This window comes from Arthrobacter sp. SIMBA_036, assembly GCF_046535135.1.
Taxonomy (GTDB): domain Bacteria; phylum Actinomycetota; class Actinomycetes; order Actinomycetales; family Micrococcaceae; genus Arthrobacter.
Map to the genome: position 1 here is coordinate 1 of NZ_JAWRXG010000016.1, position 45,361 is coordinate 45,361.

Annotated in this window: 46 protein-coding genes; 27 read left to right on the forward strand and 19 right to left on the reverse strand. The window is 61.7% G+C overall.

Annotation, left to right across the window (positions count from 1 at the left end; all coding sequences use genetic code 11):
* The 6 genes from SB659_RS17775 to SB659_RS17800 form a co-directional block, all read left to right on the forward strand.
* Nucleotides 1-268: putative quinol monooxygenase (locus SB659_RS17775; protein WP_410551322.1), on the forward strand; the 268-nt coding region annotated here is incomplete at its 5' end.
* 12 nt (nt 269-280) lie between these two features.
* On the forward strand, nt 281-499 hold the full coding sequence (locus SB659_RS17780) for a hypothetical protein (protein WP_410551323.1): 219 nt from the start codon (nt 281-283) through the stop codon (nt 497-499).
* A 697-nt stretch (nt 500-1,196) separates the two neighbouring features.
* Entirely contained in the window at nt 1,197-3,734 is a 2,538-nt protein-coding gene (locus SB659_RS17785) for a hypothetical protein (protein WP_410551324.1), read from the forward strand.
* An 86-nt stretch (nt 3,735-3,820) separates the two neighbouring features.
* Complete coding sequence (locus tag SB659_RS17790; protein ID WP_410551325.1) at nt 3,821-4,186, forward strand: metal-sensitive transcriptional regulator; 366 nt, start codon at nt 3,821-3,823, stop codon at nt 4,184-4,186.
* A 59-nt stretch (nt 4,187-4,245) separates the two neighbouring features.
* The gene (locus SB659_RS17795) at nt 4,246-4,479 is read left to right on the forward strand and encodes a heavy-metal-associated domain-containing protein (RefSeq protein ID WP_410551326.1); all 234 of its coding nucleotides are present in this window, start codon (nt 4,246-4,248) and stop codon (nt 4,477-4,479) included.
* Between the two features lie 71 nt (nt 4,480-4,550).
* Nucleotides 4,551-6,776 (forward strand): heavy metal translocating P-type ATPase, encoded by a 2,226-nt coding sequence (locus SB659_RS17800; protein ID WP_410551347.1) that lies wholly within the window; start codon nt 4,551-4,553, stop codon nt 6,774-6,776.
* 33 nt (nt 6,777-6,809) lie between these two features.
* Here the strand turns inward: SB659_RS17800 and SB659_RS17805 are convergent, their stop codons facing one another.
* Together SB659_RS17805 and SB659_RS17810 are read right to left on the reverse strand one after the other, a co-directional pair.
* Nucleotides 6,810-7,082: a DUF2277 domain-containing protein gene (locus SB659_RS17805; RefSeq protein ID WP_284978546.1), complete on the reverse strand. Its 273-nt coding sequence runs from the start codon at nt 7,080-7,082 to the stop codon at nt 6,810-6,812.
* Between the two features lie 98 nt (nt 7,083-7,180).
* Nucleotides 7,181-8,218 carry an EamA family transporter gene (locus SB659_RS17810; RefSeq protein ID WP_410551327.1) on the reverse strand — a complete coding sequence of 346 codons (1,038 nt, stop codon included), beginning with the start codon at nt 8,216-8,218 and terminating at the stop codon, nt 7,181-7,183.
* 71 nt (nt 8,219-8,289) lie between these two features.
* On the opposite strand from SB659_RS17810, the gene SB659_RS17815 reads away from it, so the two are divergent.
* The 4 genes from SB659_RS17815 (at nt 8,290) to SB659_RS17830 (ending at nt 14,421) form a co-directional block, all read left to right on the forward strand.
* Nucleotides 8,290-8,838, forward strand: coding sequence for a CGNR zinc finger domain-containing protein (locus SB659_RS17815; protein WP_410551328.1), 549 nt, complete (start codon nt 8,290-8,292; stop codon nt 8,836-8,838).
* A gap of 147 nt (nt 8,839-8,985) precedes the next feature.
* Nucleotides 8,986-11,724, forward strand: a complete 2,739-nt coding sequence (locus SB659_RS17820) for a SpaA isopeptide-forming pilin-related protein (RefSeq protein WP_410551329.1) — start codon at nt 8,986-8,988, stop codon at nt 11,722-11,724.
* Nucleotides 11,725-11,816: 92 nt separating this feature from the next.
* Nucleotides 11,817-13,298 carry a SpaH/EbpB family LPXTG-anchored major pilin gene (locus tag SB659_RS17825; protein ID WP_410551330.1) on the forward strand — a complete coding sequence of 494 codons (1,482 nt, stop codon included), beginning with the start codon at nt 11,817-11,819 and terminating at the stop codon, nt 13,296-13,298.
* 118 nt (nt 13,299-13,416) lie between these two features.
* Nucleotides 13,417-14,421, forward strand: coding sequence for a class C sortase (locus tag SB659_RS17830; protein ID WP_284978552.1), 1,005 nt, complete (start codon nt 13,417-13,419; stop codon nt 14,419-14,421).
* Nucleotides 14,422-14,550: 129 nt separating this feature from the next.
* Here the strand turns inward: SB659_RS17830 and SB659_RS17835 are convergent, their stop codons facing one another.
* The 3 genes from SB659_RS17835 to SB659_RS17845 form a co-directional block, all read right to left on the reverse strand.
* Nucleotides 14,551-14,901 (reverse strand): hypothetical protein, encoded by a 351-nt coding sequence (locus SB659_RS17835; protein ID WP_410551331.1) that lies wholly within the window; start codon nt 14,899-14,901, stop codon nt 14,551-14,553.
* Nucleotides 14,902-14,969: 68 nt separating this feature from the next.
* Nucleotides 14,970-15,554: a DUF308 domain-containing protein gene (locus SB659_RS17840; protein ID WP_410551332.1), complete on the reverse strand. Its 585-nt coding sequence runs from the start codon at nt 15,552-15,554 to the stop codon at nt 14,970-14,972.
* A gap of 9 nt (nt 15,555-15,563) precedes the next feature.
* Nucleotides 15,564-16,901 (reverse strand): MATE family efflux transporter, encoded by a 1,338-nt coding sequence (locus tag SB659_RS17845; RefSeq protein ID WP_410551333.1) that lies wholly within the window; start codon nt 16,899-16,901, stop codon nt 15,564-15,566.
* Between the two features lie 67 nt (nt 16,902-16,968).
* Between SB659_RS17845 and SB659_RS17850 the strand changes: the two genes are divergently transcribed.
* The 3 genes from SB659_RS17850 to SB659_RS17860 all read left to right on the forward strand — a co-directional run bounded on the left by SB659_RS17850 (nt 16,969) and on the right by SB659_RS17860 (nt 20,628).
* Complete coding sequence (locus SB659_RS17850) at nt 16,969-17,943, forward strand: acyl-CoA thioesterase (protein ID WP_410551334.1); 975 nt, start codon at nt 16,969-16,971, stop codon at nt 17,941-17,943.
* A gap of 203 nt (nt 17,944-18,146) precedes the next feature.
* Nucleotides 18,147-19,193, forward strand: a complete 1,047-nt coding sequence (locus tag SB659_RS17855; protein WP_410551335.1) for a homoserine dehydrogenase — start codon at nt 18,147-18,149, stop codon at nt 19,191-19,193.
* 70 nt (nt 19,194-19,263) lie between these two features.
* Entirely contained in the window at nt 19,264-20,628 is a 1,365-nt protein-coding gene (locus SB659_RS17860; RefSeq protein ID WP_410551348.1) for an aldehyde dehydrogenase family protein, read from the forward strand.
* A gap of 21 nt (nt 20,629-20,649) precedes the next feature.
* On the opposite strand, the gene SB659_RS17865 is transcribed toward SB659_RS17860, so the two are convergent.
* Nucleotides 20,650-21,105, reverse strand: coding sequence for an Lrp/AsnC family transcriptional regulator (locus SB659_RS17865; protein ID WP_284976997.1), 456 nt, complete (start codon nt 21,103-21,105; stop codon nt 20,650-20,652).
* Between the two features lie 160 nt (nt 21,106-21,265).
* Complete coding sequence (locus SB659_RS17870; protein ID WP_410551336.1) at nt 21,266-21,811, reverse strand: cysteine hydrolase family protein; 546 nt, start codon at nt 21,809-21,811, stop codon at nt 21,266-21,268.
* Between the two features lie 164 nt (nt 21,812-21,975).
* On the opposite strand from SB659_RS17870, the gene SB659_RS17875 reads away from it, so the two are divergent.
* Together SB659_RS17875 and SB659_RS17880 are read left to right on the forward strand one after the other, a co-directional pair.
* On the forward strand, nt 21,976-22,818 hold the full coding sequence (locus tag SB659_RS17875; protein WP_410551337.1) for a serine hydrolase domain-containing protein: 843 nt from the start codon (nt 21,976-21,978) through the stop codon (nt 22,816-22,818).
* Entirely contained in the window at nt 22,761-23,183 is a 423-nt protein-coding gene (locus SB659_RS17880; protein ID WP_410551338.1) for a hypothetical protein, read from the forward strand. Before SB659_RS17875 ends, SB659_RS17880 begins: the two co-directional genes overlap by 58 nt.
* Before the next feature lie 30 nt (nt 23,184-23,213).
* Here SB659_RS17880 and SB659_RS17885 read toward each other — a convergent pair whose 3' ends face one another.
* Together SB659_RS17885 and SB659_RS17890 are read right to left on the reverse strand one after the other, a co-directional pair.
* Entirely contained in the window at nt 23,214-23,876 is a 663-nt protein-coding gene (locus SB659_RS17885; protein WP_284978560.1) for a TetR/AcrR family transcriptional regulator, read from the reverse strand.
* Between the two features lie 23 nt (nt 23,877-23,899).
* Nucleotides 23,900-25,372 carry an APC family permease gene (locus tag SB659_RS17890; protein WP_284978561.1) on the reverse strand — a complete coding sequence of 491 codons (1,473 nt, stop codon included), beginning with the start codon at nt 25,370-25,372 and terminating at the stop codon, nt 23,900-23,902.
* A 188-nt stretch (nt 25,373-25,560) separates the two neighbouring features.
* Here SB659_RS17890 and SB659_RS17895 point away from each other — a divergent pair, with 188 nt between their 5' ends.
* The 7 genes from SB659_RS17895 to SB659_RS17925 are packed head-to-tail and all read left to right on the forward strand — an operon-like array spanning nt 25,561 to nt 31,490.
* Nucleotides 25,561-26,925 (forward strand): MFS transporter, encoded by a 1,365-nt coding sequence (locus SB659_RS17895; protein WP_410551339.1) that lies wholly within the window; start codon nt 25,561-25,563, stop codon nt 26,923-26,925.
* On the forward strand, nt 26,922-27,671 hold the full coding sequence (locus SB659_RS17900) for a GntR family transcriptional regulator (RefSeq protein WP_284978563.1): 750 nt from the start codon (nt 26,922-26,924) through the stop codon (nt 27,669-27,671). The genes SB659_RS17895 and SB659_RS17900 overlap by 4 nt, the downstream gene beginning before the upstream one ends.
* On the forward strand, nt 27,637-28,431 hold the full coding sequence (locus SB659_RS17905) for a carbon-nitrogen family hydrolase (protein WP_284978564.1): 795 nt from the start codon (nt 27,637-27,639) through the stop codon (nt 28,429-28,431). The genes SB659_RS17900 and SB659_RS17905 overlap by 35 nt, the downstream gene beginning before the upstream one ends.
* Before the next feature lie 17 nt (nt 28,432-28,448).
* Complete coding sequence (locus SB659_RS17910; RefSeq protein WP_284978565.1) at nt 28,449-29,132, forward strand: DUF2848 family protein; 684 nt, start codon at nt 28,449-28,451, stop codon at nt 29,130-29,132.
* Nucleotides 29,129-30,604: a 4-hydroxyphenylacetate 3-hydroxylase family protein gene (locus tag SB659_RS17915; RefSeq protein WP_284978566.1), complete on the forward strand. Its 1,476-nt coding sequence runs from the start codon at nt 29,129-29,131 to the stop codon at nt 30,602-30,604. Before SB659_RS17910 ends, SB659_RS17915 begins: the two co-directional genes overlap by 4 nt.
* A 3-nt stretch (nt 30,605-30,607) precedes the next feature.
* The gene (locus SB659_RS17920) at nt 30,608-30,964 is read left to right on the forward strand and encodes a cupin domain-containing protein (RefSeq protein ID WP_284978567.1); all 357 of its coding nucleotides are present in this window, start codon (nt 30,608-30,610) and stop codon (nt 30,962-30,964) included.
* Between the two features lies 1 nt (nt 30,965).
* Nucleotides 30,966-31,490, forward strand: coding sequence for a flavin reductase family protein (locus SB659_RS17925; RefSeq protein WP_410551340.1), 525 nt, complete (start codon nt 30,966-30,968; stop codon nt 31,488-31,490).
* A 114-nt stretch (nt 31,491-31,604) separates the two neighbouring features.
* On the opposite strand, the gene SB659_RS17930 is transcribed toward SB659_RS17925, so the two are convergent.
* Both SB659_RS17930 and SB659_RS17935 read right to left on the reverse strand, forming a co-directional pair.
* Entirely contained in the window at nt 31,605-32,246 is a 642-nt protein-coding gene (locus SB659_RS17930) for a GntR family transcriptional regulator (RefSeq protein WP_284978569.1), read from the reverse strand.
* A 40-nt stretch (nt 32,247-32,286) separates the two neighbouring features.
* A complete protein-coding gene (locus SB659_RS17935) occupies nt 32,287-32,928 on the reverse strand; it encodes a TetR/AcrR family transcriptional regulator (RefSeq protein WP_284978570.1) in 642 nt (213 codons plus the stop codon).
* Between the two features lie 104 nt (nt 32,929-33,032).
* Between SB659_RS17935 and SB659_RS17940 the strand changes: the two genes are divergently transcribed.
* Both SB659_RS17940 and SB659_RS17945 read left to right on the forward strand, forming a co-directional pair.
* Nucleotides 33,033-34,076 carry an agmatine/peptidylarginine deiminase gene (locus SB659_RS17940; protein ID WP_284978571.1) on the forward strand — a complete coding sequence of 348 codons (1,044 nt, stop codon included), beginning with the start codon at nt 33,033-33,035 and terminating at the stop codon, nt 34,074-34,076.
* Between the two features lie 5 nt (nt 34,077-34,081).
* Nucleotides 34,082-35,848 (forward strand): amidase, encoded by a 1,767-nt coding sequence (locus SB659_RS17945; protein ID WP_410551341.1) that lies wholly within the window; start codon nt 34,082-34,084, stop codon nt 35,846-35,848.
* Here SB659_RS17945 and dnaB read toward each other — a convergent pair.
* Nucleotides 35,845-37,230, reverse strand: a complete 1,386-nt coding sequence (gene dnaB, locus SB659_RS17950; RefSeq protein WP_284976993.1) for a replicative DNA helicase — start codon at nt 37,228-37,230, stop codon at nt 35,845-35,847. The genes SB659_RS17945 and dnaB overlap by 4 nt on opposite strands.
* A gap of 607 nt (nt 37,231-37,837) precedes the next feature.
* Here dnaB and SB659_RS17955 point away from each other — a divergent pair.
* Nucleotides 37,838-38,311, forward strand: a complete 474-nt coding sequence (locus tag SB659_RS17955; RefSeq protein WP_284977019.1) for a hypothetical protein — start codon at nt 37,838-37,840, stop codon at nt 38,309-38,311.
* 5 nt (nt 38,312-38,316) lie between these two features.
* Nucleotides 38,317-38,895 (forward strand): hypothetical protein, encoded by a 579-nt coding sequence (locus SB659_RS17960; RefSeq protein WP_284978573.1) that lies wholly within the window; start codon nt 38,317-38,319, stop codon nt 38,893-38,895.
* 30 nt (nt 38,896-38,925) lie between these two features.
* On the opposite strand, the gene SB659_RS17965 is transcribed toward SB659_RS17960, so the two are convergent.
* The 3 genes from SB659_RS17965 to SB659_RS17975 form a co-directional block, all read right to left on the reverse strand.
* On the reverse strand, nt 38,926-39,555 hold the full coding sequence (locus SB659_RS17965; RefSeq protein WP_410551342.1) for an FMN reductase: 630 nt from the start codon (nt 39,553-39,555) through the stop codon (nt 38,926-38,928).
* A gap of 185 nt (nt 39,556-39,740) precedes the next feature.
* Entirely contained in the window at nt 39,741-41,108 is a 1,368-nt protein-coding gene (locus SB659_RS17970; protein WP_410551343.1) for an APC family permease, read from the reverse strand.
* Nucleotides 41,105-42,082, reverse strand: coding sequence for a carbon-nitrogen hydrolase family protein (locus tag SB659_RS17975; RefSeq protein ID WP_410551344.1), 978 nt, complete (start codon nt 42,080-42,082; stop codon nt 41,105-41,107). The genes SB659_RS17970 and SB659_RS17975 overlap by 4 nt, the downstream gene beginning before the upstream one ends.
* A 117-nt stretch (nt 42,083-42,199) precedes the next feature.
* Here SB659_RS17975 and SB659_RS17980 point away from each other — a divergent pair, with 117 nt between their 5' ends.
* The gene (locus tag SB659_RS17980; RefSeq protein ID WP_284978576.1) at nt 42,200-42,808 is read left to right on the forward strand and encodes a TetR/AcrR family transcriptional regulator; all 609 of its coding nucleotides are present in this window, start codon (nt 42,200-42,202) and stop codon (nt 42,806-42,808) included.
* Nucleotides 42,809-42,871: 63 nt separating this feature from the next.
* Here the strand turns inward: SB659_RS17980 and SB659_RS17985 are convergent, their stop codons facing one another.
* The 4 genes from SB659_RS17985 to SB659_RS18000 all read right to left on the reverse strand — a co-directional run bounded on the left by SB659_RS17985 (nt 42,872) and on the right by SB659_RS18000 (nt 45,159).
* Nucleotides 42,872-43,363 (reverse strand): SRPBCC family protein, encoded by a 492-nt coding sequence (locus SB659_RS17985; RefSeq protein ID WP_410551345.1) that lies wholly within the window; start codon nt 43,361-43,363, stop codon nt 42,872-42,874.
* Between the two features lie 82 nt (nt 43,364-43,445).
* Nucleotides 43,446-43,622 carry an ANTAR domain-containing protein gene (locus SB659_RS17990; protein ID WP_284978578.1) on the reverse strand — a complete coding sequence of 59 codons (177 nt, stop codon included), beginning with the start codon at nt 43,620-43,622 and terminating at the stop codon, nt 43,446-43,448.
* Nucleotides 43,619-44,182: a GAF domain-containing protein gene (locus tag SB659_RS17995; protein WP_410551346.1), complete on the reverse strand. Its 564-nt coding sequence runs from the start codon at nt 44,180-44,182 to the stop codon at nt 43,619-43,621. The genes SB659_RS17990 and SB659_RS17995 overlap by 4 nt, the downstream gene beginning before the upstream one ends.
* Nucleotides 44,183-44,259: 77 nt before the next feature.
* On the reverse strand, nt 44,260-45,159 hold the full coding sequence (locus SB659_RS18000) for a diacylglycerol/lipid kinase family protein (protein ID WP_410551349.1): 900 nt from the start codon (nt 45,157-45,159) through the stop codon (nt 44,260-44,262).
* Nucleotides 45,160-45,361 lie beyond the last annotated feature (202 nt).

Genomic DNA, 45,361 nt, shown 5'->3' on the forward strand with positions numbered 1-45,361 from the left:
GGGCATGATGAACATCCTTCCACCCGCAAGGATCAAATCCTCACAGGCAAAGTGTCAATCAAACCTTCAGCAGTCCCAATTCTTCCGTGGAGTCGAGGATGAGAGAAAGATTGTCATCTTGGAGAGCTACCAAACTGCCGAGGACTTTGATCTGCATCGACAGACGCAACATTTCCTCACCATCGGAGCTGTACATATCATCCCCGAGCTGGAAGCGCGGACCGTTTCCACCTTTGTCACTGCCAATAGCCCTGCAGAAGCTCCTTAGGAAGGCGCACGGATGGAAACAGCCTGCACCGCCGAAGCCCGGACCCTTCAGAACTGGTCCGGGCTTCGGCCGACCCAGAACGTCCTGGTAAGGGAATCCGTTGGCGAACTATACCGGGCCTGCGTGGACGCGATCACCGAAGACTGCACTGTCATCTGGGTTATCTCCGACACCACTCACCAGCGCAAGGCTTTCGACTATCGCGAAGGCGTCATCATCTCGCCGGCGTAGCCATCAACCCACCGCAGAACGCAGTTTCGGAGGACGCGTGCAGCACACTTCATCTACCGTGCCAGTGCAGTTACACCCCAGCCTGACGTCAAGCACCTACCCAAAAAGCGTCAGACTAGCGCTGGATTCTGCTGTTTCTGACACACGATCAAGCATCTCTTAGAGCATAACCTGACACTTCCACCCTCCCACGAGGGGCACGTCGGCACGGAAAATCAAAATGAAAATGGCCGGCCGATAGATGATGGCGAGCGGGGTGCGGTTGCCTTGTTGACTAAGTTTCCTGGGGCACACGACGGCGGCAGCGGCACCATGGGCAGGCGGCCGCGCGCCCGCGTGATGGCCCCCGTCAAGAGATGGACTGGGGGAGGTGGAGAGGCTTTCCGTGAATGCAACAGAAGAGAACCTGAGATAGTCAGCCCACTGCAAGACCAACCACCCAGCTTGTCCCGGCTTCTGCCGAACGATTCGAGTATGACTAACTCGTCTCAAGCGATACCGGGGAATACGTCAAGATTGGCTCAAGACGCTCACCGACGGCACTCGACATGAAGGTGCTGGGCCCCGGACCAATCCCGCAATGCTCCACACGGAAACCTACGTGAACGATTCGCCCAACAACGTTGGGGATCGCCGTCGTCGTATTTCTGTCCGGTATTCTTCCAATTGAGTGAAAAACTAAACATTGGGGGAAAATGTGACTGAACCAGGACACGAGAAAATTGGGGGTTTCGGCCCTGAGGGTCGAGGATCGGACCAAACTTACACCGGGACTGTCGGGCTTGGGAACGCGCCCGTTGCTACGGAAGATCCGGCGCCCGGACCAGCGAAATCACAACGTTTTGATGCAGGCTCGCTGATTCCTTCCGCTTTGCTGGGTGTCATCGCGTATGTGGCCCTCTACGTAGTGGCGTGCGCCTTTTTGGTATTAGCCATAGTAGGGCTCGCCATCAGCCAGGGTGGCAACACCAACGTGCCAGCCAGTTCGATGCTCCCGCAAGGTTCGACGCCGTCGCCGTGGTCCATCATGATGCAGCTTGCTGCTCAGCTGGTAGTGATGAGCCAGCTTGGCGCACTTGGCACAACAATCGATGTGACCGTCCCATTTCTTGGGAATGTGCACGGCACCGCTGGCCTATTTGCCACGCCCCTGTTGCTGACGGCGTTGTCAATTGCGGTTCTGTTTGTCGGCGGAAGGTTTGTGGCAAAGCGGAAACCCGCTCCGACGACAGCGGGAATGTGGCTGGAGTCAGCAGCCACAGGCTTGGTCTTCACGTTGTTGGTCAACGTTATTGGAGCCATCACCGGCATTTCATTTCCCATTCCGCAGCTGAAGGTTGCGCCGCTGGTCGCAGTGACCATTGGATCCGTCCTAGCCGCCTTCGTCGTCGGAACGTTCGCGAGCTTGGCTGGGCGAACTTGGCATCAGGGACGGCCCACCGGAGTGCGCGCGATCATCCGCGATGCCGGGGCAGCAATAGGCGTGCATTTTGGTGTCTTTCTCGTGGTCGCCGTGCCGGTTGCGGTCACGGCTATGGGGATTAAATTTGGCTGGCAAGCAACGTTCTCGGCGCCACTCTGGGCACTGACGGCGGGCTTCTTCCTACTCGGGCTCGGCCATCTGAGCCCCATCATTCGTACCTGGAATTTCAGCACGTCCGCCTCATCGTCCGTGAACAGTTCAGGATCTGAAACCGGCTTTGGCCCTGGAACCGGGTTGACCCAGTTCGACATCCCCGGGTGGACCGGTTGGCTTCTGTTGCTTCTGGCACTCGTTGCACTAGTGGCGACCTCGATATTTTGGTATCTCCGGCGCGGCCCGGCCGACACCAAAAAAGTAACGGACTGGGTCGTCCTTCCCGGCGCATTCCTGGTGGCAGGGGCGCTCCTTACCTGGCTCAGCTCACTTACCGGCTCCTTTGAGGCCGGAACGTTGGTGACGGGCACCGGCAGCGTGGCCCTGGCTGGGTGGACGGCTTTTGTCATGTTGCTGTGGGGCGCTGCAACCGAGGCCTCAGCACGTTTTCTGGCACCCATCCTCAGCAATTACATCCCGGCCCGCGCAGCTGAGAGGCTCAGGACCTGTCGCCCGGTTCAGGATGATCCGAACCCCCAGCAAAGCCAGCCCGGCCACCCGGGCACGGCCAGCTACGCTGACCCTTACGCTCAAAACAGCCAGACGACGGCGGTCGCTCCCCGGGAGCCGATGTCTCCCGGCGCTAAGCGCAAGCTTGGCCTGGTGCTGGGTGGAATCGGCTTGGTGGTTGTCTTGCTGGTCGCCGGGGCCATCACCGTCAACGTGATCAAGGACGGCAACGGCCCCGACAAACCCGTGAAGGACTATCTGCAGGCCCTTCAGAACGGCGAGGCATCCAAGGCGATTGCCTTGTCGGATCCCAACGTGGCGAACGATCAAAGAGCGCTGCTGACCGACGAGGTGTACTCCAAAGCCGGCAAGCGCATCGACGGTTTCGACATCGTGTCCACCCAAACCTCCGGGGACGGAGCCAAGGTGGTAGCGGAACTGCGCCAGGATGGCCGGAAGCAGCAGACTACCTACACACTGCGCAAGTCGAATCCGGAGCTCTTCGATGATCACTGGAAGATGGACGCGGCCCCGATCGGGCAGTTGACCATCTCCGCGGACAGCATGGTGCAGACTGTGTTGGTCAACGGCTATGAGCTCAACCTCGGATTAGGTGGCGGCACTTCCTCTTCCGCGGGCGTACACCTTCCAGCCTTGCCTGGAGAGTACACGGTGCAATTGCCTGCCTCCGAGAAGTACTTGACGGCGGCTAAGTCCACGGCTCTGGTAACTGTGGTGGAAGGAGCCCAAGCCCCGCCGGGGGTACAGCTGAAGGTTGAGGCCAGCGATGCATTGAAAACGGAGGCTTTGGCGCAGGTCAACGCGCACATTACGGAGTGCCTCAAGTCCACGGACGCAGAGCCGGCCACTTGTCCGTTCAGCATCTACGCCTCGAGTTATGCGCGGAACTTCCACTGGTCACTGACCACCAAGCCGACCTTAAGCCTTACCAAGAACCTGTTCGACGCGTCGGGTTGGAGCATCCAGACAGACAATGCCGGCAAGGCGACGGTCAGCTACGAGAAAGACAGCTCCTATGGTTTCGGTGCACCCGATTGGAAGCCGGCAACAGAGACCAGTTCTTTCTACGTGAACGCGAGCGTGACGATAAAGGACGGTAAGGTCCAAACGACGTTCAGCAAGTACTAAACGCTCGACGGCGGTTCGGCGAACCTCCCATCTATACCCTCCCGGGGTACTTGCGTCATACCCCCGGAGGGTATAGTTTTGTCTCTATGAACACGCCGGACCTGCAACTGGGCCATCCGCTCGCACCCGTGATTGAAGCGGATCTGGAGCATGCTGCCCATCATGGTTACACCAGCAACAAAGAGGCGTACCTAAAGCGCCTGAAGCGCATTGAAGGTCAGGTGCGCGGGATTGCGCGGATGGTCGAAGAAGACAAGTACTGCATCGACATCCTCACGCAGGTCGCCGCGGCCACCAAGGCCCTTCACGCGGTTAGCCTGGGTTTGGTCGAGGAGCACATCGGGCACTGCGTTGTCGGTGCCGCCTCCGAGGCAGACCCGGAGGCGCGGGCCGAACAGATCGAAGCCAAAGTAAAAGAAGCCACGGGCGCAATTGGGCGCCTGCTGCGGTAGTCCCCTGCTCGACGAGCCTTCCCAGACCCCACCAAGCCTTCCCAGCCCAGGAGTACACCATGAGCCAGCACATCCAAACCAACGTCAACGTTTCCGGCATGACCTGCCGCCACTGCGTATCGAGTGTCAGCGAAGAACTCGAAGCCCTCAACGGCGTCGAGGAAGTGGCCGTCGACCTCAACCCCGGTGGCCTGTCCACTGTGACTATCACGTCAACAAAACCGCTGATGCCTGAAGAAATCGGTGAGGCCGTGGCAGAAGCAGGCTATCTGGTAGTTGCCAACCAGGCTTAGGAGCTTTTGTGGGTGAGCGCGAACCGGGCAGCCTTGCGGCAACCCGAGTTATCGAGTTGGACATTGAAGGCATGACCTGCGCCTCGTGCGTCAACCGAGTCGAGCGGAAATTGCGAAAGCTCGACGGCGTAGAGGCCACGGTCAACCTGCCCCTGGAGTCCGCTCACGTCACCGTCCCCGATACCGTGTCGGACCAGCAAGTTGTTGATACCGTCAACGCCACTGGTTACAAGGCAACCCTCCGCCAGCACCAACCGCCAGTCGCTCATGAAGGCAACTCAGCGATTCATACGGACCATGCCAACCACATGGACCATGGGCCGGCAGCGTCAAGTCTCCGTCCGCGGTTGATTGCCGCAGCAATCCTGACCGGTCCCGTATTTCTCGTCTCGATGATACCGGCGTTTCATTTTGCCAACTGGGGCTGGGTGGTCGCTGCACTGTCGCTGCCGGTGGTGAGTTGGGCGGCGTGGCCCTTCCATAGGGCTGCGGCCGTTAACGCACGCCATCTCGCATCCACCATGGACACCCTGGTTTCCCTCGGCGTCATCGCCGCCTACGCGTATTCCGCGTGGCAGCTTTTCGCTGACCCGACTATGACGGCACAACCATCCGCCGGAGCTATGACTACGGGAGAGCTCTATTTTGAGGTGGCGAGTGTTGTCACCACGTTCCTTCTCCTTGGCCGCTACCTCGAGGCGAGCGCCAAGGCGAAAGCGGGCGATGCCCTGAAGGCCCTGCTGAATCTCGGGGCCAAGGATGCCACGCTTCTCCTCAATGGTGTAGAAGGGAAAATCCCCGCAGGTGAGCTCATGGTGGGTGACGTTTTCGTTGTACGGCCGGGCGAAAAGATCGCGACCGATGGGATCGTCACGGACGGCTTGTCCGCCGTCGACTCTTCCTTGGTAACCGGCGAATCGGTCCCCGTGGAGGTTGCACCCGGCAGTTCGGTGACGGGAGCGACGATCAACGCATCGGGTCGCCTCCTGGTGCGTGCCACGCGTGTCGGCGCTGATACTACGCTTGCCCACATGGGTCGGCTGGTCAGCCAAGCGCAGACCGGTAAGGCGCCGATTGCCCGCCTCGCAGACCACATCAGCTCGGTCTTCGTGCCTATTGTGCTGGGCATTGCAATCGTCACGTTCGTACTGTGGCTGGTGTTCTCCGGAGACCTCAACGCCGCTTTCACCGCCGCCGTAGCCGTTCTCGTGATCGCCTGCCCGTGCGCCCTCGGTCTGGCCACTCCCGTTGGCCTGCTGACCGGGACCGGGCGAGGTGCGCAGTTGGGCATCCTGATCAAGGGCCCGCAGGTACTTGAGGATACTCGTCACGTGGACACGATTCTCTTGGATAAAACGGGTACGGTGACCACCGGAAGGCTCGCCGTAAGCCACACGCTGACCCTGAACGGCCACTCACCCGAGTCGGTTTTGATGCTCGCCGGAGCAGTGGAATCGGCGTCAGAGCACCCGATTGCCCACGCAATTGCCGCATCGGCGAAAGAGCAAATGCCCGACGCCGGCCCGCTTCCGGGCATTGAAGCGTTCGCCTCTGCGCCGGGCGGTGGAGTGCGGGGCGTCGTGTCGCTTGCTACAGGTACCCGGACAGTGGTGGTGGGACGTTCAGGCTGGCTCGAAGAGAATGGCATCGCGCTCACCCCCGAGCAACGCGAAGACCTGCAGAACCGGGAAGCCATGGGGGCCACCGCCATCTGGGTGGGAATCGACGGTTACCCAGCGGGAATCCTCAGCCTGAGTGACTCCGTCAAACCCGGCTCCGCGGAGGCCATCCGACGCCTGAAGGACCTGCATATCCGCCCCCTACTGCTCACCGGTGACAACGCCGCAGTTGCTGCCCGCGTCGCCGGCGAAGTAGGGATTCTGCCGGAGGATGTCTTTGCCGGCGTGCTCCCCGAGGGCAAGGTCGAGGCCGTCCGGAAGCTGCAGGCATCCGGGGCAATCGTCGCCATGGCTGGCGACGGCGTCAACGATGCCGCCGCCCTGGCGCAATCAGACCTCGGCATAGCGATGGGCTCGGGCACGGACGTGGCCATTGAGGCGTCCGATTTGACCATCATGAGCAACGATCTAGGCCAGCTGGTGCAGGCCATTGAGCTGTCGCGCAGAACCCTCTCCACCATCAAGACGAACCTCTTCTGGGCGTTTTTCTATAACGCAATCGGGATCCCGGTGGCGGCATTCGGATTGCTGAATCCCATGATCGCGGGCGCAGCCATGGCAGCGAGTTCGGTGCTCGTCGTCGCGAATTCGCTTCGGCTGCGCGCCTTCGGGAAGTAGGGCCCCAACCGGCAGGCGAACCGGTCAGGAGCCTTAAGCCGTCCCGAATCGGACGGCTGCCCGGGCCCTGGCCTTTGCTGCTTCTTCTTCGCGGTTCTTTGCAGGCGCATGGGTCACTAACGAGTCCAACAGATGCTGGGTGATATGCGCGATCTCGTGCACAGCCTCCGCAAATGCCTCCTCGTTATCTTTCGAGGGCTTGGTGGTCCCGCTGATTTTTCGCACGTATTGCAATGCTGCAGCCTCCACCTCTGTCGACGTCGCTCGAGGTTCAAAATTGTGGAGGGTTCGAATATTCCGGCACATAGTCCAATGCTAACTATGGCCGGCAAAGTGCGGGAGGGGCGGGCAGCGTCGTTCGGCAGATGCCTTTCGGAGACAGCCACCAGGGTAATATCGCCCCGCTACTCGGTTCCGCGCTTGGTTCCGCTCCCCGACGGGATGGGTTCGACGTCGTTCGCGTGGTCCAACGCGAGCGCTTGGGCGCCGTCACGGCCCGTCCGCCTGTCTCCCCGTAGTTCGTCCCAGCGGACCAAGACCACTCCGCCCACGATGAACAGCCCGCCGAGCAACTGGATGCCCCCTGGCAATTCACCGAGCAGTAACCACGCCCAAATGACTGCGAAAAGCACTTCGGTCAGGGACACAAAGGATGCGACCTTAGAGCCTAGGCTGCGAGCGGCCATGATTCCGGAAACGTAGGCGAGCACGGTCGCCAGGATGACCAACCCGGCAACGGAGACCCACCACGGTGTGGTCCATGGGCCCAGCGTAGTGTCCGTGTTGCTGAAGGTCATGGGCAGGAGCCCCACCAAACCAAAGAGCCATATCACCACGGCGCCAACCATCAAGCCCGCAGCGGCAAGGACCAACGGCGGCAGAGTGTCGTTTTCCTTGGCGGTGATGAAGAAATAGATCACCAAGCACACTGCCGCGGCCATGCCCCACAAGACGCCAACGAAGTCGACCTTCACGGACCCGGCCAGGTCCAGCACCAGAACCAAGCCTCCGAGCGACAGCAGGGCGCCAACTGCCGTAAGCAGCCGGGGACGGCGTCGGCTGGCAATCCAGAGCCAGAGCACGATCATGACCGGAGCCAGATATTCCAGCAGCAGGGCCACACCCACGGACAGCCGTGAGACGGCGTTGAAGTAGAAGAGCTGGCAACCGGCCACCCCAATCAGGCCGAACAACAAGATAGTGAGCCAGTTGTCCTTGACCTGGTGCCACCGCCCTCGGAGGACCACGACGCCGGGAATGGCCAGGATCAGCGCGGCACCTGTGAGCCGCACGGCGACGGCAGCACCAGGCGACCAACCGGTTTCCAGCATTGATTTGGCAAATGAGCCGGACGTCCCGAAAACAGCGGAGGAGAAGAGGGCAATTCCCAGACCCGATGCCAGGAAACCTCGTGCACCAGCCTTCGTCGTCGTAGCTGACACAGCAGCCTCCTGTCAGGAGTAAAGTGGGCTTATGGTCATGACAGTACCCCCGACACTCGTAAGGAGTCAAAGTGCTTTTTGCGCCTGACACCGAGGTAGCCCTCCGCAGTGTCGTCACCCTCATCAACACCGCTGCAAATGGTGGGGATTCTTTGGCCACAGTGGAAGACCTGGAGGCATTCCTTGACGCCGAGCAGTTCACCGGCTCCCGAATCAAATCCGCAGCCGAACTGCGATCGGTCAGGCGCCTTCGCAGTGAACTCACCGCGCTGTGGAGTGCCGACGAGGACACCGCCGCCATGGCTGTGAACAAGTTGCTGACGGACGCAAAAGCGCTCCCCCAGCTAGTCAAACATGACCACTGGAATTGGCACCTGCACGCAACTACGCCGGAAGCCCCCTTGGCCGACCGCTTGGGAACCGAAGCCGCCATGGCAATCGTGGACGTCATCCGCAGTGGAGAAATGGACCGAATGCGCGTGTGCGCCGCAGGCGATTGCGACGCCGTAGTGCTGGACCTCAGCCGCAACCGCTCCAAGCTCTACTGCGATACCGGAAACTGCGCCAACCGGGCGCACGTAGCCGCATATCGGGCCAGAAAGGCTGCTGGCGGCGAGTAGAAGGGTCTAACGCCCCAGTTCCGCCTTGTGACTAAGGTCACATTTGTTTTTCGACACGAACCTCCCGCTCTCCTCACCTACCCCTCGGAAGAAAAAGGGGTCCTCTCAGCGAGGGCCGCTCACCAAGGCATCAGGGAGAAGAGATCCATGCGGAAGCAATTTGAGCACGTCCGTGCTCGTGTCAATAGCGGGCCAGGTGACAGGCCTGGACTTTCAGTGCTTGGCCTCATGGCGTGCATGCTTCTTGTCTTGGTTGGCATGACCGCTTATGGCGTCGTCAACCTCTCGACGCCGGCCACGGCAGCCCCCGGATCGCCCGGCGTGACGCAGCCAGGGACGTTGATTTACACCGAGGACTTCTCCAGCGCCAATGCAGCCACTGCGCCGATTCCGCTCGGATCCTACGTGGGAGGAGCGGCGGCGACCAACGAGCAGTACACCGCTGATCCGGCATGGCTTCCGGGCGCCCAGGAATGCAATGGCTGGATCATGCGGGAAGGAACTCCCCTGCCCACCAATGGTGGCCTGCTTAACATCCTGACCAACGATGAATGTGGGCGAAACACCGCTTTCACCGAACTCGGCAAGATGGCCCACGCCATGGGCCTCTACCAAGGCATGACCGACGCCCAAGCGGCCCAGAACCAGATCCTCAGTGAGTACACCAACAGCGTCAGCGGTACTCAGACTGCGGGCATCCAGCTGCAAACCACCAAGAACAGCATTCCCACCATTGCCGGCCACTACTACGCCGTCTCGGGTATCTTCGGTGCCACCAGTTGCTTCTCCAACCATGCGAGCCAAGAATTCGCCATCCTCGTCAACGGGGTGCCAACTGTCGTGGGTTCCAACTTGGATCCCTGCACGGACCCCAGCAGTAAGGCCATCTCGTACCAGAACAGCAACTTCAGCGTAGCCAAGCTCCAGTCCGGTGCTATCCAGGTCCCCCTGACCGGCACCACGCCGACCCTCGGAATCCGGGTTCGAAACCTGACAGCGAATGGAAACGGCAACGACGTCGGCTTCGACCTTCCGCAATTGGTGGACGTCACGCCTCAGCTAGACAAAGCCTTCCAACCGACCAGCATCTACCAAGGCCAGAACACCACGTTGACCTACACGGTCACGAACACCAGCGATCTCATGGCAAAGAACGGCTGGCACTTCGTTGATACGCTGCCCACCGGGCTCACTGCGGTCGGTCCGTTCGGCGGCACATGCGTACGGACCGCGGCGACGGTGTCCGGTAAAACTGTCGATGTCACCGGCAACCTTGCACAGGGCAGCGCTTCCTGCACCATCACAGTGACGGTCACCAGCAACACTCCCGGCGTGTACAACAACTCCGGCTGTGTAGCTAACGATGGCACCGCAATCGCGAACTGCACCAACAACTTCCCCACGATCACGGGGCTCTACTCACCCGGAACTGCACCTCTGAAGGTCTTGCCGGTCGTGGACCTGTCCATCACTAAGAGCACCAACCTGACCACGTACATCCCTGGCCAACCCATCACCTACACCGTCGTCGTCCACAACAACGGACCCAGCGACGCCATCAATGCCACCTTCACGGACCCGCTGCCCGGTTCCATCCAAAACGCTACATGGACGTGCGCGGTAACGGCCGCGGGAACATCGAATCTGACCCCGGCCGGTCCCACGGCCTGCAACGCGGCCAGCGGCACAGGCAGCATCTCTGGCGCGGTACGCATCAACACCGGCGGCACCCTCACCTACACGGTGAAGGGCACCGTGGCCTTGGGTACTACTGGCAATATCGCCAACACTGCCACGATCGTTCCTGCTGCCCAGTCATCGGTGCCGAACATGCCCGGCGGCGGTCCGAATCCTGTCGCGGGTTCCACCACCCAGGTTCCAACGGTGGACACGGCATGCCCTCCCGCCCCGGGTGCTGGATGTTCCGCAACGGTCACCACGCCGGTGGATCCCCAGTGGACGATTGCCAAGACCGCTTCCGTCAACGGCACCACCTCAACGGGAAATACGTCAGTCAAGCCCGGCGACACCATCAGCTACACCGTGACGGCCACCAGCAACCGTGGCCAGATCACGGGAGTTGTGCTCACGGATAACCTGGCAGATGTCTTGGACCAGGGGACGTTCGTGTCTGGCTCCGCTCAGCTCACCATCGGGGCGGCAGCGCCTGTAGCCGTGGCCAATCCTGCGGCCGGCTCAACAGTATTGACCACACAGCCCTTCACGCTTCCGGCAGGCCAGACGGCAACCCTCACCTACAAGGTCACCGTGAAGTCGGACGCTTGGAGCGCCCAGTTGGTCAATGTCGTGACGGGGACCGGCAGTGTCAACCCGATCCGTTGCGCACCGAACAGTACCCCGATGGCTCCGGAGTGCTCCACCACCCATCACACGCCGGCCAAGATTCTCTTCGAGAAAGTTGGCGAGGCCTCAAACTCGACGTGGGTGCCCATGGCAGGTTCTACCTGGTCCATCTTGGGCGATGCCAACGGAACACCTGGTGCGGCACTCCCGGCCTACTCGGTGGCTCCCATCGCGTCACAGACCGGCCAGTTCCAACTGCAGGGTATTGAACCCGGCGTCTACTGGCTCGAAGAGACCAAGGCGCCGGCAGGCTTCAACCTGTTGGCCGAACCCGTGCAGTTCACCGTTGCCGCCAGCGGCGCCGTGACCATCGGCAAGGGAAGCGGGTCAGGTGTCGTCACGGCAAGTGACAGCGGCACCAACGGCATCTATCTCGTCACCGTCCGCGACGTTCCGGCACTGAAGCTGCCGGAATCCGGTGGCATGGGTTGGTGGCCTTTCACGGTCGGCGGAGCAGCCCTGCTCCTGACCGCGGCAGCAATGGCTTCCAGCAACTTCAGGCGCAACAAAGCAACCGCCTGATTCAAGTCCCGGTCCGCCGCGTTCCGGCCGGACCGTTTCTCCAACAATGATCGCTCCCGAGCATCGCACCATCAAAAAGAAAGAGGATAGAAGTGAGTAATCAAAGCTCCCGGCGTCTTTGGAAGACCGCCGCCGCCACCATTGCCGGGGCGGTGTTGGCAATGTCGTTCTCCGTGGCTCCGGCTTCGGCAGCCCCGTTGGTCGATGGCACCAAGACCGGTTCCATCACCGTTCACAAGTTCGAGCGCCCCACCACTCCCACCGGCCTGCCCAACAACGGCACTGCCGTAGACACCACCGGCCTCAAGCCGCTGGCGGGTATCGAGTTCAGCATCCAGCAGGTCAACACCATCGACCTGACCACCAATGCTGGATGGGACAAAGCAAACAACCTGAGCAGTTCCTTCTCGGCATCCAACCCCACAGGCTCCATCACCAGCGCGGGATACACGCTGGGTACGGCCCAGACCAAGACCACTGACGCCACAGGAACTGCGGCTTTCAGCACCCTGCCCCTCGGCCTGTACCTCGTCACTGAAACGAACTACCCGGCGGGCGTAACGCCGTCGGCTCCGTTCCTGGTTTCCGTGCCGCTGACGGATCCGGACAACAAGAACAACTGGATCTACGACGTCAACGTCTACCCGAAGAACTCCGTAACGGGCGCCCAGAAGACCGTCACCGACGCTCCTGCAGTCAAGTTCGGCGACGCAGTCAACTTCACCATTACCGGTGATATCCCGAACGAAGCCGTCATCGATGGTTACAAAATCACGGATAAGCTCGATTCCAAGCTGACCTACGTTGGCGCAACCGCCACGCTGGTTGACGGAACCGTTATCACCAACGGCACCGATTACACCGTTGCCTTCGATGCAGCCACCAACACAGTCTCGGTCGTTTTCACTCCGGCTGGCCGCCTGATCCTCGCAGCCCACAACGCCACCAGCGTCCAGGTTGTTGTGAACACCACCGTCAACACCATCGGTGAAATCGAGAACGTTGCCGTGGTTTACCCGAATGCCGGTAGCTTCACCGGAACTCCGGGGCAGCCCGGCGGCCCGATCGTCACTCCCCCGGTTGTCACCAAGTGGGGCGAGCTGACCCTCCAGAAGGTTGACCAGAACGGCGCAGCCCTGTCCGGTGCTTCCTTCTCGGTCTACGCCAACCAGGCTGACGCCAAGGCCGGCACCAACCCGATCACCCTCAACGGCAAGACCACTTTCACCGTTGGTGCAGACGGAACGCTGACGCTTTCCGGACTCCGCTACTCCGATTGGGCCAACGGCGCTGCAGCGGCACCGGGCTCGCCTAACTACCGCACCTACTACCTGGTGGAAACCACGGCTCCGGCAGGATACGAACTCTTGGCCGAGCCGGTCTCATTCCTGATCAACGCCGCAACCACCACGGTTGGCGTTGACCTCCAGGTCAAGAACATCCCGTCCAACGGTGGCTTCCAGCTTCCGCTGACCGGTGGCGTGGGAACCGGCGTTCTCTACGCAGCAGGCGGCCTCCTGGTCGTCGGCGCAGCACTGATGTTCGTACGGTCACGCCGGAGCACCAACAGCTAGTACCTGAGGACCCCCCAATAGCGGTCCTCGGTGTGAATACCGAAGTGGGGAAGAACGCCAAACATGCGGTCTTCCACACTTCGTTTCCCCGGATATGCCCACTCTCCCAGGATCTCCCATGACACAGCTCCAAGCCCCCCAGCTGCCCGCACGGCAACGTTTCCGCGCCCGCTGGAGCACACAACGCATCCTCATAGTTCTTGCGACCCTTCTGGGCGTCGGCGTCTTGCTGTATCCCACAGCCGCGGCTTGGTTTTCCGACCGGGTCCATGCCACAGAGATCAGCGGCTACGCCGACTCTGTCCACAGCCTGTCGCCCTCCGCCCAAGAGAGCCTCTTGGCGGAGGCGCGCCAATTCAACAAGGAATTACCATCGGGGCCCCTGCGCGATCCCTACTCATTGAACGAGCAAGGTCAACAGACCGTCGTGGGCGCAGGTTCAGAGGCTTACAAGAACATCCTCAACGTTGGTCCCGAAGGCATGATGGGACGCATCAGCTTTCCCGCCATCCACGCGGACTTGCCCATCTTTCACGGGACCGACGATGCCACGCTCGCCAGGGGTGTAGGCCACCTCTTCGGCTCCGGGCTCCCGGTAGGTGGCACTGACACGCACAGCGTGCTCACCGGGCATTCGGGCTTCGTCAATGCCACGCTGTTCGACAATTTGGACAAGGCCAAAGAGGGGGACGTCTTCTCCATCTCGGTTCTTGGACAGACGATCTACTACAAGGTCGACCAGATCCTCACCGTCCTTCCGGAAGACACCGACGCCCTCCGGAAAGTGCCCGGCAAAGACCTGGTCACCCTGGTCACCTGCACCCCCAAGGGCATCAACAGCCACCGGCTACTGGTCCGCGGCGAACGGATCGATGCTCCCAGCGGAGATGCTGCGCAAACACTTCCCAGCCAGTCCCTGGACCCCGGCTTCCCGTGGTGGGCCCTGGCCTTCCTGGCGACGGCCGTGGTCATCGTCCTCGTCACCCGGCCGCGCACGTCGGCCGCAGCCGGCTCCACCGGCGTCACCGATGAACCCGGCAACACTGATGAACCCGGCATCACCGATGATCCAAACGATGACGACGACGACGGCGGCCTCACGGACGGGCTGCTGGGCCGGTAGCACGCTGCTGGGCGGGCAACGCCAGCTCGGCTGGCAACGCCACCTGAGCGGGTACCCCCGGCGGGTCCATCATTTCGGCGACCAGCAACAAAAAAGCGCTCCCCCGCCGAAGCGGGAAAGCGCTGGGAGTCAGTTGCCGCCGTCGAGCCTGTCCGGCGAATCCGCCGCGCCCGGAGCGCTCGGCGAACCGTGACTTGGCCGCTTGGAACTGAGGTGCACTCCGGAGCCCTTACCCAGGTGCTCGGCGTTTTCCTTGTAGCTCATGGACAACATTGCTGCGACGACGAGGCTCACGATAAAGGCGATCCCGGCGCCGGTGAAGGCGAGATCGAACCGAAGAGCCCGCGCGCTGCCGCCCGAAGCGAAGATAAGAACAGCCACGAAGGCTATTACCGCAAAGAACGCGGAGAACATGAGCGGTCCCTTGACCGAGGTCCGCATCGAGCGCGGCTCTCTTGGTGTCTGGTCTGCCACTTTCATTCCTCCAATGATGGCGGTTCATTCCCGCCGGTCTGCAAAAGTTCTACAAGGAGTAGAACGTCCAACTACTAGTTTACGGCCTCAGGCGAACCGCTGGGCGCAGCGGGCGGCATGCCCACGGCCCGGCCCGTCCGGAGATCGTGCCTCAACGTCAGCGCTGACAGGACCCACAGCACGCCTGTGAGAATCGCTCCCCCACCGGCTGTGCCCAGCAATGCATGGGCACCCAGGGAGACAAAGAACGGCAGGATCAACGCGGTGCCAACGCCGACAACACCGGAGATGAGCCAATCCCGGGACAGCGAATCGCGCTTCCTCAGGCCATGGACCATCTCCAGGAGGCCAAGCACCAGCAACGCCAGCATGGCTGAGAGCGCAGTCCCGGCGTCGGACTGCATGACCACGGCGCCTAGACCCCCAATGGCTACCACCACGGGTACTGCCGCCGGCAGCGCTCGGGTCCTCCACACTGCCGCTGCGGTGGCCAGCAGGTACAGCCCGACGGCCCACGCAAGGACATGCACCGACGGCGCAGTCCAGAAGATGGTGACCGCTCCGAAAACGAGCGCAATCACAGCGCGCAACAGAACAGGTTTCCAGGGCTCGGTCGCGAAAGCTGACGAAGTCTGGGCAGGGGTCGAGGGAAGAGTCACCCCACCAGTTTAGTGTGAACCCAGCACCATCCACCGGTCGGTGCGTGCCCGCAGCCCCAACGTCACGCCGCGCGCCAGCATGTAGCCCACCGCAAAAGCGGCCCATAGCCAGAGGAGCCCCGCCGCGCCGTCGGGCCTGGTCAGGTGAACGGCCGCCAAAAGCGGCAAGTACACCAACAGGTTCACGACGCCGGCAACGGCCAAGTAGCGCGCGTCGCCGGCTCCGATGAGCACACCGTCCAGCACGAAGACGTAGCCCGCCAAGGGCTGCCCGGCCGCGAGGACCCAAAGGGCGACAGTCAGGACCGATCTGACACCCGGATCAGGGGTGAAAAGGTAACCGGCCCAAGGAGCAACCAGTGCCAGGAGCGCACCAGTGACCAGCCCAAAGCCGAGCCCCCAACGCACCATGGTCCGCGTCAGCTCACGAACCCGCAGAGGGTTTCCAGCGCCCAGCTCTTTGCCGATCAGCGCTTGGGCCGCAATGGCGAGTGCATCCAATGCGAACGCCAGGAACGAAAAGATGGTCATGGCCAGCTGGTGGGCAGCCAAATTCACGGGACCTTGGGCGGTCACCACCAGAACCGTTCCCAGAATGGCCAGTCGAAGGCTCAGTGTCCTCAGCATCAACCAGGAACCCACCTTGGTCATGGCCCTGATGCCGTGCCAATCCGCCCCCAGTGACACACCGTGTCGCCGCGCGTTCCGTCCCACCATGACCAGATACACGGCAGCCATGGCCCATTGGGCGATGCTGGTGCCGATGGCCGAACCGGCAACTGATAAGTCCAACCCATAAACAAGAAACCAGTTCAGGGCGATATTCACGGCGAACCCTGCGGTAGCAACCACCAGCGGCGTCCGGGTGTCCTGCAGGCCTCGGAGCACGCCGGTTCCGGCGAAGATCAACAACATGGCCACGAGGCCCGGCATGGACCAGCGGAGGTATTCGACGGCGAACCCTCCCACGTCGCCGCCCGCACCCATGAGCCCAACGAGCGGCCGGGCAGCAACAAAGCCAACCACCGCGAGCGCCACACCAAGCAACAACGCCAGCCATACGCCGTCGCGTCCCGATGCCAAGGCCTTCCCCAGTTTTCCGTCGCCGATCGCACGGGCGACTGCCGGCGTCGTCGAGTACGCCAAAAAGACCATGAGTCCGACGGCGGTGTAGAGGAGGGTGGAGGCCAACCCCACCCCGGCGAGTTGGTCGACGCCGAGGTGGCCGACGATGGCTGAGTCCGCAAGCAGGAACAGCGGTTCTGCGATGAGCGCGCCGAAGGCGGGAACCGCCAGTCTCAGGATCTCGTGGGCGTTGGAACGGGTGCTGATGGTGGTTCGGGACACCCAACCAGCGTAGTCGGGGCTCCGGACACACTGACGTCATAAAACCAAGCCCCAGTAAACTTCCAGCATGAGCGACGCTGCTTCCAATTCCGTGACCCTCCGCTTTTTGGCAGCACCCACGGACGTGGGCCATAGCGGATCGGTCGACGCCGGCACGGTCCTTGAGTGGGTGGATAAGGCAGCGTATGCGGCAGCGGTGGGCTGGGCGAAGACGTACTGCGTCACGGCGTATGTGGGCAACATTCATTTCGCTGATCCTGTAAACAGCGGTGACATGGTGGAGGTCACCTCCACCATCGTCTACACCGGCAAGTCGTCCATGCACATCCACACCGTGGTCAGTTCCCATGATCCGAAGGGCGGACCGGCAACCATGCACAGTCAATGCATGGTGATTTTTGTGGCGGTCGGGCCCGATGGCAAGCCGGTGCCCGTACCTCATTTCGAACCCTCCACCCCGCGCGAGGTCGAACAACGCGACCATGCCCTGGCGCGTATCGACGTCCGCGAGCAGATCGTCGAGGCCATGAACGCCCAGGACTATACCGACGCCGGCACGGCCGAACGCGTCGTCTTGCGGTTCCTGGCGTCCCCCACGGATGTGAACTGGGGCGGGAAGGTCCATGGCGGCATCGTGATGAAATGGATCGACGAGGCAGCCTACGTTTGCGCTTCGCGTTACTCGGGCAAGGACACCGTGGCCGTGTTCTCCGGCGGCGTCCGCTTCTACCGGCCGTTGCTGATCGGGCATCTGGTTGAAGTTGAGGCGCGGCTGGTTTACACCGGCGCCAAGGGCATGCACATCGCCGTTCATGTCCGCTCCGGTGATCCGAAGACGGGCGAGATGAACCTGACCACGTACTGCCTTACGGTGATGGTGGTGCGGGATGACACCGGAACGGCCGTTCCGATTCCACCGTGGGTTCCTGTGTCCGCGGAAGACAAGAAACTCCACGCCCATGCTCGGGAGCTCTTGGAGATTCGGGGCCGGGCTCCGGGCAACCGCCTCCCGGATCACCTGCTGCAGGCATCCGGCAGCTAGGGCGTGCGGGGCACGTGGCGCGGCCCGGCACGGCACGGGGCAGGTGCGCGGTGCCCAACAGATGGGCCGCGTAACCGGCTGATTTTGGACGTTTCGTCAGTACTCGCGAGCGGTTTGCTCCTAGTGGACTGACACTCCAGGGACCGAGGCTAGAAGGACAGCAACACGGTCCAGCAGCAACACAGTCCAGCCAAGGAGACAACGTGACCACTTACAACCTCGCCCTGATCGGTTTCGGCGGCGTCAACCGTGCTTTGGCGGAGCTCATCCGGGACGAACCCGAGCGCTTTGCGTCCCTCGGATTTGAGCTTCGCGTCGTCGCGATCACTGATCTGGCCTTCGGGTCGCTCGTGCAAAGTGAGGGTATTGACTTGGCCGCGGTACTGGCGATGCCCCGCGGATCCAGCTTCGAGAAACTCCCCGGTGGCAGTGTTGTCCCCCGGAACGAGGAACTCATCAAGAACTGCCCGGCGGACATCGTTGTGGAAGCTACGTTCACGAACCCCCTGACCGGGGAACCGGCCATCTCCCATGCCAAGTGGGCCTTGGAATCCGGCAAGCATGTGGTCACCACCAACAAGGGACCCGTGGCCTTGTGCGGACAGGAATTGCGAAGCCTGGCCGCCGCCAACGGCGTCTGCTTCGAGTACGAGGGCGCCGTGATGAGCGGGACACCGGTCATGCGAATGGCTCACAGGATGCTCGGTGGACTCGAGCTCACCTCAGTCCAAGGCATTCTGAACGGAACCAGCAATTACGTGCTGGGCCGCATGGAAACGGGCTTGGGCCTGGATCAAGCGATTGCCGAAGCCCAAGGCCTTGGTTACGCGGAGGCAGATCCCACCGCCGATATTGGTGGATCAGACGTTCGTTTGAAGGTGGCGATCCTGGCCAACGAGCTGCTGGGTGCCAACATCCGGCCGGGCGACGTCGATACCACCGGAATCCAAGACATCACCATCGACGACGTGACCCGAGCCCGGGCCGAGGGCCTCCGGTGGAAACTCGTCGGCGAGGCCCGGCGCGCGGATGACGGGCAGGTCCTGGCATCTGTCAGGCCCATGAAGCTGTCCCCCGAGCACCCGCTTGCAGGCATCTCCGGTGCCACCAACGCCCTGTCTTTCACTACTGACTTGCTTGGCCCTGTCACCGTTTCAGGTCCTGGTGCCGGGCGGGTGGAGACGGCTTATGCGCTGATCTCGGACATCATCGCCGTCGACGAGTTCATCAAGGCAGGCGTCAGTGCTTAAGTCAGCCTTCACACCCGCTTCCGCGCAGACAGCAGCACCGACCCTCGCCAGTGCCTCGTCCCAACCAGGCCTGGTGGTGTTCAACAAGTTCGATGGGTCTGTCTTGGCTACGCTGCCGCAATGCACGCCGTCGGGGGTTGAACGGGAGCTACGACGGGCATTTGCCGCCGGGCCGATCGCCGCGTCCATGCCCCGGCATGAGCGTGGGCGAATCCTCGATGCCGCCGCCGGGCTGCTGGAAGAACGGGCCGAAACAGCTGCCGAGCTGATAGTGGCGGAGGCGGGCAAGACCATCACCCAAGCCCGGAAAGAGGTCTCCCGGGCCGTCAACACCCTCAAGCTCTCGGCCGCAGAAACACGCCGGAACGTAGGTGAAGTTGTTCCGTTCGACTCTTTCGCCGGTTCCGAAAACCGGCAAGGCTGGTTCACCCGGGAGCCCTTGGGGCTCATTGCCGCCATCACCCCGTACAACGATGCACTGAACCTCGTGGCACACAAGATCGGACCTGCGATTGCCGGCGGCAACACGGTCATCCTCAAACCCTCGCAACTGACACCCCTGACGGCGCTGTTCCTCGTTGACCTCCTGGTCGAATCGGGACTCCCGGCGGACTGCATCGTAGTGGTCCTCGGCGACCGCAGCGTGGCGCAAGCCATCATCTCCTCCAAGCTGGTCCGCATGGTGTCGTTCACGGGCGGCTTCGCCACTGGCCGGGCCATCGCCGCCAATGCGGGTATTAAGCGGTTGTCCATGGAGCTGGGCGGAAACGCACCGGTGATCGTTTTCGACGACGCCGACATCCCGGCTGCCGTTCAAGCCAGCGTGTCCGGCGCGTTCTGGGCAGCGGGCCAGAATTGCATCGGTGCCCAGCGGATCCTGGTGCAACGCGCAGTTTTCGATTCCTTCCTCGAATCCTTCGTCGCCCGGACGGCGGGCTTGAAGGCGGGTGACCCGCGAACTGAAGCGACCGACGTCGGCCCGATGATCAGCGCCGCCGCCGCAGCGGAGGCGAAGCGGAAGATCGACGACGCCGTCTCCGCCGGCGCGCGTTTGCTCACGGGCGGTTCGGTGGAAGGCGCTGTTTTGACGCCTGCTGTGCTCACTGGGGTACCGCGGGCGTGTGAGGCCTGGAGCGAGGAGCTCTTTGCACCGGTGGTCCTGGTGGAACCCTTCGATTCAACAGAGGAAGCGATTGAGCTCGCTAACGACAGTGAGTATGCCCTTCAGGCCGGGATCTTCACGGCGGACCTTCGTCGGGCACTCGACACGGCCAAAGCCATTGACGCCGGGGGCGTGATGATTAATGACTCGTCCGATTACCGCCTCGACGCGATGCCGTTTGGGGGTTCAAAGTACGGCAGCATGGGGAGGGAGGGAGTCCGGTTTGCGTATGAGGAAATGACGCAGCCTAAGGTAGTAGCGATCGCCTCATAGAGGGCGGCCCTGTGGGCCGCCTCAGAGAGGCAGCTGCCTGTCGATAACGGTCGACAGTGACAGTGCCGTAGTGATGTCCCTGACGCCGGGAAACTCGGAAACTTGCCGCCAGATCTCTTGGATCCGCCCGGCGTCGGGAGCCTCCACCCGAACCACCAAATCCAGCTCGCCGCTGACCACATCGCAGGTGGTGATCTCCGGGATGGAGCGCAAACCGGCGATCACGTCGCTGCCCCGCATCCTGTCGTGACGCTGAACCAGCAGAACCGCATTAACGGTAGGCCTGCCTTCGCCGGCTGATTCCTTGATGGTGTACCCGTTGATGTAACCATCACGTTCGAGGCGCTCGATGCGTTGCCGTACCGCGTTCCGTGAGAGCAGTACCTTCTCCCCCAACTGCGCCAGGTTGATGCGGGCATTGCGCCGAAGTTCGGACAGGATCTGGCCGTCCAACTCGTCACGCGGACTCTTGGGCACGGGCGCTCCTGAAGGGATGATGCAGACAACTGGACCAGCAAAGCCTAAAACACCTGGTCCAGAAAATTCTCTGCCTGACCCGCCCTGCCCCCTGATTGAGATGCCGGCCAGATACCGAACCTCTCGTCTGTGCCGTCACTGAGTTAGTGCGGTGGTTACATCAGGCATCGATGAGGTCGCGGGCTGAAATGACCTTGGCGAATCCGTCCCCAAGTGCTGCGACGAAGGCTGCGTGCACCATCTTTCCGGGCACCTTCGCTCCGCCAAACTCGAGATCCGGCGCAGCGCAGGCGTCGTGGACGAGGGAAACGTCAAATCCCTGCTCCGCGGCCGCCCGGACACTGGAATCGACGCACATGCTCGTCATCATTCCGGCCACCACCACCTCGCTGGCATTGAGTCCTTTGAGGAGCTCGGCAAGGTCCGTGCCCACAAAGGCATTGGGTGAGTCCTTGGTGACCACGGCCTCGCCCTCAATCGGGCGGACCGCAGGGTGGATCTCGACACCACGTGTGCCCGGCCGCATGAAGGTGGCCGCCGGTTCGTCCCAAACATGACGGACATGGACCACCGGTTCGCCCGCGCTTCGGAATGAACCAAGAACAGCGGCGGCGGCCCGGACTGCGGTCTCGGAATCGACGAGGGGATGGGCGCCCCCCGGGAAGTAATCATTTTGGATGTCTATGACGAGCAGTACACGGCTCATGACTACCGTCCTTAGCAGTTGGCACCAGCTGGGAACCGGCCCGCTGCGCCGCTTCCCAGCTGCAGGGTTAAGCTGGCACAATTTAGTGAACACCATTCTCTTTCAACAAACAACTGCGGGTGCCCCAGCGTTGCCGCGCCCTAACCACGCAAATGAGGATCATCATGACTGCAACCACACCGAAGCAGGACGCCATAACCGTTGCAAATTGGCAAGACAGCGCGAACTTACCCTGGTCCTTCCTCCATATGGCAGAACTGTTCCCCACGGAGGCGATCCGGTCAGGAGAAGCCAAGCCGCCTGTTGAGCTCAAGCACAAGCCCTCAAGCCTCCATGCCTTGGCTGTAGGGCTCCCGGACGGAACGAACACCACGGTGGCCGACATCCTGGAATCGACGAACACCGATGCCTGGATGGTCCTCAAGGATGACATGGTGCTTGCCGAGCAGTATTTCGGCAGCATGCAGCCATCCACCCCACATCTGTTGATGTCCGTGAGCAAGTCGATCGTTTCCACAGTGGTCGGGGTCTTGGTGGATGAGGGCAAAATTGACCCCGAGCAAAACATCGAGCACTATATTCCGGAACTTTCCGGCTCCGGTTATCGGGGTGCATCCGTTCGCGACATCCTGGATATGCGCAGCGGCATCAAGTTCTCCGAGGATTACCTGGATCCCGGCTCCGAGGTGCGGCAGCTGGACGAAGCCGTAGGGTGGGCTCCCCGCCGCCATGGAAATGCGACCACGCTCAAGCAATTTCTCATGTCGCTTGAAAAGGCCCGCGACCACGGTGGTCCTTTCCAATACCGAAGCTGCGAAACAGACGTCCTCGGATGGTTGTGTGAGGCGGTCAGCGGGCGGCGGTCGCGGAGTTGGCGTCCCAACTTCTCTGGTCGCCGCTGGGCACGCACCAGGATGCGTCTATCGCCGTGGACGCAGAAGGTACGGGCATGTTCGACGGCGGGATCTCCGCTTCGCTGCGTGACGTGGCCCTGTTCGGGGCCATGATCCGCGATGGCGGAGTCACGCTTGACGGGCGGCGGATTGTCGACGCCAAGTGGGTTGATGACATCTTCACTGGGGGTTCCGATTCACAGGAAGCTTTCGCTTTGGGCCAGGAAGCCGCCGACATGCCGGGCGGGAAGTACCGAAGCCAGTTTTGGTTCCTCTCCGGTGACCGGAACGTGGCCTACTGCTTGGGGATCCATGGGCAAATGGTCTACATCAACCGGGAGTCCGGCGTTGTCGGAGTCAAGTTCTCCTCCACCCCCTTGCCCGTGGATCCAATTGCTGGTCCGGCAGCATCGTCGATGTTCCAAGCCATCAGCAAGTCCCTCGCCGGGAATGCCGGCCACATAGTGATGCAGGCCTAAGAGAGGATCCCTCGCCCCGGCGTTTCGGGGCTAGGGGGCACCTCCCGGAAGGGCAGTGCCGCTGCCGATGGCTGTCCGCAGTCCTGCCGCGATGACATCGGCGAGGAAAGCGAAACGGTCCGTCTGGTGGGTGGCCACGGCCCTCTGGGCCGTGGTGAGGTAGGGGAAATCCGTTCTATCCGCTTCAGGGATGTTCCAGGCGGACTCCATGGTGATGGCGTCGAGACTGGCTCCGATGGCGGCGCTGTCCAGGGTTTCCAAGGTGGGGATGAGAAGGTGGTCCGGCACTCCTGCGCGGCTGAATGCTTCCGCGAATTTGTCGTAAAGTGCCAGCGCGGCGGGATGGGACACGGGCTGGGTCAGCAACAAGGGCAGGAGCGCCGGCGCCAAGCTGTAGGCGGTCCGCAGCGAGTCGAAGATCTGCCGGATGAGCAGATCCAGATCATGGGAGGCCAGCTCGGGGACGAGCATCCTTTCCACGAGTGACCCGCGGGCGAGCTCAATGATCTCGTTTCGACCCGTGACGTGCTTGTAGAAAGAAGACTGGCGGACCCCCAGGCGTTCAGCGAGTCGGGGAATGGACAACCCTTCCTCTTGTTCGAACATTGCCAGGGCTTCACGGCCAATTGTTTTTCGCGAAAGCCTGGGGGTCCGGGGGCGTCCCATCCGGCCGGTGGTCTCAGGGGTCTGCATCTTTCAAGGCTAGCCTTCGCATGCTATTCGGCGTGCCCGATCCGTTGGTAGGCCGCCGGGTTGAGCCGACGCAACACCAGGGCAAGGACTATGCCGGCAGCAAATATCAGTGGCGCGAACACCAGGAGGACAGTGTTCACCGGATCCCCCACCGGCAGCCCGGTGATCAGGTCCGCGTTGGTGGCCATCAGATAGGTCACCACGCACATGATGATGGTGGATGCCACGGCGGAGGGGATCACGTACCAGCGGAGGTTGTGATCTTTCCGGCGGGTGAAGAAGACCACCACCCCAATACCGGTAAGGGCCTGCAGGAAAAGTATCCCGATGACACCCGGCGTGTTGGTCCAAATGAGGAATTGCGTAAAGGGATCCAAATTAAGCAACGCCGCGGCGGCCACCAACACAACGGCCAAGAGGGTTTGGTCGCGGCCGGCCACCGTCGGCGTACGGAACCGGGGACTAATGCGCCCCGAAGCCTTGGGAAAGATTCCCTCACGGCTCAAGGAAAGGGTGTAGCGGTTGATGGTGTTGTGGAAGGAGAGCTGCGCAGCGAAGATGCTGGTCACGATCAGGACGCTCATGAGGTTCACGCACCATTCACCACCGAAGTTACCCGCTGCGATATAGGCGGTGTCACCGGTATCCAGGTGGCCGGCCGCGAAATCCTGTACGGCGTTCGGGCCAAATGCCTGAACGATGATCCAGACTGCGAAGGCATAGAAAGCGCCGATGAAGGCAATGGAGATGTAGGTAGCCCGCGGGACGCTCCGGTCAGGATCCCGGGCTTCCTCCCGGTAGAGGGCTCCGGATTCAAACCCCATGAAGGCGGAAAATCCGAGGCCGATGACGGCGGCGAACTGCGGGGTGAAGATGGCATTCGGGCTGAACGAATCAAAGCCGATGCCAGCGGCGCCGCCCTTGGCCAGAACAAAGACGGCGACAATGGCAACGATCGCGGTTTCCAATGTCAGTAGCACCGCAAGCACCTTTGCGCCGACGTCGATCCCCCGCCATCCCAGATACCAGACCGTACCAATGGCCACGATGGCGTAGAGCCACCACGGGAGTTCGATGCCGGTAAAGGACTTCACGGCCAAGTTCGCTTGGATGCCCAACAAGCCGTAGAGGCCAATCTGGAGCCCGTTGTAACTCATCCACGCAGTGAGTCCCGAGCCGAGGCCCACTACGCGACCCAGGGTTTTGGCTATGTAGCCGTAGAAGCCGCTGTAGGACTGGACGTGGCGGGTGAGTGCCATGAAGCCGACGGCGAAGAGACCAAGGCCGAGCGCCGCGGCAAGGTAGATCGACGGAGCTCCTACCCCGCCCACGGCCAGGGCCAGAGGAGCGATCCCCACCACGATGGTCAGCGGAGCGGCCGCTGAGACCAGCATGAACACGATGTCTCGGGTGCCAATTGCGTTCTTCTTCAGCCCGGCCGCGGAGGCGGGACTGGCAGGCGGCGTCGTTGCCGCAGTTTCATTAGTGAATGCCATTCATTTATTGTTGACCTGAATCACATCGTCCGTCAACGTCCTGTCGGCAAAAAGTATTTCGCCAGTAGACAGGTTGTATACAGCTCGTCTACTGTTGGCTTACGGCAGAAAGTGAGTCCCATCACGAATGCCGACCTTGGGCCGTAACGGAGCGGCGAAGGTTACCCACTTGAACCTTGAGGAACCCCATGAGCAGTGTGTCCCAACAGGAGCAAACCGTGCGCAAGCACACCTCGCTCCCCGCAGTTGCTGCATCCAGCCTCGCCGGCACCGCCGTCGAATGGTATGACTTCTTCCTGTACGGCACCGCGGCCGCCCTCGTCTTCAACAAACTGTTCTTTCCCACCGCTGATCCCTTCGTCGGCACCATGCTGGCTTTAGGCACCTTTGCCGCGGGCTTCATCTCCCGCCCTCTCGGCGCTATCGTGCTGGGCCATCTCGGCGACAAGCACGGACGCAAGTCCACGCTGATTGCGAGCCTGCTTCTGATGGGCATCGCCACAGCACTCATCGCCTTCATCCCGCCCTACGCTTCGATCGGTGTCGCTGCACCCCTTATCCTCCTGATTCTTCGCCTGATCCAGGGTTTTGCCCTCGGAGGCGAATGGGGTGGCGCTGTGCTCCTCGTTTCCGAATACAGCGACAACACGACCAAACGCGCGTTCTGGGCTTCGTGGCCGAACGTCGGTCCTCCGCTGGGAAACCTCATGGCCGCTGGCGTCCTGGCCGTACTCTCAGCGATGATGCCCCAACCGGCCTTCCTTGCCTGGGGCTGGCGAATCGCTTTCGGCGTCTCCGCGCTGCTGGTCATTGTTGGCCTCATCCTGCGCTTATACGTCCAAGAGACCCCGTTGTTCCTCGCCTCGCAGGCCAAAGCCGAAGCCGAGCACTCCAAACGGACCAAATTGCCGCTGGCAGAGCTCTTCCGTGGTAACTGGAAAGAAATCCTCATCGCTGCCGGCAGCCGCATGGGTGAAAACGCAGGCTTCTACATATATTCCTTGTTCCTCATCACCTACGTCACGGAGATCCTCAAAATGGACCGCCAAACCGGCCTTACTGCCGTGATGGTTGGTCAAGGAGTGGCAGTAGTTGCCATTCCCGTCCTTGCGATGTTTGCGGACCGCATGGGCCGCAAACCGGTGATGATAGGTGCCTCCATAGCCACCGTGGCATGGGGCTTTGCCTTCTTTGCGCTTCTGGACACCCGCCAGCCGGCGATGATTATCATCGCCGCAGTGGGTGGGCTGTTGATCTTCGCCGCGTACAGTGCGGTCATCGGCGCGTTCTTCTCCGAGCTGTTCCCCACCAAAGTCAGGTACAGCGGAACCTCTGTTGCCTACAACCTGGCATCCCTGATCGCGGGCTCCCTCTCGCCCATTATCGCCCTTGCCCTGTACCAAGCGTTCGGGTCGGGCCAAGCCATCGGGCTCTACCTCGCACTCATGGGCGTGATCTCAATCGTGTCAGTGTCCTTCGCCAAGGAAACCAAGAACATCAAACTGAGCGACCTTGACGACAACAACTTGGCAGGGCGGCCGACGCAACGGTGAGCACCTTCCAAGACCCCACTCCCACGTCTCCGGAGATCGCATACCTCTGGCTGCGCAGGGAAATCTCCTCACATCCTTGGGATCAGGACGCCTTCTTCACCGAAAATGCGATCGCTGAGGCTGCCGGAGTCTCCCGGACCCCCGTCCGTGATGCGCTGCTCCGGCTTGAAGCGGCAGGTCTTCTTCGGCGCGTGCCCCACAAGGGCGCGTATGTCCCGGCGCTGACCGCTCAGGACATTGAGAGCATGATGGAAGTCCGGCACGTTATCGAGGACTGGGCCGTCCGCAAGGTGACGTCCCTGGGTAGGCTCGGCCCGGAGCTTGATCTTCTCCTGCTGACGCAGGAGGAGAGCTTGGCTGACCCGGTGGCGTTCATCGACTGCGACATCCGCTTCCACAAGCACATCGTTCATGCAGCCGGCAACCCCGCACTGGAGGAACTCTACGACTCCCAACGGATCAAGCAGCAGCGAATGGGCGTCAAAGCAATCCAGGACAGTCAGGGCCGCAGTGACCACGTCGTAGCCGAGCATCGCACCATTGTCGATGCCATCCGAACCCAAGATTCACAACTCGCCTCGGCTGCTGTGCACAGCCACCTCGTGTCCACACTCACGGCCCTGAAAGCACTCCCCGCCAACGCGGGCGGGAGCCAGGCGGCACGACCAACGGCACAGGCCCTCAACAGCCCACCGAAACTGAAGGAGTCCCATGGACATCGCTCTCGTCCAGCTATCCAGCCCTGACAACGAGAACCAAACGCAGCGCATCGAACGAACCGAGAAGCTTCTGCGTGAACAAGCAGGCGCGGACCTCATCGTCCTTCCTGAGCTCTGGAGCGCAGGCTACTGCCACTTCACCCAATACGAGGACCTGGCAGAGACGTTGGAGGGCCCCACCGTCACAATGTGCTCAGCGGTGGCAAAGGACCTCGGCACCTTCGTCCACGTTGGCAGCATCATCGAACGCACCGAAGACGGAGCACTGCACAACACCTCGGTCTTGATCAATCACGAGGGCAAAATTGCCCACAAATATTCGAAACTCCACGTTTTTGGCTACCAGTCCCTGGAAGCTGATCTCCTCACGCCAGGCACCTCGTTGCCGGTTGCCGACACACCGTTCGGAAAGACGGCAGGAATCACCTGCTACGACCTCCGTTTTCCGGGGCTTTGGTCAGAGCTGAGCCTCCGCGGTGCAGAGATCGTGATCGTTCCCGCCGCCTGGCCCGCCACGCGCAGGGAGCACTGGAGGCTGCTCACCTCAGCGCGCGCCGTCGAACACCAAGTTTTTGTCATTGCCTGCAACGCCTCCGGAACCCAAGAGGGCGTGGAACTGGGCGGCGCGAGCCGGGTCGTGGATCCGGCGGGCCGGCTTCTGGCCGAGGCCGATGCAGGCGAAGAAGTCATCCGGGTGAGTATCGACCCCGGCATTGTCCAGACCACCCGTCGGGAATTCCCGGTCATCGCTGACCGCCTCCCGGACTATTCGGGCCTCACCCACTGACCAGGAAGCAGAGCAAAATGAAGACCACTACCGAAACGCTGACGTTCGACGTCGCCGGCACCGGCGAGAAGATCGAGCTGACGGACTTCTACGCCGTCGTGGCCGGGTATACCGGCCGTGATGCCGCCGCTGTACAGCACCACATCGACGAGCTGGCCGCCATCGGGGTCGCACCGCCGCCAACCATTCCAATGTTCTACCCAGTGGAGAGCACCACCATCACCGCTGCGGCAGGGGTCACTGTCGTCGGCGACAAAACCTCCGGGGAGATCGAACCCCTCTACATCCGGCACAACGGGCGGTACTATTTCGGCATCGCCTCGGACCACACGGATCGTTACGTTGAAACACTGGATATCGGTGATTCGAAGCGGGCCTGCCCCAAACCGGTGGCCGGGACCGTCATTCCGATACCGGAGCTTCAGGAACTCTCCCTCGACGAGTGCCAGGCCCGCACCTGGGTGGACGGCCGCCTCTACCAGGACGGGACCTTGAACGGCCTACGGACCCCTGCAAACGTCGTCGGCCTCTTCCTTGAACGCAACCCGATCGGGGACCGGGACTTCGTCTGCCTCGGCGGGACGCTGCCCGTCATCGGCGGTGACTTCATTTACGGCCGCGAATGGCGGCTCGAACTCACCTTTCCCGACGGCGCCACTATCGACCACACGTACACGATTACGAAAGGAAACCAGTCATGAGGACCGGAGACGAGTACATCAAGACCCTCAACGATGGGCGCACCGTACTTATTGACGGGGAGGCAGTCCAGAACGTCGCCGAACACCCTGCGTTCCGCAACGTCATCGGCACGATCGCCGAGCTGTTCGACATCGCTGCCGACCCCGACAACGGCATGCAGTACCACAGTGCAGAAATCAACGGCCCCGCGAACCGCGTCTTCAGCATCCCCCGCACCGCGGAAGAACTGAAGCTGCGCCGCCAAGCTGTTGAGCGTTGGGCCAAGCACACCCACGGTTGGGTTGGACGCAGCCCGGACCATGTTGGCACGTTCTTCGCCGCTTTCGGTGCCCACCCGGAGGTGTTCGAAAACCGGGACAACGCAGAGCACGACTTCGCCGGTAACATCCGCCGGTATTACGAGCGGATCCTGGCCGAGAACCTGTATGTTTCCTACGCAATCATTCCGCCCCAGGTATCCAGGGCCACCACCGCGTCCGGCTGGGAAGGTGACTTCCTGCAGGTCGGTGTTGTCAGGGAAACCGAAGAGGGCCTGATCGTCCGCGGGTCCCAAATGCTCGCCACCGGCGGTGCCATTGCTGACGAAGTCTTCATAACCTGTATCAAGCCGCTGGGCCCGGACGATGTGGACTTCGCCATCAGCTTCGCCTTGCCGTCGGCCACGGAAGGGTTGAAGTTCCTGTGCCGGCGTCCTTTCGCACCGGCCGCCACCAGCGAGTTCGATTACCCACTGACCAGCCGGTACGACGAGCCTGACTCTTTGGTCATATTCGAGGACGTCCTCGTCCCCTGGGAGCGCGTGTTTATCGACCGCAACGTTGAAACGCTACGCCGCCAGTTCTTCGAAACCGGAGCCCACGCTTTGGGAAACTGGCAGGCACAAACCCGTTTCACCACCAAGCTCCAGTTCATCGCGGCGGTGGCCCGCAAGATCACCCAGGTCAACGGAACCGACAAAATCCCCGGAGTCCAAGAAAAACTAGGCGAACTCGCCGCCTTGGTCTCGTCAGTGGAGTCGGCTTTGCTGGCTGCGGAATACACCGCCAAAGCAGATTCCTCGGGAATGCTGGTCCCCGGAAAGCGTGCTCTCTACGGCGTCATGGGCCTGCAATCTGAGACCTACCCTCGGGTCATCGCCATTCTGCGGGACCTGGTTGGCGGCGGGGTGCTGCAGCTGCCTTCCAGCATTGCTGACATGAAGAGCCCGGTGACCGCCCCCGACGTCGAGCGGTACATTACTTCTCCTGGCGTCACCAGTGAGGAACGCATCAAATTGTTCCGCTTGGCGTGGGACATCATCGGCTCCGAGTTCGCCGGGCGGCACCAACAGTACGAGCTCTTCTACGCAGGCGCCCCGTTCGTGGTCAAGGGCGTGTACACGTACCGCAACTACGGCTACGACGCGCAGGTTGCCGAACTCGATGAGTTCCTCGCAGGCTACGGCATTGATGGCCGCAAGGAGGAGAGCTAAGCCATGGCTAAGCCCGAATTCGAGTTCACACCCGTCACTTCAGTGGAGTTCAGGCCCTGCGTGCCGCACATCGAGGGACTTTCCGAGGCCGTCCTGGCCCGCGACGATTCCAACGACTCCGTCACGCGTATCCTTAAATTCGAGCCGGGCACCGATACCTCCCCCAATGGCGTGCTGACCCACGATTTCTGGGAAGAAGTCTTCATTTTCGAAGGCTCCTTTGTGGACCAACGCCTGGGCAAAACCTTCAGCGCCGGCGACTGGGCCACCCGCCCGCCCGGGATGGAACATGGTCCTTGGATTTCCGAGACTGGAGCCAAGATGTTTGAAGTGCGCTACTACCAGGACGGAAACAGCTGACATGGGTACCCCAGCAGTCTTCGCTACCCCGGATGGCCTGGCCATGCGCCGGACGATGGGCCGGTTCCTGACCGGCGTCGCGGTGGTGACCACGGAACATGACGGTGAGCAATACGGCATGACCATTAACTCCCTCACCTCGATCAGCCTGGACCCGCCCATCCTGATGATCTCGCTCAATTTCAATACCCGGACCGGTGACGCCGTGCTGGCCAGCGGGAAATTCGCGATATCCATCCTCGGAGCCAAGCAGGAAGCGGTGGCCCGCCAGTTTGCCCAGCGCGGCGGCGCGCGGTTTGAGTCCGGCGAATTCGACACGACGGACGGCGGCCTGTCGGTCATCAGGGGCGCCCTGTCCCAAGCCGAATGCGCAGTCGTGCATCAGTACGACGTCGGTGATCACCAGGTCTTTTTCGGCCAGGTGGTTTCCTGCCGCGACCGCGACGGGGAAGGATTGGCCTTCAACGCCGGAAAATTCGGTTCGTTCCGGGACTTCAACCACGACGCGATGCCCTGGACTTTCTAGCCCTCGAAGCCGTGCCACGAAAGGCCGCTCCGATCCCGTCACGGGTTTGGGGCGGCCTTTCATGAGCCGGGCGGCCTTTCCGTGGGCTAGTAGCCTCACGTGATAGCCGTCGGCCTAGTAACCGATCACGGTCTGCCGGGTGGATTCCAGGTGGGCGTCGATTGCCTCATGTGCAGCTTCGGCACTTTGCTTCCGGAGGGCGTCCACAATCAATTGGTGCTCACGGAGCACATCGTGGGTCCGGTCCGCGCCTTGGGTAACGGCGCGGACGCCGATGCGGAGTTGCCGCTGCCGCAGGGAGGCGTAGAAGTCAGTGAGAACGGGATTGCCGCCTGCTTGGACCATTGACGTGTGGAATTCGGTATCCAGCTCAATGAACCTCGCGGCGTCCTCCGCGGCTTCCAATTGCTGATCAATGATGCCCTGGAGCAGGTGGATCTGGCTTTCCGGGAAGCTCGACTGCGCGGAAACAGCCCACTTTTCAATGACGGCACGCGCTTGCAGGATCGCCCTGACCTCCGGATCCGAAATCAGCGGAACGTACGCGCCCTTATGCGGGATTCGCTTCACGAATCCTTCGGCTTCCAAGCGGAGGAGCGCCTCACGGACCGGGGTGCGCGAAGTCCCCGTGGACTGCGCGAGGACGGCCTCGTTGAGGAAGGTTTCTTCATCACGTGGCAGCGCTGCGATGTAGCTCTTCATCCACTGATAGGCGACTTCCGGCGCTGACTGGGCTGCCGGGGAGAACTGGTTCATAGTGTGCCTTCCTTGCGATGCCCAGTATACGGCCTGCATTTTAGGTGTAGTGCGGGTGCGCCGGTGCCAAAAGTCCGTCCGCGGCCCCCACCATCACCTCCACCGCTCGGGCCAGATGCGTTCCACGGTCAGGGACCCCCTCCCAGCGCACCAAGGCTTGGGCGTTGAGTCCGTCCACCATTCCCAAGATCTGCCAAGCCACCGCTTGGGCATCCGGCATGGAAAATTCTCCCGCTGCTTGGCCCTCATCGAGAACCACCCGGATGACGTCCTGCCAAGCATCCATTTGGCTCCGCACGGTGGCCGCTAACAGCTCACTGCGACGCCCGAGGGTCCATGCGTCCACCCACACTGCCGTCACGTCCAAACGCTTCGCTTCGAGCATGGTTTCCACCAAGTAGCCCAGGCGCGCACCGGGACCGGCGATCACTTCGAGGGTCGACCGAACCTCTGCGATCTCCTCTGAGACGATCGAGCCGAAGATGCGGGCAACCAGTGCCTCGACGCTTGGCTCGTAGTGGGCGATAAGTCCGGACGCCACTCCGATCCGAGCCGCTACTCCCCTCAACGTGATGGCGCCCAACCCCTCTTCCAAGGCGATGGTCCGGGCTGCGTCGGTGATCTCCTGCGCACGCTCGTGGGGTGCCTTGCGGCTGCTCGGTTTTCTCGGAGTGTTTGACATCACTTCCAAGTGTAAAATAAAGTTTTGCTAATTGATCATGTGATCAACAAAGCACATCGGTCCCCTAGACCGAAACACCCAAGTACTTGAAAGAAGGACCAGCGATGACGTGGTCAATGCCCTCCGAAACCGCACGCCATGACCGAACCTGGATGGCATTCCCCCGCGCCGGACAAACCCTTGGCACTGATGAGGCCTCAGCCAATGAGGCATACGACGCATGGTCTACGGTGGCCTTGGCGATCGCTGAGTTCGAGCCGGTAACAATGGTGGTGGATCCCAGCGAGCGTGAGCGCGCAGCGAACAGGTTGGGACGGGACATCGAGCAACGCGAGGCTCCGTTGGACGAGTTCTGGATGCGGGATGTGGGTCCGACTTTCGTGATCGACGAGTCCCGGCCGGGCGTGCTCGGAGCTGTCGACTGGATATTCAATGGCTGGGGCGCCCCCGCATGGGCTGAGTGGCAAAAGAGTGCACAGCTTGGACGTTTCATAGCTGAGGAAGCAGGTGCTGAACTGGTCAGTTCCCTCCTTGTCAATGAAGGCGGGGCGATCCACGTTGATGGACGTGGCACGGTTCTCGCCACCGAGACCGTGCAACTGGATCCGGCCCGGAACCCCTTCGCCGACAAAACCGCCGTCGAATCCGAATTCGCCAGGACCATCGGGGCGCAAAAGACTGTCTGGCTACCGCGCGGACTGACCAGGGATTACGAGGATTTTGGGACGCGCGGACACGTGGACATGGTTGCCACCATGCCGGCTCCCGGAAAAGTCCTGCTGCACGTGCAATCCAACCCGGACCACCCGGACTTCGAGGTGTCCCGCGGCCTCAGGTCCTTCCTTGAGACCCAGACAGACGCCACCGGAGAAAAGTTCGACATCATCGACCTTCCCGCTCCCCAAGCCCTGCGCGACGACGAGGGATGGGTGGACTGGAGCTACGTCAACCACCTCGTTGTCAACGGGGGAGTCATTGCCTGTGGCTACGGTGAGGAGAAGGCGGACGCCATCGCCGCCGAGATCCTCGCCGATGCCTATCCCGGCCGCAAAGTGGTCACCATCGACGCCCGTCCGATCCTCGCCCGGGGCGGCGGCATCCACTGCATCACCCAGCAACAGCCGTCCACCCAGCCGGAAGGGAAATGACGATCATGCCTTTTGATGTTGTCGAAGCATCGATTAGCGAAATACGGGAGGCCCTTGATGCCGGAGTCATCAGCAGCGAGGACCTGGTCAGGCTTTACTTGGACCGCATCGCTGAATATGACCACTCCGGTATCCGTTTGAATTCGGTTGTTGTCTTCAACCCGGATGTCCTGGCGGATGCGCGGGCCTCGGATGAACGCCGGGCCCGGGGGCTGCTGCTCGGCCCTCTGGACGGGGTCCCGTACACGGCGAAGGACAGCTTCCTCGTGAAAGGGCTTACCGCCGCAGCCGGCTCACCTGCCTTCAAGGAACTCGTCGCGCAGAAGGACGCCTTCACCATCGAGCGGTTGCGCGCAGGCGGGGCAGTCCTGATCGGCCTGACGAATATGCCCCCCATGGCCAACGGCGGGATGCAGCGCGGGGTCTATGGCAGGGCGGAAAGCCCGTACAACGGCGAATTTCTTACTTCAGCCTTTGGCTCCGGCTCATCCAACGGCTCGGGCACTGCCACTGCGGCCAGCTTTGCCGCTTTTGGCTTGGGCGAAGAGACCTGGTCAAGCGGCCGGGCGCCGGCGTCGAACAACGCGCTATGCGCGTATACCCCTTCGAGGGGAGTCATTTCCGTGCGCGGCAACTGGCCGTTGGTGCCCAGCATGGATGTGGTGGTTCCACACACCAGGACCATGGCGGACATGCTCCAGGTTCTGGACGTCATTGTTGCGGAGGACGCCGAAAGCCGCGGCGACCTGTGGCGGACACAGCCGTGGATTCCCCTTCCCAAGGTCTCGGACGTCCGGCCCGCGTCCTACGCTCCTTTGACGCCAAGTGACGCGGCAGCGGCAGCGGAGTCCCTGAGCGGCAAAAGGTTCGGCGTCCCCAAGATGTACATCAACGCAGACCCTGATGCCGGAACTGGCGAGCACCCCGGGATCGGCGGGCCAACCGGCCAGCGCATCCACACCCGGCCGTCGGTGCTCAAACTCTGGGAGGACGCCCGGAAGGCACTCGAGGAAGCCGGGGCAGAAGTTGTCCTGGTCGATTTTCCGGTGATCTCCAACTATGAAGGCGACCGCCCCGGGTCCCCCACGGTGTGGACGCGGGGCCTTGTTCCGCCGTCGTACCTCCAGCAGGAAGTCATGGAGCTCAGTGCGTGGGCGTGGGAAGACTTCCTGGACGCCAACGGAGACCCTGAACTTAGTTCCCTGAGGGACGTGGACGGCGCATCCATTTTCCCCCACCCCGAAGGTGCCCTTCCTGACCGGTATACCGGTTTCGACGACGACATCGCGGCCTATCCCGAGCTCATCCGCACCGGAGCGGTAACTTCCTGGACTGACATTCCATCCCTTGAACAAGGCCTTCGCGGCCTTGAACAGACGAGGACAACGGACCTTGAGGACTGGATGGACCGCAACGCCCTGGACGCCGTGCTCTTTCCCGCGGTGGCCGACGTCGGGCCGTCCGATATGGACCTTAACCCCGACTCGGCAGACCTGGGCTGGCGCAACGGAGTTTGGGTGGCCAACGGGAACCTCGTGCCGCGCCACCTGGGCATCCCGACGGTCACGGTTCCCATGGGCACCATGGCCGATACGGCCATGCCCGTGGGTCTGACTTTTGCCGGAAGGGCCTATGACGACACGCTGCTGCTAAGCCTGGCTTCGGCCTTCGAAGCACTGGAACGACGGCGGACCGAACCACCGCGGACGCCTCGCCTGAGGACGGCGGGTGGCCATGCGGCCCTCCCCCTCACAACGGCAGGGGTCTCCTAGAAGCCGCCGCCACCAGCAGTGTCCCCGGCCATGTTGGCAAAGCGCGAGTAGTGACCTTGGAACGCAACAACGATGTCCTTGGTGGGGCCGTTACGGTGCTTGGCAATGAGGATGTCGGCCTCACCGGCTCGCGGCGATTCTTTGTCGTAGACGTCCTCGCGGTGAAGCAGGATCACCATGTCCGCGTCCTGCTCAATGGAGCCTGATTCACGGAGGTCGGACACCATGGGGCGCTTGTCCTGGCGCTGCTCGGATCCACGGTTCAGCTGCGACAGTGCAATGACGGGAACTTGGAGTTCCTTGGCGAGCAGCTTGAGTGCCCGGGAAAACTCGGAGACTTCCTGCTGGCGTGACTCCACTTTCTTGCCGGAGCTCATCAGCTGGAGGTAGTCGAGGATGACCAGTTTGAGGTCGTGCTGCTGTTTGAGGCGACGGCACTTGGCACGGATTTCCATGAGCGACATGTTGGGGCTGTCATCGATGAACAACGGGGCATCGTTCATTCGCCCCATGGTGGTGGCGATCTTGGACCATTGCTCGTCCTTGATGGTGCCCTTGCGAAGGTCCTGCAGGCCGATCGTCGCCTCAGCCGAGAGCAGGCGCATGGCGATCTCGTTCCGCCCCATTTCCAGGGAGAACATCACCGTTGCCAGATTGTTCTTGATAGCTGCGGAGCGGGCAAAGTCCAACGCGAAGGTTGACTTACCGACGGCGGGACGCGCGGCGATGACGATCATCTGCCCCGGGTGGAGGCCATGCGTGAGGTCATCGAGCTCGTAGAAGCCCGTTGGCACACCGGTCATGCCTTCGCCGCGGTGACCCGATGCCTCGATCTCATCCACCGTGGCTTCCATGACGTCCTTCAACGCCACGTAGTCCTCGGCGGTGCGCTTCTCCGCAACCGCGTACACCTCGGCCTGTGCTTGGTTGACGAGGTCTTCTACCTCGCCATCCTGGCCGTACCCCATCTGGACAATTTTGGTGCCGGCGTTGACGAGCCGCCGGAGTACCGCACGTTCAGCGACGATCTCGGCGTAGTAGCCTGCATTGGCCGCGGTGGGGACGGTTTGAATCAGTTCGTGAAGATAGGCCGGTCCGCCGATCCGGTTGATCTCCCCGCGCTTGGTCAGCTCGTCGGAGACCGTGACGGCGTCGGCCGGTTCACCCCGCCCGTACAGATCAATGATGGACTCATAGATCGTCTCGTGGGCCGGCCGGTAGAAGTCGTGGCCGCGAACGATCTCCACGACGTCGGCAATCGCGTCCTTGGAAAGCATCATGCCGCCCAATACCGACTGCTCCGCGGGAATGTCTTGGGGAGGCTTTCGGCTCGATTCGGATGACCTCGTGCCCTCGATTGAGTCCAAGTGGGTTACTGACAAAGCCGTCCTCCATGTGTGTACCGCATTTATTAGCTGATCCGGTTCTACATCGAGGCACAGACATTGAAACTTCAGTCGCCCGCGAAGAGGTCATGCAGCATGAGGAAAGTATCCACAAGTTTGTCCACAAGTCCGCCGGGGCGGCTTCACTTGAGGGCTGGCTACGGAGCGGATAGCAATCAAACCAATCACATTGGTACCTAGGTCAAGTACCCCAGCCACGCTAGTCGCGCATAGGCACCACGTCTAACTCGTTGTCAACACCCGCATGTGGATAACCGGTGATTCCTGTGGAATACGTGCCCCACGTTGTGCACAGACTGTGCGTTCAGTTGTGGATAAAGAATTTCTTTTGTCGGAAATCATGGCCTGACCTGCGGAAACGCTGAAATGAACCTGTGGAACAAATAAAGATTTGGTGGAAAACCATCCACAGGCGTGGCGGCCCCGCGTGTCGGAGGACCGGCCGGAAACGTGCTAAGCATGCCTGAAATGTGATGCATCTTACTCTCCAGGCAAGATGTGATAGCACGCTCTAACGGACCCTATTCCGGAACAGGAATGTGCTGTGGATAACCGAGTTCTGGCATAAGCTCTAAGCATGGGGATGAACATTGGTGACGTGGTGATGCTTGCCCTTCCGCTGGTAGTCCTCGTCGGCCTTCTTTGGGCACTTACCTCGGCCTTTAAACCACGCGATACCGGCCTTTCAGACGCTGAAAGATACCAGCGCGAACTGGCCGCGCGCTCAGCTGCGCACCAAGCTTCCCAAGTGCAAGCGGCCCTTGCTCTGAGGGCGCGCATCGAGGCAACTACGCAGCCCAGCCAGAATGCAGCGCAACAGACCCAGCAATCGGACCAAAACAGGATTGCCATCCAGGCACAGGCCGCACGAACCCAGAGCACGGGACAATCTTCGTCCCATCCGGCCGTGATGCCCAATGGCGAGCTCAACCCCCAGCTCGCCGTCCAGCTGCAGAGCCTTGTCCGCAACGGGCAGCGGATCCAGGCCATTAAAGTCCTGCGCCAGGCAACCCATTCGGATCTTCTCACCGCCAAGAACTACGTAGATCGGCTCTGAACCGCATGGAATCCATCCTCATCCCACTCCTGATACTCATTGCGGTCGTAGCGGGGGTACTCCTTCTGACCCGGGCCGCGTCCAAGCACTCCCAAGAAGCGAAGGAGAGTGCCGCGGCCGCCAGTACTCCGAAGGACCCGGCGGAATTAGCGCGGGAGTCGGCTGCCAAGCTAAACCAAGAGCAGCATCGCCAGCTCTACTCGCTGATCGCGCAGGGGCAGGGCATGGCCGCCATCAAGCTTTACCTTCAAGCTACCGGTGAGGGCCTGCGCGCCTCACGCGACGCCGTCGGCGCGCTGGCCGCCCATCCTCAACCGTTCACCCAGGAGGGGCCCGCACAAAGCCCCCTTGCCGACGAGGACGACGACGAGCCGGAGCGTTTCCCGTACCGGTACCGGGCAATCGTCAGCAAAGGCGATGTCACGCGTGAAGTCAGCAGCAACATGCTCAATGACGAGATCTACGGCAGGATCCGAACCCTGGCCAAGAGCGGGGATACCGAAGGTGCGGCCCTTGCCCTGACGCGCCACTCGGACATCAACATCAAGCAAGCGCGCGAATTCGTGGAGCTCATGGACGACTAGTTACCCAGGGCCTAACTGCAGACGAAGGGCTTACCTGCCGCCGCCGGAGATCCCGGCAAGCAGCTGCTCAAAAGGAAGCGAGTCCAGCGTGGCGTTCTTGCGGCCCGGCTGCGGGCCGCTCAGCAGCTGGACGAGTTCACCCGCTGCGCGGTCCACGCGGGCAGAAAGCGGCGAACCGCCGTCGTCGGTGTTGCCCCAATCCTGCGGCCCGGCAAAAACGCCGGTGGCGGCGATCCTGGTGCGGAGGTAGCTGAACAGGGGCCGCATGGCGTAGTCGAGGACCATCTGGTGACGGTCGGTGCCGCCTGTTGCGCCCAGCAGCACGGCCTTGCCGTCCAGCGACTTGGGATCCAAGACGTCGATGAAGGACTTGAACAATCCGCTATAGGAAGCGCTGAAGATGGGGCTTACGGCGATGATGCCATCGGAATCTTCGACGCCGGCAATGACCTCGCCCAACCGAGGCGCGGCATATCCGGTGACGAAGTTGTTGGCGATATCCACGGCGAGATCCCGCAGTTCCACCACGTCGATCCGCACGTCGTAGCCGGCCGAACGGAGCTGCCTGTCGGTAGAGGCGGCGAGCTGGTCGGCAAGCAAACGGCTCGACGACGGGACGCCAAGCCCGGCGGAAAGGACGGTGATGCGGCGGGTTTCCATGACATTCTCCTGTTGCTCGTTCACTTACTTTACATGCATTTGCATCTAAATCAATGAACAGTGCGTGGGCTGATGCTATTCCCGCTGTTCCGGCTAGCCGGTAGTAAATGCTGCGCGACGACGGCGGGTGCTCGCCGCGGGGGCGAGCACCCGCCGTCGTGGGGTGTTGTTAACTGTGTAGTCCTTCAGGCTCCCAGCAGGGCCTCCGCCGTACCTTGGTTTTCCTTCGGGTCTGCCTCCGTGTTCATTTCGGGTGGGGTCTTTCTGAATCCCTTGGTGAGGATCGCCAGGTAGACGATTCCCAGGGCGAGCCATCCCAGCCCGAGATAGATCGCCACAGGTCCGAGTTGGGTCAGGAGGTAGAGGTCAACGAGGGCTCCCAAAACGGGCATCACGAGGAATCCGAGGATCGAGGGCCTGGTCTTCAGCTTCCACTGACGGACGAAGTGGACGATGACACAGACGTTGACCATGGCGAAGGTCAAGAATGCGCCAAAGTTGATGAAGGAAGTGGCCGTGTCCAGGGAGAGGTTGATGGCCAGCATCGCGGCGGCACCCACGAGGACGAGGTTCAGCACGGGCGTTTTCAGTTTCGGATGCAAACGCCCGAAGAAGCGGCGCGGGAGCACGCCGTCGCGGCCCATGACGTACATCAACCGGCTCGTGCTGGCCTGGATGGCCAAGCCCGAGGCGAAGCCCCCGACGATAATGACGATGTTGATAATGTCGGCGAAGGTTTGGCCACCGACCAGCACGGACATGGCATAGGAGGCAGTGGAGGGGTCATCGAAGGAGCCGCCCGGGTGGACCAGTTGCATTACGAAGGAGACACCGACAAAGATCAACCCGCCCACCAACACCGTGAGCAGAATGCCCCGGGGGATGTTTCGCTTGGGGTTGATTGTCTCTTCGCTCAAGGTGCTGACAGCGTCAAAGCCCAGGAATGAGTATGCGGCGATGGCGGCACCTGCCGAGACAGCTGCTATGGAGGTTGTGGGGTTCCAAAGCGGTGTGGTGCCGACGACGTCGCTGGCGGTAGTCAGGTGCCTGACGCACATGATCACGAACGCGGCTATGCCGACCATGGTCAGTGTCATGAGGGTCTTATTGACCCGGTCCGCCAGGACGATGCCCAAGACGTTGACCACGGTGGTGGCCAGGACGTTTATCAGCAGCCAGATCCAGACCGGAACTGCAGGGAACTGGGCGTTGAGGTACACGGATTGGATCAGCCAGGCAACCATCGGCAGGAAGAAGTAGTCCAGCAGGATGGCCCATCCCACCAGGAAGCCCACACGCGGGCCAATCATCTTCCGGGCGTAGGTGTCGGCAGAACCGGAGGCCGGGAAGATGCGGGACATCTTGCCGTAGCTGAACGCGGTCAACGACATGGCCAGGGTTGCAAGGATGTAGGCTGCCGGGGTTGCCCCGCCGCTGCTGGAGGCGATGACGCCGAAGGTGAGCATGACGATGGCCGGCGACATGTACGCGACGCCGAACATGACCACGGAGGCCAGCGATAGTTTGGCAGTGAGTTGGGGTGCGGAAGTCATGAGTCGGACCCCTTGCCAGTCCTTGCGGCGGCCCCTTCGGATTCCTCTGTGCCTGATTCCTCCAGGCCTGATTCCTCTATGCCTGATTCCTCCAGGCCTGGTTTCTCGGTTATCGGGCTCCAGCGGGTGGGGTCAAGACGCCCGGAGTACAAGGGCAGGTCCAGGCTGTCCTGGAATTCGTCGAACTGCCGCCAGGGCCTGGTCACCCCGGCGGTGCCGTATTCGCGGGCATTGCTGACGTCGTCGAGGTCGATGACATCTGTCAGGACCCGGGACTCTGCCGTTTCGGATTCGACGCGGACCCGCCCCTGGGGGTCAACCAGCAGGCTTCTGCCCAGCCCTTCAGGCCCGGCAGCGTTGACGCTGGCAACGAAGACCTGATTCACGATGGCGTTGGCCTTGGCGATGGTGACTTCCTGCGCCCGGTCGGACGTGGGAGTTTGCACCACATTGAGGATGAGATCAGCCCCCATCCAGGCCAGGTGCCTGCTGCTTTCGGGGAACCACGCGTCGTAGCAGATGGACAGACCCACCCGGCCTATCCCCGCCATGTCGAAGACCACGAATTCGGACCCCGCTGCAACGCGCTCGTAGGGGCGCCATGGGAAGATCTTGCGGTACGACGCCACACGCTTTCCTTGCGGGGAGTAGGCCACAGAGGTGTTATAGATCTTGCCGTCAGCGCCACGCTCGTAGAAACTGCCCGGAACGAGCCAGATGTTCAAGTCGCCCGCGAGCTGCGCCAGAACACGGCCGGTTGGCCCATCGAGGGGTTCGGCCATGGCCTTGATCATTGCCGGAACGTCCTCAGCGGGGGCGTCACCGAGGTGATTGAGATGGAGTTCCGGATAGACGAACAACTTTGTCCGCGAGTGCGTACGGGTCAAAAGCTCCAAGGAGGCGCTGAAGGCCGAAACATCGCTTCCCGGCACGCCGGCCGCCTGGACGAGGGCAAGAGGGAGGGGTCTGCTCATATCACTACCATTCTGGAGGTGTGGTCCACGCCACAATGAATTAATAAAATAAAATTTAATTAATTAACTCGGGACTGTCAAGGGTTCCGACCGCCTCGGGTGTGCCATCATCGGTTAATGGCCAGACCGAAAGACCAGAAGAAGCGGCGTGAACAGCTCATTGCGGCAACCGCCAACGCCGTCCTGCTGCATGGCTCCACTGAGATGCGCCTGGCGGACATAGCCGAAGAAGCCGGACTGGCCTCCGCCTCCGTCCTCTACTACTACCCGGACGTCCAGGAACTCTTCACCGCGGTATTTGAGAAGGGAAGCGTTCAATACTGCGAAGAGCGCGAGGCGCACGTCGCTCAGGAAACCACGCCGCTCGAACGCCTCCATGCCTGCATTCGCTCGGGGATACCCCGGCCCGGCCCAGCCGAAGAGGCAAGCCGCATCCTTTATGAGCTGACCCCGGTGGTGCTGCGCAACGAAGCAGCAGCAGCGCAACACAAATCCTTCATCTCCCGGCAGGCCGCCCTATACGAACGCGTGCTCGAAGAGTGCCAAGGCACCGGTGAGTTCCGTCTCCTCATGCCCGTGAACATCCTGGCCCGGAGCTTCGTAGCCCTGGAGGACGGCTATGGGATCGACGTCCTCACCGGCGCCATCACAGCCGACGAGGAAGAACAGTGGCTCCTCCAGTACGCCCACACCGTCCTGGCACCAGAATCAATGCCAATCAGCTAACGCCTTGCCGGCTCAAAGGAGGCGAAAGGCGCTATGGACCAGCGCCATTTGATGCAAACAGCCTCAGCCTTCAACCTGGTTTGGCGCCGCGTCCCCTTGGGCCTCTTGGTTCTTGCGTCCGGCCCCACCGGCGGCCATGAGCTCCAAGCGCTTCAAGGTTTCCCGGTTACGCAGGTCGATTAAAGGGTCTCGCAACGCCTTGGGAACCAGTTTGCCGGGCCCGCGCACAGCGTCCTCGGCGATGGAAACCCGACATTTACCGTCGTCGAGGCCTTCGAGGGAGATGCGGACCTTGGCTTCGCCAATGGGCCATCCCCGGGCCAGCAACTCCAGGGACACCCCCGGCTGTGCAGCGGTTACGCGGGTGCTGTCATTGATCAGCAGCGGCCACGAACCCACCGAGTGATGCAGGTGCGAGCCGACCTCCGGCCACTCCTCGTCCACATCGCGGATCCGCGAAGCACCCACAACCCAACCGGAGTAGAGCCACCCATCGGCGATCACCTTCCAGACGTGGGCTGGCGGTGAATCAAAGACCTGGGTCACGGTGGACATGTGGATCCTTTCTACACGCCATCAAGCAACGGCATAGCCTTAAGCTAAGCATGCTTATTGATTCTCGGCCAGCAGCGTGGGATCAATCTTCGAAATGGGCCTCCGCCCGTTGCTCTCCTGACACACGGGAGACCATGTCCATCGCGATGGCATACAGTTTTTGGTTGCGATCGCTCGATGCCCTCCGGAGGACGTCGAACGCCTCGGCTTGGCTGCAGCGGTTCTGGGCCATGATCATTCCGCACGCCAGGTCGATCACGGTTCGGCTCTCCATGGCGGCCTTAAGGTCGTCCCCCCGCTGGTCGGAAGCGCAATCCTCAGTGCCAAACGCAGGGCCTTACTGGACATGTCAGCGAACAACACAGCGTCAGCGACCACGCCCTCGGTGTACAGGCCAGCCTCGGGAGCAAAGAAATTCAATACCGCCTGCGAGTCATCCCCCAAGGTCATAGGGACGCCCAAGGCGCTGTCGATTCCGGCCTGAAGCAATGCGTCCGAGTATTTCGGCCACCGCGGATCCGAATGCACGTCGCCCAAAAGAACAGGGACCCCACTATCGAGCGCGTCCACACACGGACCCTGCCCCAAGGTCTGTTCAATGCGGTCCAGCACAATTGCCCGTTCGCTGCTGCCGCCAAGGGTCGCAGTCCGTTTGCGTCGACGCAATGTCACTGCGCATTCGATCCGCGTATTGGTGACCCTGGTCATCATCCCGGCACCGAAGCCGGTCATACCCTCCAAGAAGGACTTAACATCCTCCGTGGCGCCGATGAGATCAACCAACCGCTCAAAATCATCTGCCCAATCCTCGGCCACCATGGAGCAAATCTAGAAGAACCGACGGCACCCCACAACAGTTGCGTGATCCAACCTCGGGATCCCCGCTGGGTTTCCCCCTAACCGATGGTTGGCAGGACGCTCGGGGCGCTTTCCACCCTCACCTTGACCTCGGCGTCGACGGTCCTGACTTCTCCGTCCACCTGGTAAGGGAGGGGCTTGAGGGTGGTGAACTCGTAACTGCTGACGCTCGGCTGTTCGCCCAATCCCTGCGTGGTGGCCCGCAACGCAGTCAGCAAAACTCGCCACTTGGGCATATGCGGAAAGACAATCACCTCGAACTTCCCGTCCGACGGTATGGTCTCAGCTTCGCTAAGCGTGGCGTACTTGGCCATTTCGCGGATATTGGCGAAGACCAAGCTATCGAACTTGCGGCGCTTTCCGTCGGACTGCCGGATGGAGAACGGCTTGAACTTGGAGAAGGTCTTGATGACCGTCACCATTTCCTTCAAGGCACCTTTACTGCCCTTTTCAAGCTCCGTCGCAACCACGGGACTGAGACCGAATCCGATGTACGAATGCGCGTACTCCAGCGGCTCGTCATCGTTTTGGCCGGTATGGATGCGGAGGAGGTCGATGTTCCGCACCCGGCCCTCCACGATGGCGTCCTCGAGTGGCTTGGTTCCCGTGATCCGGCTGTGATCGTTGGCGTTCCCAGCAGCAAGCACCGCGCAGACGGCCTTGGGGTTCCCCGCCTGCATCACCCCGTTGACTACCTCGTTGTACCCGCCATCCCCACTGACCGATACCACCAGGACGCTGCGGTCCCCCGTGGCGGCGTCGCGGGCAAGATCGACGGCGTGGCCAGCGTGTTCCGTGGGCCGGAGAACGATATCGGGCGCGTAGCTGATGAGATCTTGCAGCTTGTCATGCAACTGCTGCGCCAGCTCAGGAGCGTCCCCCGTGCTGTTGGGATTGAAAATGATGACGATCGATTCAAAGGTCCGGGCAGAATCCATGATGTGCTCCTGGTTCATTGCGAGGTACCTTACAGCGGCTGTTTCCCTCGGAAGTTCCCATCCTATTCGCAAAGCGACAGTGCCCCTTGCATAAGGCGGTCCGAAAAGGGGGGTTCGAACGGGGGCCTGTTGCCTCACGTCAATAGGTCCGGGAAGCGTGGTTCGTTGCCTCATGTGAAAAGGTCCGTTTCGGGGCCTTGTT

Excerpts from the sequence above, each read along its gene's own strand:
- SB659_RS17790 (WP_410551325.1), top strand. The coding sequence starts at position 3,821 with ATGAACACGCCGGACCTGCAACTGGGCCATCCGCTCGCACCCGTGATT.
- SB659_RS17940 (WP_284978571.1), top strand. The coding sequence starts at position 33,033 with ATGACGTGGTCAATGCCCTCCGAAACCGCACGCCATGACCGAACCTGG.
- SB659_RS17915 (WP_284978566.1), top strand. The coding sequence starts at position 29,129 with ATGAGGACCGGAGACGAGTACATCAAGACCCTCAACGATGGGCGCACC.
- SB659_RS17835 (WP_410551331.1), bottom strand. The coding sequence starts at position 14,901 with ATGAAAGTGGCAGACCAGACACCAAGAGAGCCGCGCTCGATGCGGACC.
- SB659_RS17795 (WP_410551326.1), top strand. The coding sequence starts at position 4,246 with ATGAGCCAGCACATCCAAACCAACGTCAACGTTTCCGGCATGACCTGC.
- SB659_RS17850 (WP_410551334.1), top strand. The coding sequence starts at position 16,969 with ATGAGCGACGCTGCTTCCAATTCCGTGACCCTCCGCTTTTTGGCAGCA.
- SB659_RS17895 (WP_410551339.1), top strand. The coding sequence starts at position 25,561 with ATGAGCAGTGTGTCCCAACAGGAGCAAACCGTGCGCAAGCACACCTCG.
- SB659_RS17975 (WP_410551344.1), bottom strand. The coding sequence starts at position 42,082 with ATGAGCAGACCCCTCCCTCTTGCCCTCGTCCAGGCGGCCGGCGTGCCG.
- SB659_RS17930 (WP_284978569.1), bottom strand. The coding sequence starts at position 32,246 with ATGAACCAGTTCTCCCCGGCAGCCCAGTCAGCGCCGGAAGTCGCCTAT.
- SB659_RS17935 (WP_284978570.1), bottom strand. The coding sequence starts at position 32,928 with ATGTCAAACACTCCGAGAAAACCGAGCAGCCGCAAGGCACCCCACGAG.
- SB659_RS17920 (WP_284978567.1), top strand. The coding sequence starts at position 30,608 with ATGGCTAAGCCCGAATTCGAGTTCACACCCGTCACTTCAGTGGAGTTC.
- SB659_RS17780 (WP_410551323.1), top strand. The coding sequence starts at position 281 with ATGGAAACAGCCTGCACCGCCGAAGCCCGGACCCTTCAGAACTGGTCC.
- SB659_RS17925 (WP_410551340.1), top strand. The coding sequence starts at position 30,966 with ATGGGTACCCCAGCAGTCTTCGCTACCCCGGATGGCCTGGCCATGCGC.
- SB659_RS17970 (WP_410551343.1), bottom strand. The coding sequence starts at position 41,108 with ATGACTTCCGCACCCCAACTCACTGCCAAACTATCGCTGGCCTCCGTG.
- SB659_RS18000 (WP_410551349.1), bottom strand. The coding sequence starts at position 45,159 with ATGGATTCTGCCCGGACCTTTGAATCGATCGTCATCATTTTCAATCCC.
- SB659_RS17985 (WP_410551345.1), bottom strand. The coding sequence starts at position 43,363 with ATGTCCACCGTGACCCAGGTCTTTGATTCACCGCCAGCCCACGTCTGG.
- SB659_RS17880 (WP_410551338.1), top strand. The coding sequence starts at position 22,761 with ATGTTCGACGGCGGGATCTCCGCTTCGCTGCGTGACGTGGCCCTGTTC.
- SB659_RS17995 (WP_410551346.1), bottom strand. The coding sequence starts at position 44,182 with ATGGTGGCCGAGGATTGGGCAGATGATTTTGAGCGGTTGGTTGATCTC.
- SB659_RS17805 (WP_284978546.1), bottom strand. The coding sequence starts at position 7,082 with ATGTGCCGGAATATTCGAACCCTCCACAATTTTGAACCTCGAGCGACG.
- SB659_RS17820 (WP_410551329.1), top strand. The coding sequence starts at position 8,986 with ATGCGGAAGCAATTTGAGCACGTCCGTGCTCGTGTCAATAGCGGGCCA.
- SB659_RS17800 (WP_410551347.1), top strand. The coding sequence starts at position 4,551 with ATGACCTGCGCCTCGTGCGTCAACCGAGTCGAGCGGAAATTGCGAAAG.
- SB659_RS17910 (WP_284978565.1), top strand. The coding sequence starts at position 28,449 with ATGAAGACCACTACCGAAACGCTGACGTTCGACGTCGCCGGCACCGGC.
- SB659_RS17890 (WP_284978561.1), bottom strand. The coding sequence starts at position 25,372 with ATGGCATTCACTAATGAAACTGCGGCAACGACGCCGCCTGCCAGTCCC.
- SB659_RS17980 (WP_284978576.1), top strand. The coding sequence starts at position 42,200 with ATGGCCAGACCGAAAGACCAGAAGAAGCGGCGTGAACAGCTCATTGCG.
- SB659_RS17965 (WP_410551342.1), bottom strand. The coding sequence starts at position 39,555 with ATGGAAACCCGCCGCATCACCGTCCTTTCCGCCGGGCTTGGCGTCCCG.
- SB659_RS17875 (WP_410551337.1), top strand. The coding sequence starts at position 21,976 with ATGACTGCAACCACACCGAAGCAGGACGCCATAACCGTTGCAAATTGG.
- SB659_RS17945 (WP_410551341.1), top strand. The coding sequence starts at position 34,082 with ATGCCTTTTGATGTTGTCGAAGCATCGATTAGCGAAATACGGGAGGCC.
- SB659_RS17955 (WP_284977019.1), top strand. The coding sequence starts at position 37,838 with ATGAACATTGGTGACGTGGTGATGCTTGCCCTTCCGCTGGTAGTCCTC.
- SB659_RS17905 (WP_284978564.1), top strand. The coding sequence starts at position 27,637 with ATGGACATCGCTCTCGTCCAGCTATCCAGCCCTGACAACGAGAACCAA.
- SB659_RS17885 (WP_284978560.1), bottom strand. The coding sequence starts at position 23,876 with ATGCAGACCCCTGAGACCACCGGCCGGATGGGACGCCCCCGGACCCCC.
- SB659_RS17830 (WP_284978552.1), top strand. The coding sequence starts at position 13,417 with ATGACACAGCTCCAAGCCCCCCAGCTGCCCGCACGGCAACGTTTCCGC.
- SB659_RS17870 (WP_410551336.1), bottom strand. The coding sequence starts at position 21,811 with ATGAGCCGTGTACTGCTCGTCATAGACATCCAAAATGATTACTTCCCG.
- SB659_RS17960 (WP_284978573.1), top strand. The coding sequence starts at position 38,317 with ATGGAATCCATCCTCATCCCACTCCTGATACTCATTGCGGTCGTAGCG.